This is a genomic window from Sinosporangium siamense, assembly GCF_016863435.1.
Taxonomy (GTDB): Bacteria; Actinomycetota; Actinomycetes; order Streptosporangiales; family Streptosporangiaceae; genus Sinosporangium; species Sinosporangium siamense.
Genome location: NZ_BOOW01000057.1, coordinates 1 through 57,671, shown reverse-complemented (window position 1 = coordinate 57,671; position 57,671 = coordinate 1). Strand labels below are relative to the sequence as shown.

Annotated in this window: 44 protein-coding genes and 2 pseudogenes (1 of these 46 running past the window's edge); 15 read left to right on the top strand and 31 right to left on the bottom strand. The window is 68.4% G+C overall.

Features of this window, described 5'->3' with window-relative positions:
- Positions 1-918 carry the 5' portion of an amidohydrolase family protein gene (locus tag Ssi02_RS36865; protein WP_204032926.1) on the bottom strand. It extends 405 nt beyond the left edge of the window, so the window shows 918 of its 1,323 coding nt (coding positions 1-918); its start codon is at positions 916-918; its stop codon lies beyond the left edge, outside the window.
- A 50-nt stretch (positions 919-968) separates the two neighbouring features.
- Entirely contained in the window at positions 969-2,522 is a 1,554-nt protein-coding gene (locus tag Ssi02_RS36860; protein WP_204032923.1) for an ABC transporter substrate-binding protein, read from the bottom strand.
- A gap of 359 nt (positions 2,523-2,881) precedes the next feature.
- Here Ssi02_RS36860 and Ssi02_RS36855 point away from each other — a divergent pair, with 359 nt between their 5' ends.
- Positions 2,882-3,667: a maleylpyruvate isomerase family mycothiol-dependent enzyme gene (locus tag Ssi02_RS36855; protein WP_307825870.1), complete on the top strand. Its 786-nt coding sequence runs from the start codon at positions 2,882-2,884 to the stop codon at positions 3,665-3,667.
- Positions 3,668-3,712: 45 nt separating this feature from the next.
- Here the strand turns inward: Ssi02_RS36855 and Ssi02_RS36850 are convergent, their stop codons facing one another.
- The 3 genes from Ssi02_RS36850 to Ssi02_RS36840 all read right to left on the bottom strand — a co-directional run bounded on the left by Ssi02_RS36850 (position 3,713) and on the right by Ssi02_RS36840 (position 6,319).
- Complete coding sequence (locus tag Ssi02_RS36850; RefSeq protein ID WP_204032918.1) at positions 3,713-4,936, bottom strand: RNA polymerase sigma factor; 1,224 nt, start codon at positions 4,934-4,936, stop codon at positions 3,713-3,715.
- A gap of 6 nt (positions 4,937-4,942) precedes the next feature.
- Entirely contained in the window at positions 4,943-5,290 is a 348-nt protein-coding gene (locus Ssi02_RS36845; RefSeq protein ID WP_204032915.1) for a YciI family protein, read from the bottom strand.
- A gap of 75 nt (positions 5,291-5,365) precedes the next feature.
- The gene (locus Ssi02_RS36840) at positions 5,366-6,319 is read right to left on the bottom strand and encodes a helix-turn-helix transcriptional regulator (RefSeq protein ID WP_204032912.1); all 954 of its coding nucleotides are present in this window, start codon (positions 6,317-6,319) and stop codon (positions 5,366-5,368) included.
- Between the two features lie 63 nt (positions 6,320-6,382).
- Here Ssi02_RS36840 and Ssi02_RS36835 point away from each other — a divergent pair, with 63 nt between their 5' ends.
- On the top strand, positions 6,383-7,525 hold the full coding sequence (locus Ssi02_RS36835) for an epoxide hydrolase family protein (protein WP_204032910.1): 1,143 nt from the start codon (positions 6,383-6,385) through the stop codon (positions 7,523-7,525).
- A gap of 181 nt (positions 7,526-7,706) precedes the next feature.
- Here Ssi02_RS36835 and Ssi02_RS36830 read toward each other — a convergent pair whose 3' ends face one another.
- Positions 7,707-8,936 carry a cytochrome P450 family protein gene (locus Ssi02_RS36830; RefSeq protein ID WP_204032907.1) on the bottom strand — a complete coding sequence of 410 codons (1,230 nt, stop codon included), beginning with the start codon at positions 8,934-8,936 and terminating at the stop codon, positions 7,707-7,709.
- 206 nt (positions 8,937-9,142) lie between these two features.
- On the bottom strand, positions 9,143-9,559 hold the full coding sequence (locus tag Ssi02_RS39160) for an SDR family oxidoreductase (RefSeq protein WP_239130352.1): 417 nt from the start codon (positions 9,557-9,559) through the stop codon (positions 9,143-9,145).
- Positions 9,560-9,731: 172 nt separating this feature from the next.
- Here Ssi02_RS39160 and Ssi02_RS36820 point away from each other — a divergent pair, with 172 nt between their 5' ends.
- Positions 9,732-13,253, top strand: coding sequence for a S8 family serine peptidase (locus tag Ssi02_RS36820; protein WP_204032960.1), 3,522 nt, complete (start codon positions 9,732-9,734; stop codon positions 13,251-13,253).
- A gap of 42 nt (positions 13,254-13,295) precedes the next feature.
- Here Ssi02_RS36820 and Ssi02_RS36815 read toward each other — a convergent pair whose 3' ends face one another.
- Both Ssi02_RS36815 and Ssi02_RS36810 read right to left on the bottom strand, forming a co-directional pair.
- Positions 13,296-13,901, bottom strand: a complete 606-nt coding sequence (locus Ssi02_RS36815) for an NAD(P)H oxidoreductase (protein ID WP_204032902.1) — start codon at positions 13,899-13,901, stop codon at positions 13,296-13,298.
- A gap of 4 nt (positions 13,902-13,905) precedes the next feature.
- Positions 13,906-14,907, bottom strand: coding sequence for an NADP-dependent oxidoreductase (locus Ssi02_RS36810; protein WP_204032899.1), 1,002 nt, complete (start codon positions 14,905-14,907; stop codon positions 13,906-13,908).
- 96 nt (positions 14,908-15,003) lie between these two features.
- Here Ssi02_RS36810 and Ssi02_RS36805 point away from each other — a divergent pair, with 96 nt between their 5' ends.
- From Ssi02_RS36805 to Ssi02_RS36795, 3 genes are all read left to right on the top strand, one after another.
- On the top strand, positions 15,004-17,952 hold the full coding sequence (locus tag Ssi02_RS36805; RefSeq protein ID WP_204032898.1) for an AfsR/SARP family transcriptional regulator: 2,949 nt from the start codon (positions 15,004-15,006) through the stop codon (positions 17,950-17,952).
- A gap of 176 nt (positions 17,953-18,128) precedes the next feature.
- Positions 18,129-20,141: a PhoX family protein gene (locus tag Ssi02_RS36800; RefSeq protein WP_204032897.1), complete on the top strand. Its 2,013-nt coding sequence runs from the start codon at positions 18,129-18,131 to the stop codon at positions 20,139-20,141.
- Positions 20,142-20,328: 187 nt separating this feature from the next.
- On the top strand, positions 20,329-21,306 hold the full coding sequence (locus Ssi02_RS36795; RefSeq protein WP_204032895.1) for a zinc-binding dehydrogenase: 978 nt from the start codon (positions 20,329-20,331) through the stop codon (positions 21,304-21,306).
- A 10-nt stretch (positions 21,307-21,316) separates the two neighbouring features.
- Here Ssi02_RS36795 and Ssi02_RS36790 read toward each other — a convergent pair whose 3' ends face one another.
- The 3 genes and pseudogenes from Ssi02_RS36790 to Ssi02_RS40080 all read right to left on the bottom strand — a co-directional run.
- Positions 21,317-21,991: a TetR/AcrR family transcriptional regulator gene (locus tag Ssi02_RS36790; RefSeq protein ID WP_204032892.1), complete on the bottom strand. Its 675-nt coding sequence runs from the start codon at positions 21,989-21,991 to the stop codon at positions 21,317-21,319.
- Positions 21,992-22,044: 53 nt separating this feature from the next.
- Positions 22,045-24,009, bottom strand: a complete 1,965-nt coding sequence (locus Ssi02_RS36785) for a multicopper oxidase family protein (protein ID WP_204032890.1) — start codon at positions 24,007-24,009, stop codon at positions 22,045-22,047.
- Between the two features lie 430 nt (positions 24,010-24,439).
- Positions 24,440-24,622 (bottom strand): annotated as a pseudogene (locus Ssi02_RS40080) (ABC transporter permease subunit); the annotation flags it as partial.
- Positions 24,623-25,119: 497 nt separating this feature from the next.
- Between Ssi02_RS40080 and Ssi02_RS36775 the strand changes: the two are divergent.
- Positions 25,120-25,926 (top strand): SAM-dependent methyltransferase, encoded by an 807-nt coding sequence (locus Ssi02_RS36775; protein WP_204032885.1) that lies wholly within the window; start codon positions 25,120-25,122, stop codon positions 25,924-25,926.
- Between the two features lie 125 nt (positions 25,927-26,051).
- On the opposite strand, the gene Ssi02_RS36770 is transcribed toward Ssi02_RS36775, so the two are convergent.
- The 6 genes from Ssi02_RS36770 to Ssi02_RS36745 form a co-directional block, all read right to left on the bottom strand.
- Positions 26,052-27,734 (bottom strand): CotH kinase family protein, encoded by a 1,683-nt coding sequence (locus Ssi02_RS36770; RefSeq protein ID WP_204032883.1) that lies wholly within the window; start codon positions 27,732-27,734, stop codon positions 26,052-26,054.
- A 6-nt stretch (positions 27,735-27,740) separates the two neighbouring features.
- On the bottom strand, positions 27,741-28,418 hold the full coding sequence (locus Ssi02_RS36765; protein ID WP_204032882.1) for a DUF4956 domain-containing protein: 678 nt from the start codon (positions 28,416-28,418) through the stop codon (positions 27,741-27,743).
- Between the two features lie 5 nt (positions 28,419-28,423).
- Positions 28,424-29,350: a polyphosphate polymerase domain-containing protein gene (locus tag Ssi02_RS36760; protein ID WP_204032881.1), complete on the bottom strand. Its 927-nt coding sequence runs from the start codon at positions 29,348-29,350 to the stop codon at positions 28,424-28,426.
- A gap of 80 nt (positions 29,351-29,430) precedes the next feature.
- Positions 29,431-30,819 (bottom strand): sensor histidine kinase, encoded by a 1,389-nt coding sequence (locus tag Ssi02_RS36755; protein WP_204032880.1) that lies wholly within the window; start codon positions 30,817-30,819, stop codon positions 29,431-29,433.
- A gap of 23 nt (positions 30,820-30,842) precedes the next feature.
- Positions 30,843-31,544, bottom strand: a complete 702-nt coding sequence (locus Ssi02_RS36750; protein ID WP_204032878.1) for a response regulator transcription factor — start codon at positions 31,542-31,544, stop codon at positions 30,843-30,845.
- A gap of 96 nt (positions 31,545-31,640) precedes the next feature.
- Entirely contained in the window at positions 31,641-32,468 is an 828-nt protein-coding gene (locus Ssi02_RS36745; RefSeq protein ID WP_204032876.1) for a DUF817 domain-containing protein, read from the bottom strand.
- A 342-nt stretch (positions 32,469-32,810) separates the two neighbouring features.
- On the opposite strand from Ssi02_RS36745, the gene Ssi02_RS36740 reads away from it, so the two are divergent.
- The 3 genes from Ssi02_RS36740 to Ssi02_RS36730 are packed head-to-tail and all read left to right on the top strand — an operon-like array spanning position 32,811 to position 34,630.
- Complete coding sequence (locus tag Ssi02_RS36740; protein ID WP_204032874.1) at positions 32,811-33,449, top strand: TetR/AcrR family transcriptional regulator; 639 nt, start codon at positions 32,811-32,813, stop codon at positions 33,447-33,449.
- Positions 33,446-34,339, top strand: coding sequence for an alpha/beta fold hydrolase (locus tag Ssi02_RS36735; RefSeq protein ID WP_204032873.1), 894 nt, complete (start codon positions 33,446-33,448; stop codon positions 34,337-34,339). The genes Ssi02_RS36740 and Ssi02_RS36735 overlap by 4 nt, the downstream gene beginning before the upstream one ends.
- Positions 34,340-34,630, top strand: a complete 291-nt coding sequence (locus tag Ssi02_RS36730) for a hypothetical protein (RefSeq protein WP_204032871.1) — start codon at positions 34,340-34,342, stop codon at positions 34,628-34,630.
- Between the two features lie 35 nt (positions 34,631-34,665).
- Here the strand turns inward: Ssi02_RS36730 and Ssi02_RS36725 are convergent, their stop codons facing one another.
- The 9 genes from Ssi02_RS36725 to Ssi02_RS36685 form a co-directional block, all read right to left on the bottom strand.
- Positions 34,666-35,508 carry a carbon-nitrogen hydrolase family protein gene (locus Ssi02_RS36725; RefSeq protein ID WP_204032869.1) on the bottom strand — a complete coding sequence of 281 codons (843 nt, stop codon included), beginning with the start codon at positions 35,506-35,508 and terminating at the stop codon, positions 34,666-34,668.
- Positions 35,505-36,431 carry a beta-keto acid cleavage family enzyme gene (locus Ssi02_RS36720; protein WP_204032867.1) on the bottom strand — a complete coding sequence of 309 codons (927 nt, stop codon included), beginning with the start codon at positions 36,429-36,431 and terminating at the stop codon, positions 35,505-35,507. The genes Ssi02_RS36725 and Ssi02_RS36720 overlap by 4 nt, the downstream gene beginning before the upstream one ends.
- Before the next feature lie 220 nt (positions 36,432-36,651).
- Complete coding sequence (locus Ssi02_RS36715; RefSeq protein ID WP_204032865.1) at positions 36,652-39,117, bottom strand: CoA transferase; 2,466 nt, start codon at positions 39,115-39,117, stop codon at positions 36,652-36,654.
- Positions 39,114-40,316 (bottom strand): NAD(P)/FAD-dependent oxidoreductase, encoded by a 1,203-nt coding sequence (locus Ssi02_RS36710; RefSeq protein WP_204032863.1) that lies wholly within the window; start codon positions 40,314-40,316, stop codon positions 39,114-39,116. Before Ssi02_RS36710 ends, Ssi02_RS36715 begins: the two co-directional genes overlap by 4 nt.
- Positions 40,313-41,734, bottom strand: coding sequence for an amidase (locus Ssi02_RS36705; RefSeq protein WP_204032861.1), 1,422 nt, complete (start codon positions 41,732-41,734; stop codon positions 40,313-40,315). Before Ssi02_RS36705 ends, Ssi02_RS36710 begins: the two co-directional genes overlap by 4 nt.
- A 133-nt stretch (positions 41,735-41,867) precedes the next feature.
- Complete coding sequence (locus Ssi02_RS36700) at positions 41,868-42,827, bottom strand: ornithine cyclodeaminase family protein (protein ID WP_204032859.1); 960 nt, start codon at positions 42,825-42,827, stop codon at positions 41,868-41,870.
- Entirely contained in the window at positions 42,824-43,321 is a 498-nt protein-coding gene (locus Ssi02_RS36695; protein ID WP_204032857.1) for a thioesterase family protein, read from the bottom strand. Before Ssi02_RS36695 ends, Ssi02_RS36700 begins: the two co-directional genes overlap by 4 nt.
- On the bottom strand, positions 43,318-44,271 hold the full coding sequence (locus Ssi02_RS36690; protein WP_204032855.1) for a 3-hydroxyacyl-CoA dehydrogenase NAD-binding domain-containing protein: 954 nt from the start codon (positions 44,269-44,271) through the stop codon (positions 43,318-43,320). Before Ssi02_RS36690 ends, Ssi02_RS36695 begins: the two co-directional genes overlap by 4 nt.
- A gap of 5 nt (positions 44,272-44,276) precedes the next feature.
- Positions 44,277-45,692, bottom strand: a complete 1,416-nt coding sequence (locus Ssi02_RS36685) for an APC family permease (RefSeq protein WP_204032853.1) — start codon at positions 45,690-45,692, stop codon at positions 44,277-44,279.
- 178 nt (positions 45,693-45,870) lie between these two features.
- Between Ssi02_RS36685 and Ssi02_RS36680 the strand changes: the two genes are divergently transcribed.
- The 5 genes and pseudogenes from Ssi02_RS36680 (at position 45,871) to Ssi02_RS36660 (ending at position 53,293) form a co-directional block, all read left to right on the top strand.
- A complete protein-coding gene (locus Ssi02_RS36680; RefSeq protein WP_204032851.1) occupies positions 45,871-46,755 on the top strand; it encodes a LysR family transcriptional regulator in 885 nt (294 codons plus the stop codon).
- Positions 46,756-47,318: 563 nt separating this feature from the next.
- Positions 47,319-49,214, top strand: a complete 1,896-nt coding sequence (locus Ssi02_RS36675; RefSeq protein ID WP_275410800.1) for a serine/threonine-protein kinase — start codon at positions 47,319-47,321, stop codon at positions 49,212-49,214.
- A gap of 1,123 nt (positions 49,215-50,337) precedes the next feature.
- The gene (locus tag Ssi02_RS36670; protein WP_204032846.1) at positions 50,338-50,958 is read left to right on the top strand and encodes a hypothetical protein; all 621 of its coding nucleotides are present in this window, start codon (positions 50,338-50,340) and stop codon (positions 50,956-50,958) included.
- A gap of 98 nt (positions 50,959-51,056) precedes the next feature.
- Positions 51,057-51,167: pseudogene (locus tag Ssi02_RS39155) on the top strand (helix-turn-helix domain-containing protein); the annotation flags it as partial.
- A gap of 161 nt (positions 51,168-51,328) precedes the next feature.
- The gene (locus Ssi02_RS36660) at positions 51,329-53,293 is read left to right on the top strand and encodes a hypothetical protein (RefSeq protein WP_204032841.1); all 1,965 of its coding nucleotides are present in this window, start codon (positions 51,329-51,331) and stop codon (positions 53,291-53,293) included.
- 203 nt (positions 53,294-53,496) lie between these two features.
- On the opposite strand, the gene Ssi02_RS36655 is transcribed toward Ssi02_RS36660, so the two are convergent.
- From Ssi02_RS36655 to Ssi02_RS36640, 4 genes are all read right to left on the bottom strand, one after another.
- Positions 53,497-54,750 carry a serine hydrolase domain-containing protein gene (locus Ssi02_RS36655; RefSeq protein WP_239130351.1) on the bottom strand — a complete coding sequence of 418 codons (1,254 nt, stop codon included), beginning with the start codon at positions 54,748-54,750 and terminating at the stop codon, positions 53,497-53,499.
- Between the two features lie 345 nt (positions 54,751-55,095).
- Positions 55,096-55,404, bottom strand: a complete 309-nt coding sequence (locus Ssi02_RS36650) for a hypothetical protein (protein ID WP_204032837.1) — start codon at positions 55,402-55,404, stop codon at positions 55,096-55,098.
- 1,456 nt (positions 55,405-56,860) lie between these two features.
- Positions 56,861-57,172: a 4a-hydroxytetrahydrobiopterin dehydratase gene (locus Ssi02_RS36645; RefSeq protein WP_204032835.1), complete on the bottom strand. Its 312-nt coding sequence runs from the start codon at positions 57,170-57,172 to the stop codon at positions 56,861-56,863.
- 18 nt (positions 57,173-57,190) lie between these two features.
- Positions 57,191-57,671 (bottom strand): NsdA family TPR-like regulatory protein (locus Ssi02_RS36640; protein WP_204032833.1); only part of this gene is annotated, 481 nt, incomplete at its 5' end.

The window sequence follows — 57,671 nt, the reverse complement described above, 5'->3', positions numbered from 1 at the left end:
CAGCAGGTCGATCGACACGCGGGACGGTGTGTCCGTGCCGATGCACAGTTTCACATCCTCGCGGAGCGCCCGGTTGAGCACGCTCATGGAACGACCGACCGATATCTCCACCTCGGGCGTGACGGAGATGGCGACCTCGGCCTCTTCGAGCAGCCGCAACTCCCGGTCCGTCACCGAGTTGACGTGGACCGGGACCAGATCGGCGCCGAGCATCCCCCGCTCGTGAAGGGTGAGGATCTGTCCCGGTGAGTTCTGGTGGAACGTGGCCCGCAGGCCGTGCTCGCGGACGAAGTCCCGCTCCTTCGTGAAGAGTTCCAGGCCGGCGGTCTCCATCTCGGAGAGCCCCACGCCCAACGTCACCATCGATTCGTCGCGCTGCTCGGACCGGAGTTCGACGATGTCGTCCAGTTTCGCGCTGTGTGAGCGGTCGAGAGTCTGCCCCTTGAACGAGTAGCCCAGGGAGAGCCCGTAGGCCATCAGCACACGCTGCCCGGTGCGGGAATGCGCGTCGAATGCCGCACGGGCGTGGCCCGGCGACATGATTCCGTGGCAGAAGTCCAGCGCTCCGGTGACACCCCGGTCGAGCATCTCCAGGCCGCAGAGGTATACGGCGGTCCCGAAGTCCTTCGCGCTGAAATTCTCGCGCGTCGGTGTGATGACCGTCTTGTAGATGTGGTGGCTCCACAGCTCGGAGGCAAGGCCGCGCAGGGGGTGCTGCCACATGTGAATATGCGTGTCGATCAAGCCCGGAATGACGATCTTTCCGGAAGCGTCGATGACCTTGTCGGCCGGTCCTTCGAGATCCGTGCCGACTGCTTCGATCCGGTCGCCCCGGATGAGGACGTCACCCCGGGTCAGGGTCCCGAGGCGGGGATCCATCGTGACGACGAAGCCGTTCTTGATCAGAATGCTGGACAACAGAAAGCTCCTTGGTGGGGATGCATCGCGTCAGGGGAGAAGGGCACGCCTCAGCCCTTGGCCACGAGTTCGGCATAGCGGATCGCGGCCGGCACGGTCGCCGTCGAGTTCACGTTCTCGACCTTCTGCTTGTTGAATGCCCAGAAGTACGGCTGCTCGAAGTATCCGCAGTCCAGCGCCTCATCGTTAACGATCTTGGTCATCTCGGCCCACGCCGTGTCGGCGGCCTCGCGGTCCGGTGCGGCAAGCGCCCGCTCGACCACCTTGTCGAGGGCCGGGTATGCGACCTTCTTGGGATTTCCGGCGCCTGTGGAAAACTTGTAGAGGTAGTAGTCGTAGGCGCTGGCGTCACCGAAGTCGGAGAGGATTGCCGCAGGATACTTGCCGTTGTTGTAGACCGTGTAGAACTGGCCCCAGGTCATCATTTCCAGTTTCACGTCCACCCCGATCGCCGCCATCTGCGCACGGAAGAGCTCGCTGGTCGGCCGCTGGATGTCATAAGTCGGCAGGACGAAGCTCACCTTGGGATCGCCCGCCTCGGACATCAGCTGCTTCGCTTTGACGAGGTCGTGGGGATAGCCCTTGACGTCGGGGTTGTAGCCCTGCTGGCCCTCCCGCATACGCTGCATCCACACCTTGGAATAACCGGCGTACTGCGCATCGGCGTATTCCTGCGGGTTCATCGCCAGGCAGATGGCCTGCCGTATCCTCTTGTCGCTCAGCACCCCCTTGGTGTCATACATCTGCAGGTGGAAGAGGGAGGACGGATAGGTGGCGAGGCCCAGGCCGTTTCGCTCCACTCGCTTGCTGTAGGACGCCGTGGAGTAGGCGATGTCCAGTTGCCCGGCGGAGAGCGCGTTCAGCAGGGAGTCCGGGTCGTTGATGAAGTGGATTTCGATGCCGCCGGTGCCGATCTTCTCCGGATCGCGGTAGCGGTCGAAGACCTTGCCCACCACCTTGGAGCCTGACACCGAGCGTGCCTGGTCATAGGTGTACGGGCCTGTCCCGGAGGGTGACTTCGCCCAGGTCCCGGCGTCCAGGGCGACCGGCGAGATGATGTATCCCTGGCTGCGTGCGAGGTTCGGCAGCAATGAGGGCGCGGAGCCCTTCAGCTTGATTCTCACATGATTGCCGTCCACCGCCTCGAAGCCGGTGACCGTGCTCATGATCCCCTTCCAGCGGGGCGAGTCCGCGCGCATCCGCTCCAGGTTCTTCACTACTGCCGTGGCGTCGAATGGAGTGCCGTCATGGAAGACCACCCCCTCTTCCAGGGTGAAGGTCACTTCCCTGTCGGTTTCCTTCCACTCGCGGGCCAGCCCCGGCTGGATTGTGGCACCGTCACTCGCCAGGGCAACCAGCCCCTCGTATACGAGCGAGGAGTACGTGCTGTTGCCCCGGTCGAGCGTTTCCCAATCGTTCAAAGGCACGGGCACGCCGAACCGTACGACGGGCTTCGCCTTCGGCCCGCTCGCCTTCTTCTCCTGGCCGTCCGAGCCGCAGGCCGCGGCCACGGCTATGGCTAGAAAGACTCCTAGAACCCCGCGCAGTTGCCTCCCCTTGCGCGAGAGATACGTGGATTGCGGCCCATATGTGCTGGTGAGCATGGCTTCTCCATGGTTGTGTACGGCGCCGCGTTGCTGGACCGCTCCAATGTCGTGGAGGTCAGGCGGGCGCGGAACGGGCAGTTCCGTGGGCGAGGCCGGAACCATGTGAAATCAGGCAGTGAGTACGTAGTTGGGAAGAGCTTGCTTGATTCGCTGAGCTCGTAGATCTCCTATAGGTGTACTCTGCACACATTCGATTGGTCAATAGACTTTCGAAAGTTTGCCCCGCCGCCGCGGGCGCGGGAGTCGACACCTAGGACAAAGCGGCCCGGCCGTTGACGCGGATGCCCCGGAGCCGATCTGGCACGAGGGGCGGGTGACACGCCCCGAGGCCGAAAGGGAGGTGGCAGAGTGAGGTCATGGATCACCTTTCCCATTTCGATACGGAAGTCCAGGCGTTCCACGCGGCGGCGCAACGCACGGCCAGAATGGGTGCCTCACCGCTGATTCCCACCTGCCCCGGATGGTCGATGAACGACCTGGTCATGCATCTGGGCGGAGTGCACCGGCAGCTGATTCACCTCATCGGCAACCGGCTCCCCGAGCCGCACGACATGACCGACATCACGCTCCTCGGCCTGCCTGAGGTCTCCGCGGGCTGGCCCCGGCCGGAGGACGCCCCCAACACCGGCCCGACGCCGGCCGGCCTGCTCGACTGGTTCGCCAAGGGCGCCGCCCTCCTCGGCTACTTGTTCACCGAGGCAGGCCCCGGCGACCGCGTGTGGACCTGGTCCGACGATCACACGGTGGGCTTCTGGCTGCGCATGCAGACCATCGAGGCCGCCGTCCACCGCTACGACGCCGAACTCGCGACGGGCCGGCCGAGCCCGATCCACCCCGACCTCGCCGTGGACGCCGTCGCCCAGACCTTCGACATCATGGTGCCCGCCCGCCGCGCCTGGCGGCAGGCACCCCCCGGCGGCGGGGAACGTTTCCGCTTCAGGCGCGACGACGGACCGGAGGAGTGGACGGTGGTGTTCGACGGCGACCAGGTGCGCACAGGCGAGCGCTTCGACACCTACGACGGCGACGTGACCGGCACGGCCTCCGAACTGATGCTCTTCCTCTGGCAGCGTGTCCCCGCCGAACGCCTGCGCGTGTCGGGCGACCTCGGCCGCTACTTCTCCCTCGCTCCCCCCGTCTAGCACTGTGACCATGTTTGTCATGCATCCCAAGGCCGCCGCGGGCCACTAGTCGGTGAGCGACTCACGTCGCCGCCGCAGGAAGTCGCGCTCGGCCGCGTTGCCCGCCAGGGCGAGCGCCGCGTCGTAGGCCCGCGCCGCCTCGGAGATACGGCACAGACGGCGGAGCAGGTCCGCACGGATGGCGTGGAACAGGTAATAGCCGTCGAGGCCGAGGGCGTCCACGAGGCGCAGCGCCACCTCCGGCCCCTCGATCTCGGCGATCGCGACCGCCCGGTTCACCGCCGCCACCGGGCTGGGGGCCACCATCATGAGCAGGTCGTAGAGCCGCACGATCTGCCCCCAGTCGGTCTCGGCCGCCGAGGCTGCGTCGCTGTGCACCGCGTTGACGGCGGCCTGGATCTGGTAGGCGCCGGGGCTCGCGCGCCGCAGGCATCGCCGTACCAGCTCCTGGCCTTCGGCGATGAGGGTTTGGTCCCAGCGGCGGCGGTCCTGGTCGGCTAGCAGCACCAGCTCGCCGCCCGCCGTGGTGCGGGCCGCGCGGCGCGACTCGGTCAGGAGCATGAGCGCGAGCAGCCCCAGCGCCTCGGGTTCGTCGGGCATGAGCTCGGTCAGGAGCCTCCCGAGCCGGATGGCCTCCGTGCAGAGGTCCTCGCGGACCAGGCTGTCGCCCGTGCTCGCCGCGTAGCCCTCGTTGAAGATGAGGTAGATCACCGCGAGCACCGAGCGCAGCCGCCCGGGGAGATCCGCCTCCCGCGGCACGCGATACGGGATCCGCGCGTCGCGGATCTTGCCTTTGGCGCGGACGAGGCGCTGTGCCATCGTCTGTTCGCTCACCAGGAAGGCGCGGGCGATCTCCGCGGTGGTGAGCCCGCCGAGCAGCCGCAGTGTCAGCGCGACCTGGGCGTTGACGGCGAGCGCGGGGTGGCAGCAGGTGAAGATCAGCCGGAGTCGCTCGTCGCGCACGGGCCCCTCCTCGTGCGGCTCAGGCGGGCGGTCGTGGAGGAGGGCCGCCTGCGCGTGCCGTTCGTCGCGTCTGGCCTCTCGCCTGAAGCGGTCGATCGCCCTGTTGCGGGCGGTGGTGATGATCCAGCCTGCCGGGCTGGGGGGTGCGCCGTCGGCCGGCCACCGCTTCACGGCCTCGGTGAACGCGTCCTGCACCGCCTCCTCGGCAAGGTCGATGTCGCCGAGGAGGCGCACCAGGACGGCGACCGCGCGCCCGTATTCGGCGCGGAACACGCGGTCGATCTCCGGCTCGGGAAGGGGTGTCACAGCGGGTCAGCCGCTCTCGATCGGCCTCACCTCGATGGCGAGGGGGTGCAGCACCTCGGCGAGCCTGCCTCCCCAGACGAGGGCGGCGTCCAGATCGGGGGCCTGGATGACGGTGAAGCCGCCGAGGTATTCCTTGCCTTCGATGTACGGACCGTCCGTCATGAGCACGTCGCCCTCCTTGGCCCGCACCACGGTGGCCGTGCTCGGGTCGTGCAAGGGGGCGGCGAACACCCAGGCGCCGCTGGCCCGCATCTCCTCGTTCAGCTTGCCGAGGTTCCGCATGATCGGCTCCAGGACCTCGGGCGGGGGCGGGTCTCCAACGGGCTGGTAGATGCTCAGCAGATATTGCTTCATCGCGTGATCCTTTCGGCTGCCGGTGTTCTGTCCCCTACACGAACGGCACTCGGCCATATCGACACTCGTGCGGGATCAATCCGGGAGGGCTGCCGTGAGACGGCCGATGAGCACCCGGATGTGGTCGACGAGCTCGCCCGGCTCGTGCACTTCGAACGGCACGCCGAGCGACATGACGTAAAAGAGCATCTCGTCCAAGCTATTCGCGCCGCTGACGAGTGTGCAGCTGCCCTCGTCGAGGGGTTCGACAAGGGCGACGGCCGGCGGGAAACGGGCGCCGACCTCGGCGGCGGGCGCGTGCACCGTGAAGCGGCCCCGATAGCGGTAGGGGGCACTGCTGATCATGCGAGTGGTGTAGCCCGCGAGGTCGGTCTCCGGCGGGTCGCGCGGGACGAAACGGCGCCCGCCGGGCGTGCGCAGCCGTACCCGGTCGAGGCGGAAGGTGCGCCAGTCGTCGCGGGTGGTGTCGAAGGCGATCAGATACCAGCGGCGTCCGGAGGAGACCAGACGGTGGGGTTCGACCAGGCGTGTCGTCTCCGAGCCGTCGTGGGATTGATAGTCGAATCTGAGCCCTTCGTGGTCGCGGCAGGCGGCGGCCACGGCGGTGAGGAGCTCCGGGTCGACGGTGGGGCCGGCGGCGGTCAGGGGCACGGTCATCGACTGGAGAGTGCCGACGCGGGCGCGCAGCCGGGCCGGCAGGACCTGTTCGAGCTTCACGAGGGCGCGTACGGAGGACTCCTCGATGCCGGTCACCCCGCCTCCGGCCGCGGTGCGCAGCCCCACGGCCACGGCGACGGCCTCGTCGTCGTCGAGCAGGAGCGGCGGCAGGGTGGACCCCGCGCCGAGCCGGTAGCCGGAGACGCCGGCCGTGGCGTGCACGGGATAGCCGAGTTCGCGGAGCCGGTCCACGTCGCGGCGCACCGTACGGCCGGTCACACCGAGGCGTTGGGCGAGCTCCGCGCCCGACCACTCCCGGTGGGTTTGCAGGAGTGAGAGCAGTCGGAGGAGGCGAGCCGAGGTTTCCAGCATGGTTCCCACTGTGCCGTACACCTAGGACCGGAATTGACCTAACCCCTGCCTAACGTGGTGGACATGACGACGCACAAGCCGGAAATCCGCCCCTTCCACATCGACATCCCGCAGGCCGACCTGGACGACCTGCACGACCGGCTCGCCCGCACCCGGTGGCCGGACGATCTGAACGGCGTCGGCTGGAGCTACGGCGTGCCGGTGTCCTACGCCAGGAAGCTGGCCGAGCACTGGCGCACCGCCTACGACTGGCGTCGCCACGAGGCGGCGCTGAACGAGATCCCGCAGTTCACCACCGAGATCGACGGGCAGGAGATCCACTTCCTGCATGTGCGCTCCCCCGAGCCGGACGCGCTGCCGCTGATCGTCACCCACGGCTGGCCGGGTTCGGTGGTCGAGTTCATGAAGATCATCGGCCCGCTGACCGACCCCCGAGCGTACGGCGGCGACCCGGCGGACGCCTTCCACGTCGTCGCCCCCTCCATCCCCGGTTTCGGCTTCTCCGGCCCGACCAGAGAAACCGGATGGGACCTACGCAGAGTGGCGCGGGCGTGGGCGGAGCTTATGAACCGCCTCGGATATGACCGCTACGGTGCCCAGGGTGGCGACACCGGCGCCTTCATCGCCCCCGAACTCGGCCGTGTGGCGCCTCAGCGGGTGGCCGGCGTGCACGTCAACGGCGGCCTCGGCTTCCCCTCGGGCGACCCCGCCGAGTTCGCCGAGCTGACCGAGGCCCAGCAGGCCCGCCTGGCCGAGAGCCAGGACGGATTGGGCTACGCGATCATCCAGTCCACCCGCCCGCAGACGGTTGCGTTCGGGCTGCACGACTCGCCCGCCGGCCAGCTCGCGTGGATCGCGGAGAAGTTCAAGGAGTGGACCGACCCCGCCCACGACCTGCCCGAGGAGGCCGTCGACCTCGACCAGATGCTCACCAACGTGAGCGTCTACTGGCTGACCGGCACGGCGGCCTCCTCGGCGCGGCTCTACAGGGAGAGCGCCGCCGTCTGGGGACGGCCTCAGGAGCACTCCTCGGTGCCCCACGGGGTGGCGGTGTTTCCCGGCGACATCGCGGTCCGCCGGGTGTCCGAACGCGACCACAAGGTCGTGCACTGGTCGGAGTTCGAGCGCGGCGGCCACTTCGCCGCGATGGAGGCACCCGACCTGCTTGTGGGTGACATCAGGGAGTTCTTCCGCCTCGTGCGCTGACGCCTTATGCGCGAACGGGGGGCCGGGGAGTGCACCTCCGTATGAGCACGCGGGCGAGAGTGTTCCGAGCGTGGGCGGGGTGCTCCAGGCGGCTGCTCCAGGCGGCGGAGATCACCTCCGAGTGGGCAGGCGCGACGGGAGTGTTCCGGACGTGGGCGGGAACACTCCCGTCGCGCCCCTTTCACCCCCGGTGGAGGCGCACCGGCAGACTGTCGTGACCGTTGGCGATGAACGACGCCAGGTGCGCCGGCGGCCCCTCCACGGCCAGGGCCATGTCTGGGAACCGCGTGAACAGCGACTCCAGCGCGATCACCCCCTCCACCCGGGCCAGCGGCGCTCCCAGGCAATGATGCGCGCCATACCCGAACGACAGATGCCGGTCCCGGGTGACACGTGTGATGTCGAACCGGTCGGCGTCGGAGCCGTGCTGCTCCGGGTCGCGACCGGCGGCGGCCAGGCCGAGCACGATCGCCTCCCCCTTCTTGATCAAGGTGTCGCCGACCACGATGTCCTCGACCGCGTAGCGCATCGGCAGATTCGCCACCGGCGCCTGCCACCGGAGCGCCTCCTCCACCGCGGCCTGCCACGACTCCTCGCCGCCGCGGATCAGCGCCAGTTGCTCGGGGTGGCTGAGCAGCGCGTATGTCGCCTGGTCGATGAGGTTGACCGTCGTCTCGTGCCCGGCGGCGAGCATGAGGAACAGGGTGTCGACGAGCTCCTGTTCGCTGAGACGCGAGCCGTCCTCGTCCCGGGCGGCGATCAGATCGCTGGCCATGTCGTCACCCGGCTCTGCGCGCTTCTGCGCGACGAGCTCGTGTAGAAGCGTGTAGCCCGCGATGGTGGTGGCCTGCACCTCCTCCGGCGACGCCGCGGTGTGGAACACGCTGTCGACCACCCGCCGGATCGCGGGCCGCGCCGACTCCGGCAGGCCGATCAGGTCGGAGATCACGCAGGCGGGCAGCGCCACAGCATAGGCCTCCCGCAGATCCACCACCTCCCCGTACGGCACAGCCGCCAGCTCGTCCAGCAGCCCGTCGGCGATCTTCTGCACCCGGGGGCGCATCGCCTCGGTGCGGCGGGCGGTGAAGGCCCCGGCGATCAGCCGGCGCAGGCGTTTGTGGTCGTCGCCGTAGGCGGTGAACATGTTGTTGACCGACACCCACAAATGCAGGGGCCAGTCGTCGGCGATCTCCCCGTCGATATACCGCGGCCAGTGTTTGCGGGCGTCCTTGGACACGCGCGGGTCGGAGGCGACCTCCCTGATCCGGCTGTAGTCGGTCACCAGCCTCGCCTCCACCGCACCGGGCAACTCCACGACCGGGGCCGTGCCCGCGTCGCGGACGCGCCGCGCCTCGGCCTGGATGTCCGTTCCGGCGGGGTCGAGCACGATGGGGCAGGTGGGGGGAACCATGGCATCTCTCCTTGAGGGTTCGAACCTAGGGGTAACACCATTCGCGGTAAAATCGGGCATTCCATCCGCGCATCGGCTTATTTACCCCGCCACCCTCCGTTGTCGCCTCGTAAATCAATGGATTTTCCCTGCCGGACATTTAGCAATATACGGAATTTCATCTACTATTCCGGACCGTGCAGTCCGGGCCATGAACGGCGTTTCGGTCAGCGCAGATAACCTAACCCTCCGGTAGCGCGGATGTTCTGCCCCGTCACCCACCGGGAGTCCGGGCCCGCCAGAAACGCCACGACATCGGCGATGTCGTCGGGCAGGCCGAGTCGGCCCAGCGGCGTCATGCCGACCAACACCTCCAGAGTCGCCTCCGGGTTGGTCTCACGCAGCAGGTCGGTGTCCGTGGCCCCCGGCGAGACCACGTTGACCGTGATGCCGCGCACGCCGAGCTCACCCGCCGCGACCACGCTGAACACCTCCATGGCCGCCTTGCCTCCTGCGATGGGCCCGACCGCGTTGTTGACCAGGATGTCGAGGGCGTCGAGGCGCCGCCCGGCCTCCTCAAGCAGGTGGTCGACACCCGCGCGGTCGGCGAGATCGGCCCGCACCGCCACGGCGGTGCCCACCATGCCAGCGGCAATGCAGAAGCGGCTGCTATCAGCCATAAATCGGCAAGAATACCCATTGTCGATCGCTCCAAAACTTGAAAACCCCCCCGGATTAATCCACGATCCTCCGCATGCCCCCGAGAGATCGTCGTCCAGCGGGATTGTCCTCCCGCCCTTCCTGAAGGAGTTCGCGTTGCCGCGCTTTTCCCGGCGGTGGCGAACGATCCTGACGGGAACCGCCACCATCCTCGCGCTGCTCTGGGCCCAGGGGGCAGCTCACGCCGCCGTGCCCGGCCCGGCGCCGCACAAAATCAGCAAGGCCGTTCTGCACGACCTCACAGACCAGTCCACGGCGACCTTCCTCGTGCACCTCAAGGAAGGGGCCGACCTGAGTGCGGCGACAAACGCCAAAGACAAGGGCGACAAGGCCGCGCAGGTCTACAAGGCCAAAAACGCGTACGCCGCGAGCACCCAGGCCGGGCTCCGCAAATTCCTGACCGCGCGCAAGGCGAGCTTCACACCGTTCTGGATCGTCAACGCGGTCAAGGTGACCGGCGACGCCAGACTCGCCAGGGAGATCGCGAAACTGCCCGAGGTACACCGCATCGAGGCCGACCGCGCCATTCCCATGCCGGAGCCGGTGCCTGGCCCGAAGAAATCCGAGGCGAAGGTCAACGCGGTCGAATGGAACGTGGACCGCATCGGGGCCCGCCGGGTCTGGAGCGAGTTCGGCACACGCGGCGAGGACATCGTGGTGGCGAGCATCGACACCGGCGTGCAGTTCGACCATCCCGCTCTAGCAGCCCAATATCGCGGCAGAAGAGCGGACGGCACGGTCGACCACAACTACAACTGGTATGAGCCCGGCACGACCTATTGCCCGCTCGGCACGCCCTGTGATTTGAGCGGCCACGGCACCCACACCATGGGCACCATGGTCGGCGGCGCGGGCACCGACATCATCGGGGTCGCCCCCGGGGCCACCTGGATCGCCGCGCAGGCGTGTCTCGACGCATGCTGGACGAGCGATCTGCTGGCGGCGGGGCAATGGGTGGTCGCGCCGACCGATGTGAGCGGTCAGAATCCCCGCCCCGACCTCGCGCCTCACGTGGTGAACAACTCGTGGAGCGGCGACGACTTTCACCCGTGGTCCAAGCCGATGATCGACGCGTGGATCGCGGCCGGGATCTTCCCCGTGTTCTCGGCCGGGGATTCCGGCCCGACGTGCAACAGCACGTCCTCGCCGGGTGCCGACACCGGGACTTACAGCGCGGGCGCGTTCGACATCGGCGGCGCCATCGCCCATTTCTCCAGCCGGGGCATCGGGGAGAACCACGGGATCAAACCCAATGTCGCCGCGCCCGGAGTCAATATCCGCTCCTCGGTGCCCGGCGACAGTTATGACGTGCTCTCCGGGACGTCGATGGCGGCCCCGCACGTCGCCGGCACGGTGGCGCTGCTCTGGTCGGCGGCGCCCACGTTGAAGGGGGACGTCACCGCCACCCGCGAACTGCTCGACCACACCGCCGCCGACGTCGCCGACACCTCGTGCGGCGGCACCCGGGCGAAGAACAACGTCTGGGGTGAGGGCCGCCTCGACGCCTACAAGGCGGTGCAGGACTCGCCCACTGGCGAGACCGGCGGCCTGACCGGCACGGTCACCTCGGGCGGGGCGCGCCAGGCGCAGGTCGCGGTCACGGTCGCCGGGCCGATGCACCGCACGGTGGTCACCAACACGGCCGGGGCGTACACCCTGCCGCACCTCAAGATCGGCACTTATCAGGTCACCGCGCGGAAGATCGGATATGCGGATGCCGCCGCGACGGTCACCGTGACCGCCGGCTCGGCCATCGCGCACAACATCCCGCTGACGGCGCGGCCGACCCGCATGGTCTCGGGCACCGTCACCGTGGACGGCGCCCCGGACGCGGGGGCCGTCGTCGCCGTGGGCGACACCCCGGTGAGCACGACCACCGACGCCTCCGGCCGCTATCGGCTCGCCGTTCCCCCGGGCGACTACGAGTTGACCGTGACGCCGCCGCACACCCACTGTTCCGGGCCGGTCACGACGGCGGCGGCGGTGCGCCGGGATCTGGTCAAGGACATCGCGCTGCCCCGCCGTACCGACGCCTTCGGCTACACCTGCGTCAGCGGCAAGGAGCCCTATGTCGCAGGCACCGGCAAACTGCCGTTCGACGACCGGCGGATCAAATTGCCGTTTCCCTTTCTCTTCTACGGCGGCGACTACACCGACGCCTGGGTCTCCCCCCGCGGGTGGCTCAGTTTCCTCGACCGGGAGAACGGCGGCCTGAACCGGCCGACGCCGTCGCAGGACACTCCCAAGGCAGCGGTCATTCCCTTCTGGGATGAGCTGTCGATCGACGACAAGGCCGGGATATACACCGCCACCGTGGGCAACGCGCCCGATCGCACTTTCGTCGTCGAATGGCGGAACGCCGCCATCGACGCCGACCCCCGCAGGCGGATCTCGTTTTCCGCGCTGCTCGGCGAGGACGGCTCCATCGGTTTCCGCTATCGGGGAGCCGGCGGCGGAGCGGCCACGGGGACCGGGGCCACCGTCGGGCTCAGCAACCACAACGACCGGGACGGTTTTCAATACTCCTTCAACCAGGCGTCTCTCACCGACGGGCAGAGCCTGACCTTCACCGCGGGACGCCACGGGCTGCTCTCCGGCAAAGTCACCGACGCCAACGACGGCCGCCCCCTGGCCGGAGCCTTTGTGAACATCGGCGATGTGGCGACGCTTTCCACCGGTGTCGACGGCACGTTCACGGCGCAGGTGCCGGCCGGTGATTACCGGGTCTCGGCCGACAAGGCGCATTACGGTTCGCTGAGCCAGGTCGCGACGGTCACGGTCGGGAAACGCACCTCCGTCGGCGTCGCCTTGAGCACCGGCAAGGTCACCGCCTCGGTGAAGGCACTCGATCTCGTGATGGCGGCCGACTCCGTGAAGAGCGGCACGGTCGTGCTCACCAACCGGGGCAGCACCACCACCTCCTACACGCTGGAGACCGATCCGGCGCGAAGCTGGCTGAGCGCGAGCCCGGCGGGCGGCAAACTCGGCCCCGGCGCCTCGGCCAAGGTGACCGTCACCGTGCGCGGCACGAAAGCGGTCAAGGGCTCACTCCGCACCGGGGAGCTGCTGGTGCGGTCGACCAGCGGCAGGAAACCCCTTCTCGGAATTCCGGTCTCGGTGATCGTGCCCAAGGTTCAGATCGCCGTGGACGTGGGGTCGAAACGCAAGGCCGTCGACTCGGCCGGGGAACACTGGTCGGCCGACCGGAAATACACCCGCGGTCGTCACGGCTATCTCGCCCCGGTCAACAAGACCCACACGGCCAAGGGCCCGATCCACGGCACCCGTGACGGGGCGCTGTTCAAAAAGGCCCGCGAGTCGATGACGGAATATCGCTTCGACAAGATCCCCGACGGCGTCTACACAGTGGAGCTCGGTTTCGCCGAGACCCGCGACATCCGCGCCAAGCACCGCGTGATGGACGTGCGGATCGAGGGCGAGGTCGCGGTGCCCGCCCTGGACCTGTCGCAGGAGGTCGGCCTGCGCGCCGCAACCGTCAGGCAGTTCACGGTGAAGGTCCTCGACGGGCAGCTCAACGTGCAGTTCACCGCCCGCACCGGCACCCCCATCCTCAACACCATCCGCGTCTGGGAACGCCCCGACAAGAACACCCGCTAGCCTGCCGGGCATGTCCACCAGGGGCGGACATGCCCGGCAACTTTAGCCGCGGGGAACAGGGAGGAGCCCGGCCACTCCCCGCTCCACCCCGGCGACGATCTCCTCGGCGCGCTCCGCGCCGACGTCGCCGGACACGGTGCCGTAGACCAGGTGGACCGTCACCTCGTCGATCCCGCAAAAGGTCGATATGCCCGCCGTGAGGGTGCGTGTGAGCGTTTCGTCCCAGCCACCCGCCACGAAGTGCTCCCGGGAGTAACCCGCCAGGCCGATCCACACCATCCGCTTGCCGCGGAGCCGGGACCGGCCTCCGCCGTACGCGAACCCGTAGTTCCAGACCCGGTCGACCCACCCCTTGAGGATCGCCGGCAGCCCGAACCACCAGACGGGGAAGACGACCACGATGACATCGGCCGCCTCGACCCGCCGCATATGGGCCTGGGCGTCGGCGGAGTAGACCTTGTCCCTGTCGCTCCAGTCGGGCTCGTCCGCGGTGGTCATCCGCGGGTCGAAGTCCTCGGCGTGCAGGTCGAGCAGGTCGACGGCGAAGCCCTCCCGCGCAAGGCGCCGCCGTACACGATCGGCGCCACGCGCGGCGAGCGAGCCGGAGCGGGGGTGGGCCAGCACGAGAAGAGCCGTTGGCGTCGTCATCGGCTCAGAGCCGCACAAGCATCTTGCCGACGTTGCCGCCGCGCATCATGTCCAGGAAGGCGTCCGGGGCCCGGTCGAGGCCGTCGGCCACGGTGAACTCGGTGCGCAGCGAGCCGTCGGCGAGCCATCCGGCTGCCTTCTCGATCCACGCGGGAAAGAGGTGGAAGTAGGAGTTGATCAACATCCCACGCATACTCCCCTCGCGGGTGACTAGGTTGTACAGATTGCGGGGCCCGGGAGCGGGCTCGGTGGCGTTGTAGCCACTGATGGCGCCCACCAGGGCGATCCGCCCGCCGACGCGCAGCGCGCCGACCGCGGCCTCCAGGTGATCACCGCCGACGTTGTCGATGTAGACGTCGATGCCGTCCGGCGCCGCCGCGGCGAGTTGCTCGCCGATGGGCCCGGCCTTGTAGTCGAGGGCGGTGTCGTAGCCGAAGACCTCCACGAGTTTGCCCGCCTTCATCGGGCCTCCGGCCGAGCCGATCACACGTGAGGCGCCCAGCTTCCGGGCGAGTTGCCCGGCCACGCTGCCCACGGCACCGGCCGCCGCCGAGACGAAGACGACATCGCCCTGCCGCACCGGAGCCACCTCGGTCAGGGCCGCGTAGGCCGTCAACCCCGTGGTGCCAAGCGCCCCGAGATATGCCTCGGCGGGGACTTCGGCCGTGTCGGCGATCTGTACGGCTGCCGCGTCGAGCACCACGTGCTCGCGCCACCCCGCGAAGTGCACGACCGTCGCGCCCACCGGCACCTCAGGAGCGCGTGAGGCGATCACCTCACCCACCGCCGAACCCTCCAGGGCCACCCCGAGCCGGAAGGGCGGGATGTAGGACTCGATGTCGTCCATCCGCCCGCGCATGTACGGATCAACCGACATCCACGTGTTCCGCACCAGAACCTGTCCCTCGCCGGGCTCCGGCACCTCTGTGGCGACCAGGTCGAAGTCGGTCAGCCGAGGCTCCCCCACCGGGCGGGCCGCCAGCCGGATCTCACGGGTCTTCGTCATGATGTGCTCCTTCATCGTGTTTCCCGCTTGCTGGGCTTCACTCTGCCGAGGGGCACGCACGATCGGCTGGGGGTTCGCTGGGGGTAGCGTGACCTGGTGCGCTTTGGAGTGCTTGGCCCGCTTTCGGTGTGGACCGCCGACGGGCGACCCGTCCGGGTCCCCGAGGTGAAGGTTCGCGCTCTCCTCGCCGACCTGCTGGTCCACGAGGGCCGTCCGGTGCCGGCGGACCGCCTCGCCTACGACCTGTGGGGCGACGATCCGCCGGGCAACCCCACCAACACCCTCCAGACCAAGGTCTCCCAGCTCCGCCGCGCCCTGGGCGAGGAGGGCAGGAAGCTGGTGGTCTACCAAGCCGCGGGTTATGTGCTGCACAGCGATCAGGTCGACGCGATCACGTTCGCCGCACTGCTCGACAGCGCCCGCGCCGAGGAGGACCCGCGTGCCAAGGCCGCTCTCCTGTCCGACGCGCTCGCTCTCTGGCGTGGCCCTGCTTATGCGGATTTCCGCGACGAGGACTTCGTACGCGCCGCCGCGGCCCTCTTGGAGGAGCGGCGGCTGACCGCCCTGGAGGAGTGGGCGGAGGTGCGGCTGGCGCTCGGTGAGCACAGCCTCCTCGCGGACGAACTGGGCGCGGCGGTGGCCGAGCAGCCGCTCCGCGAACGGCTGCGTGCCGCCTATATGCGGGCGCTCTACCGGTCGGGGCGGCAGAGTGAGGCCCTCACGACCTACACGGAGTTCCGTGAGCTGCTCGACGAGGAGCTTGGCCTGGCTCCCGGGCCCGAGCTGGCCGAGCTGCAGCAGGCGATCCTGCGCCAGGCTCCCGGGCTTTTGCCCGCCGAGGCTCACGCCGTACGTCCGCGGGCGAACCGGCCTCCGCCGCTCCCGGCGTCCCTGACCGGGCTGGTGGGGCGGGACGGGGACGTCGCGGAGGTGCGTGCCCTGCTGCGGGACTCGCGGCTGGTCACCGTGACCGGCCCCGGAGGGGTGGGCAAGACCCGGCTGGCACTCGCGTCGGTCGCCGGTCTCAGCCCTCCCGAAGGCGTGTGGCTGGTCGAGCTGGCCGGCACGGCCGGGAGCGGGGCGGTGGCCGAGGCCGTGGCGGACGTGCTCGGCATGCGCGACGAGCACACCACTGCCGAGGGGGCCGGCACCGCGGATCTCGCGCGCCGGCTCGCGAACTCCCTGCGCGGGCGGGAGCTCCTGCTGATCCTCGACAACTGCGAGCACCTGATCGAACAGGTCGCCGATCTGGTCGCCCTGCTGCTGCGCACCGCGCCGGGGTTACGCGTGCTGGCCACCAGCCAGGAGTCGCTGGCCGTCGTCGGTGAGGCCCTCTATCCCGTCGCGCCGCTGCCCCTGCCCGACGCGGTGCGGCTGTTCGTGGAACGCGCGGGGCGCGGGCTCACCCTGTCGCCGGAGACCGCCACCTGGGTGGAGACGATCTGCGCGCGGCTCGACGGCCTTCCCCTGGCGCTGGAGCTGGCCGCCGCCCGCGTGCGTGCCCTCGGGGTGCGCGGCGTGGCCGAGCGGCTCGACGACCGGTTCCGCCTCCTCACCGGCACGGCCCGCGGCCTGCCGACCCGGCAGCAGACCCTGCGCGCGGTGATCGACTGGAGCTGGGAGCAGCTCACCCACGCTCAGCGAACCGCTTTGTGCGCCCTCGCCACTCACCCCGGCGGGTGTACGGCGGAAGCCGCCGAAGCCGTCGGTGTCGATGTCGACCTGCTGGACCAGTTGGTCAACCGGTCCATGGTGGTGGCTGATCCGCCGAGATATCGGCTGCTGGAGAGCATCTCGGCCTATTGCCTGGACAGCCTGGCCGACGATGATCCGGTGTTCACGCTCCGCGACGACTATTACCTCGCTCTGGCCGAGCGGGCGGCGCCGTACCTCAGGGGGCCGCGGCAGCGGGAGTGGCTGCGGCGGCTCGACGACGAAACGCTGAACCTGCGGGCGGTCGCCGGGTCTGCCCGGCTCGCCGAGGCTCTCGCCTGGTATTGGTACATCCGCGGCCGTCATGGGGAAGGGCACCGCTATCTGGCGGCGGTGAGCCCCGGAACGGCGACGGAGGCGGCGTTCGCCATGCTGACCGGTGCCGGGCGGGGCGAGATCGCCGGGTTTCCCGATGCCCGGGCGCGCTGGTTCGTCGCGCACGCCCACCTTCACCTGGGTGACGCGGCGGCGGCCGCGCCGCTGCTCGGCGAGGCGCTCGCGGAGTTCCGCGCCGCAGGCGACCGCTGGGGGGAGGCCGCCGCACTGGCCGGGCTGGCCAAACAGGCGGTGTTCCTCGGCGATCTCGCCGCCGTCGAGCGTCACGGGGAGGAGAGCCTGCGGATCTTCACCGAGCTCGGCGACCAGTGGGGTCGGCTTCAGGCCGCGGACACGCTCGCCTACCTGGCGGAGATCAACGGCGATCACGGGCGGGCGGCGCGGTTGCACCGTGAGGGGTTGCGTGTCGCGGAGGAGCTGCACCTGTGGACGGATATGTCGTACCGGCTGTCGAGTCTCGGCAGGATCGCGTTGCTGACCGGTGATCTCGCCGAGTCGAGGGAGCTGCACGAGCGGGCAAGGCGGCTGGCGGCCGAGCAGTCGCACCGGTTCGCCGAGGAGTTCGCACGGGTGGGGCTCGGCCTCACGGCCAGGCGCGCGAGTGATTTCGACACCGCGGAGCGGCTTTTCGGCGAGTCGCTGGAGTGGAACCGGAGCCTCGCGGCGGGCAAACCGTATTACGGCGTGACCTTGATCCTGGCCGAGCTCGGCTTCCTCGCCGAACAACGCGGGGACGCCGGCCGGGCCGGAGCCCTTCATCTGGAAGGGCTCGCCGCGGCCCGGGAGCTCGGCGACCCGCGGGCGATCGCCCTGGCGGAGGAGGGGCTCGCCGGGGTCGCGGCCCTGGAAGGCCGCAGTGACGAGGCGCTGCGGCTGCTGGAGAAGGCGGGCGCACGACGGGAATCCGTCGGCGCGCCCCTGCCCGCCGCCGAACGCGGCGACGTCGACCGCATTCGTGCCTTGGCGCGGGGCCGTGCCCCGGCCGGTCCTCGGTGACTCCGCCCTGACCGGTGCCTCGCCGGGCGGCAGTGGCGGGCTATCAGGCCGATGTGCCGCCGGATCGCTCAACAGGTGTTCAGCGTTCATCGAGGGGGTGAAGGTCGTTCATCCACGGTTTGGGATGCGTCCGTATCGTCCGGACCGAATGATTTGTACCACTTTGGAGGAAGTCCGTGCCGCTGCCCCTGCTCTCCGACCCGCACAAGGGCGGCCGTTCCGCGCTGACGTGCCGGTTCCGATGCGGCAACGCATGTGCGAACGACGTAGCCAACCGGAGCGAGAACGCCTACTTCGGCGAGATCGCCGCCAAAGCCCTGTCCAGGCGCGGAGTGCTACGCGCCGGCGCGCTGGGCGCGCTCGTCGTCGGCGCCGCCGGCGCGGCAGGGGCCGCGCCTGCCGCAGCCGCCGTCGATCCGGAGGCGACCGAGCCCGCGGGGCACGGGGGCGGCGACCTGCGGTTCAGCCCGGTGCCGCCGAACAGAGAAGACATCGTCAAGGTCCCGGACGGCTACCAGACGAGCGTCGTGGTGCGGTGGGGCGACCCGGTGCTGCCCGACGCGCCCGCGTTCGACTTCGACAACCAGACGGCGGAGGCGCAGGCCAAGCAGTTCGGCTATAACTGCGACTACGTCACGCTGTTCGAGCGGGGCCGGAACAAGGGCCTGCTCTGGGTGAACCACGAATACACCGACGAAGTGCTCATGTTCCGCGGTTACTCGGCGGCCAACCCCACCGAAGAGCAGATCAAGATCGCCCTAGAGGCGCACGGCGGCTCGGTCGTCGAGATCGAGCGGGTCCGCGGCGGCGGCGAGTGGAAACTCGTCACCAAGGGACGCCGCCGCTACAACCGTCGCATCACCGCCAAGACGCCCATGCGCTTCACCGGTCCGGCAGCCGGCCACGATCTGCTCAAGACGGCGGCCGACCCCGAAGGCCGCAAACCGGTTGGCATGCTGAACAACTGCGGAGGCGGCACCACGCCGTGGGGCACCGTACTCACCGCTGAAGAGAACTTCGACCAATACTTCATCAACGGCAGCGCGGCCAACCCGAACACCGCGAGGTATGGCATCCCGACCGGCGTGCCGAGCGGGAGCCGCCGCTTCGACAAGGTCGAGGAGCGTTTCGACCTCGCCAAGCACCCCAACGAGGTCAACCGGTTCGGGTGGATGGTGGAGATCGACCCGTTCGACCCCGAGAGCACGCCGATCAAGCGCACCGCGCTCGGCCGCTTCAAGCACGAGGCCGCCACCACGTCGATCTCCAACGACGGCCACCTGGTGGTCTACATGGGTGACGACTCGCGCTTCGAGTACATCTACCGGTTCGTCTCCAAGAACCGCTACATCCAGGGCCACGACCGGCACAACCGCACTCTCCTCGACGAAGGCACCCTTTACGTCGCCAAGTTCACCGGCGACAGCCCCAAGGAGGAGATCGACGGATCCGGCAAACTGCCCAAGGACGGCGCGTTCGACGGCAGCGGCGAGTGGATTCCGCTGGTCAGCGGTGAGAAGTCGCACGTGCCGGGCATGAGCGCCGCCGAAGTTCTCATCTTCACCCGCACCGCCGCCGACAAGGTCGGCGCCACCAAGATGGACCGCCCCGAGGACGTCGAGCCCAACCCCGTCACCGGCGCCGTCTACGTGGCCCTCACCAACAACTCCAACCGGACCGCCGCACAGGTGGACGAGGCCAACCCGCGCCCGTCGAACAAGCACGGCCACATCCTGGAGATCGTCGAAGACCGCGGCACCCGTTTCGCCTGGTCCCTCCCGCTCGTCTGCGGCGACCCCAACGACCCCACGACCTACTTCGCGGGTTACGACAAGACCAAGGTCTCGCCGATCTCCTGCCCCGACAACCTCGCCTTCGACCGCGACGGCAACCTGTGGATCTCCACCGACGGCAACGCCCTCGGCACCAACGACGGCCTGTTCGTCATGCCCGTTCGCGGCAGGGAACGCGGCTATGTCCGCCAGTTCCTCACCGTCCCCCTCGGCGCCGAGACCTGCGGCCCGCTGATCACCAACGACCAGCGCAGCGTCTTCGTCGCCGTGCAGCACCCCGGCGAGATCGACGGCGCCACCCCCGACAAGCCCGCCAGCCGCTGGCCCGACGGCGACCAGCCCCGCCCGTCGGTCGCCGTCGCCTGGCACAGCCGCGGCGGAAAGATCGGTTCCTGACCCTCCCGTACGGCAAAGCCCGGCAGACCGCCCCCCACCGCCCCGGGTGGCGGTCTCCGGCATTCCTCCCGCTTACCCGAGACGGCGGCTGGCCTCGCTCCGGCCACGGCCAAAGCACTTGACCTCAACCGCGCTAGAGGTTGAACGCTGGAGGTCCGGCGACGATCGACAAGAAAGTGTGGCGGCTATGCGTGCGATTCAGGTGAGCGAGTTCGGTGGTCCCGATGTGCTGATTCCCGTCGACATCCCCGCCCCCGTGGCGGGCCCCGGGGAGATGGTTCTGGACCTGGCCGTCGCCGATGTCCTCTTCCTCGACACGCTGCTGCGCAGCGGATGGGGAGGTGAGTTCTTCCCCCTCACACCCCCATATGTGCCGGGCACCGGCGGTGCCGGGCGGGTGTCGGCCGTCGGTGAAGGTGTGGCCCCCGCCTGGATCGGCCGCCGGGTCGCGGCCGACGCGCCCACCGGCTACGCCGAGCAGGTCGTGACCGCCGAGAGCGACGTGGTCGAGATCCCCGGCGAGGTGGGCTTCTCCGAGGCGGCAGCCGTACTCCACGACGGTGTGACCGCACTGATCTTGGCCGGCAAGGGGCGGATTCAGAAGGACGAATGGGTCCTGGTGACGGCTGCCACCGGCGGTGCCGGCTCCCTGCTCGTGCAGCTCGCCCTCGACGCCGGCGCCCGCGTCGTGGCCGCCGCCGGCGGAGAACGCAAACTCGCACTCGCCCGTGATCTGGGCGCCGAGGTCGCCGTCGACTATTCACGAGAGGGCTGGCAACACAAGGTGCGCGAGGCGACCGGCGGCCGGGGGGTGGACCTGGTGTTCGACGGCGTGGGCGGCTCGTTGGGTGAGACGGCCTTCGAAACGGTGGCCCATGGCGGTCGCTTCATTACCTATGGCTCGTCCAACCGCAGGTTCGCTGAAATCCCCTCGCAGCACGCCAAGCAACGTGACGCCTGGGTGCACAACGCCCTGGAGGCCGCCCCTCCCAGCCCGGCCGAGCGCCAGGCACTCCTCAAGCAGGCGCTCTCCCTCACGGCCCAGGGCCGCCTGCGTCCCATCATCGGCGCGACCTTCCCCTTGGGCCAGGCCCGGGACGCCCACGTCTCCCTCACGGAACGCAAGACACTGGGCAAGTCATTGCTGCTCATCTCAGCCGAATGACTCGGGAAGGCTAGATCCCCCACAGGTCGGCGAGTGAGTCCATCTCGATCACCCTCAATGTCTCCGCCCGGTGCCCCATGCCTGCGAACTGTCCCTCGACCTCCAGGCTGATGATCCCATGGAGGCGCGCCCACACCATGACACCTCCGGCCAGTGCACTGGCCGGGTCTCCGTCCGGTGCGAAAACGTGCACCCATGTGGCGACCAACGGCATGTCCTCCATCCACTGCACTACCTCGGCACGCAACGACGCAGGCGCCGTTCCCTGCGCGAAAATCGGCAGGAACGGCCCCATCACCCCCCGCGCCTGCTCGCTGGTCTCCTGCGGAGCCTGATATCCCGCCACCGGCGTGCCGAACAGCAGCTGGAACAAATGCGGCTTGGCCAGCGCCCACCGATGAAACGCCTCCGCGAGAGCGTGCAGCCGCTCACGGGCCGGGACACCCTCACGCACAGCGGCGTATACGGCTCTGGCCACGTCGTCGAAGCCTTCGATGATCAACTCGGTCAGCAGGTCGTCCCGGCTGCGGAAGTATTTGTACAGCGCCGGACCGGTCATCCCGAACTGCTTGGCCACCGCGTTCAGGCTGAGTGCCCCGACGCCGCCTTCGCCGATCTGGGCCAGGGCGGCCTGCTTGATCTCGGCTCGAACCTGATCGCGGTAGCGCTGTCGCGGTGATGACACCATCACACCAGAGTATGGGGTCCTAACCGCGGCTATATGCCTGCGGCCTGCCATCAGTGACCGTCGCCGTGATAGGGAGAGGTCACGCCTTCATAGGCGAGGTGCATGACCATGCCGGCCTCGGCGTGATCGAAGTCGTGGCAGTGGTCCATCCAGATGCCCGGATTGTTGGCCGTGAAGGTGATCTCGTAGCTCTCACCGGGCGCGACGTTGATCGTGTCGGCCCACCACGCGCTGCCCGTGACAGGCGTCCCGTTGCGCGACAACACCCGCACCCTGTGCCCGTGCAGGTGCATCGGGTGGTCGCCGATGCCGCGAGACGTGATAACCATGCGCACCTTGTCCCCCTCCCTGACCATGAGCGTCGGCACGGCGGGCCAGAGTCGACCGTTTATCGTGTTGCTCCAGGTGAACGCACCACCCGAGAACCCGAGGCCGTTGTCCAGGACAAGCTGGAAGTCTCGCTGGTAAGGAGCTGAATCCACCGGCACATCCGGCTTGCCGTACCCGATCCGGTCGAACAGCTCCCCCGGCGTCAGCTCGGCGGGCGCGGCCTTGCCGTCCGAGCTGAGTGTCAGGGCCACCGGGTTGGGGGCCTCCGCCGTGTCGAGCCTCAGGGTCACCGGGCCGGCCGGCATGGTGAAGGACACGTCATACCGCCCGCCGGCGGCCAAGAGCAGATCGGTGCCCGGTTTGAGGTCACCCGGCCGGTTGATCGGGTTTCCGTCCAGCGCAGTGACCTTGTACGGCGTGCCGCCCAGCATCAGGCGATGCGGCTCCTTGGAGCTGTTGATCAGCCGGAGCGTGACCGGCGTGTCCGGTGCGACCGCCACCCCCTCCGGCACGTCGGCGGTGCCGAAGGCAGCGATCTCCCCCGGCCATTGGTGGGTGAAGACATTCCTGATAAATCCCGCTTCGGTGTCGTCACCCTCGACGATCAGGGCGCCGAACAGGCCACGCTCGATGGAACGGTTGGCGTCGCGGTGAGTGTGATACCAATACGTGCCCGCACGGTCGGGAACGAAGCGGTAGACGTGCTTTTTCCCCGGTCGCCCGGCATTCTGCGTCACACCGGGCACACCGTCCTCGGCGTTGGCCACGTCGATGCCGTGCCAGTGCAGGGTGACCCCTTCGGCCACATCCCGGTTGATCAGTGTGACCTCGACCAATTCGCCGTGCCGTACCCGAAGCTCCGGCCCTGGCGACGTGCCGTTGAACGTGAGAGCCTCGACCTGCTTCCCCGACGCCAGGCGCACCACACCCTTGGCCGCGGTGAGCGTGAACCGCACGTCCGGCTCGCGGTCGCGCGGCCCGGTCAGCTCGTCGACGCTACGAGTCCTGGCCGCCGCCGGGTCGGCCGCGACCGGCCGCGCCACAGGAGCCGCACCACCGTGGTGCCCACCTGCCGCCTGCGGCGCCGCCACCGCGGGAGCCGGCTCGGCCCCACCACCCCAATCCCGCACCGACGCGTGCACATCGGGGCCAGGCTGAGCGGCCATGAACAGGGCCCCCACCGAGGCTGCCACCGCGAGCACCGCCACCCCCGACAACCAGGGCATACGGCGAAGCCGTCCGTTACCCGAGCGCCAGATGCCGAGCAGCAGCGACGCCGCCCCCGTCATGCCGAGCACCGTGATCGCGGCCAGCACGGCGATCGCCATGTCCTGCGGCCCCGGCGGAACGTAGAGCACATAGAAGGAGGTCAGCGCCCCCATAGCGGTCACATGCCCGGCGATCGGGTGGGGCCGTAGCCACGTCCAGGCCAGCGGGAGCGCCACCACGGGCAGACCGAGCAGGAACCGGTGAGCGGCCGGCTCCCAGCCGCCGGCCACCAGCAGCATGACGGCGACGACCACACGGGCCGCGACGACGGCGGTCGTGGCGTACAAGAACCGCCTCAGCACGGCCGAAGCACCGGGCGTCATTTGGTGCCGGCCGGCGCGACGGCCGAGCAGCACACCCGTCACCGCCAGAAGAAACGCCAGCACCAGATCGGTGAGGAAGAGGGATTCCACCATCGCGTCGCTCGCCTTCTCAAGCCGGGGCCACTGATATGGACTTACCGAAGTTATAGCATATAACCAGAGCATGCGCCCCTAACCAAGGAGTGGTCAAGCCGAGCCGACGCCCATCGGCCCGGAACGCCAAAGGGCGGAGCCGCGAACCGCGACCCCGCCCCCTTCCCGGCAACACGACCGTGTCAGGTGACCCTCACGTCGGGGGCCGGAGAGGCATGGCCATCAGACCGGCCCCTGACCGAACCGGATCTGTCCTCTCCGGACACGAGTCACCAAACCGGCCCGCGGCCGTCAGTCCTCGCGCAGATTGGCCGACTCGACGAACAGGTGTCCCATTCCAGGCAGACCGAAGATCGACTCGGTGATGACGGAGCCCAGGAACAGCGCCGGGATCGTCAGCACCGCCATGGTTACGACCGGGGATCGCGGCGTTCCTCAGCGCGTGGCCGATCAGGACGGTCCGTTCTGGCAGGCCGTTGCCTCGGGCGGTACGGATGTAATCCTGCTGGAGCACTTCAAGCATCGACGACCGCACGTAGCGCATGAGCCCTGCCACCGACACCAGGGCCAGAACCGCCACGGGCATGATCAGGTGAGTGGTGAGATCGGCCACGGCGGCCAGGCCCTCCTGCGGTTCGCGCAGGTTCTCCAGCCCGGACGAGGGCAACCAGCCGAGGGTGAAGGTCACCGGCCGCCCGGGTCCTTGGCGCCTTCGGGGCCGCCGCCACACGCGCTCAACTGCATGACCAGCGCCACGGCTGCGAGGCCGCCTGCATATCGTGGTAAATCGATTCGCTTCACACCGCCACCTCCTCGCGCCCGCCGTCCGGCGCCGCTGCGCCCATAGTGGCCAGGAGCGGAACAGGCCGACAGCCCACAGACGTCCGAGTTCGGGCTGGGGACGCGACACGTTGTCATCCACGCCACCGCGCGAGGCTTTCGCCGTACGCGACGTGTCGGCTTCGGAGGGGAGTGGGCCGGGGTGCGTCTGGGCACACCCGAGTCAGCAGATGTCACGTTTTATGACAATAAGAGTTGAGGCTCTTTGGTTGATCTTGAGTGGGCGACGGTGAGATCGTGACAGGGACCAACGGAAGGCGGAATCCGGATATGTCAGATGCCATCAGAGATGGGCTAGCGCCAGTCGACCTGCAGACCAACCGGCCGCATTCGGCCAGGGTCTACAACTACATCATGGGCGGCAAAGACCACTTCGCCGCCGACCGGGAAACCGCAGCCCAAGTGCTGACCGACTGGCCCGGACTACGCACCTCGATGCTCGCCAACCGGGCCTGCATGCACAGGATGGTCCGCTTTCTCACCGGTCTCGGGGTGCGCCAGTTCATCGATGTCGGCACCGGCATCCCCGCCTCGCCCAACCTGCACGAGGTGGCCCAGGAGACGGCGCCCGACGCGCGGATCGTCTACGTCGACAACGACCCCATCGTCCTGACACACGCCCGCGCTTTGCTGGTCGGCAAGCCCGAGGGGCGCATCGTCTACATCCAGGCTGATATGAACTCCCCTGAGGCCCTCCTCGCCGACCCCTCACTCGAGGAGGTGCTCAACCTCTCCCAGCCGGTCGCACTCACGGTGATCGCGATGCTCCAGTTCGTGGAAGACGCCCAGGGCCTGGTGGAGGCGCTGCTCTCCCCCCTCGCCTCGGGTAGCTACCTCGCCATCACCATCCCCACCGGCGACCTCGCCCCCGAGTCTGGGCGGCTGGCCGCGGAGTACACCCGCCGCGGCATCCCGATGTACCTCCGCGACCGCGCCGAGGTGGAGCGCCTGTTCACCGGCCTGGAACTCCTTCCCCCAGGTGTCGTCCCGATGCCCAACTGGCGCCCCGCGCCCGGCGACGAGCCCCTTCCGGACACCGCCACCAACATGTACGCCGCCGTCGGGCGCAAGCCGTAAAGCAGTCCGGGACGGCTCATGAACGGGATGGTTGGCGGTGCCCTCTTTTGCCACCGCGCGACATCGAAAGGCCACCTCCCGACCACGGTGAGTTCGAGAGATGGCCTTTTGCCTTCGGCCTGAGGTCAGCCCGCGCCATTCTCGGCGAATGCCTTGCCCAGGACCTCGGTGCGGGTCGTGAGCGTGGTGCGCAGAGAAGTGAGCTCCTTCTGCGCTTCCTCGGCGTCGGCGCCCTGGATAGACCGATAGGACGCGGTCGCCTGATCCAGAAGGGTGCCTGCCTTACCGGTGACCAGAAGGTCTTGATACAACTTCTGGTATTGCTGCCGGTAGATCTCTTTGAAGGCGGGGGTCTTCAGGAAGCGCTCCTTCAGGACGTGCCCCATTCGCATGCCACCACCGCCGCCCCCCTGACCGGGCTGACGAGCCTGACCCTGGCCGGGGGTCTGACTCGCGCTCGGACTCGGACTGGGGTTCTGCCCCTGGCCCTGGTTCTCACCTTGAGCCTCAGCCCGAGGCCGGCGGTCGCCTTCGGCTCCGCCTCTAAAGCCCCCCATGCCGATGGAATCGTCCGGCCCCGCGCTCGCATTGCCGCCGAAGGCGAGGTTGAGATCCCAGTTGATCACTTTGAATCTCTTGGTGCCAAGGTCGTACCACAGGTAGTAGTTGCGCCCCGGCCCCGCCATGTCATCGAAGTTCAGCAGCATGTTCTGCAACGCGAGATAGCGGGCGAAGGACTCCACGTCCACTCTGGACGCCAGACCGGCGGCGAATTCCTCGTCCGAGGACTGTTCCACCCACTTGATCAGGTCGATCACCGGCTGAAGATCCTGCTCGCCCTTACGGTTGACCTGCTTGAAATCGGCGGTGTACGCGGTCTGGTCCTCGCCTTTGTAGGAGAAGGTGGAGGAGGCCAAGGACTTGTAGAGCACACCGGCACCGAGCCTTTCGGCGTACCCCTCGTCGAGATACTCCACCAGCAGTCGCGGCGCCGAAGAGCGGCCGTTGACCGAGAAGGAACTGTAGGCGTAACCCTGGGACGGCTCACCGGACGCGCCGACCATGGAAATCGCCAGCGACTCCTTGAGCAGCGTCGCCGACCCCATCGAGGACGGCCGTACGGCGATCTGGCTGTGTCCCTGGTAGCGGCGGCCCTCCACGAATTCGTCGAAGCTGATCAGCCAGGGCAGGTTCTCCGGTTCCTCGGCTTTGAGCGGCGTACGGCTAAGCCCCCCGAAACCCGCGCCGGGATCACGGCCTTGCCCACCCCCGGCGCCCGCAAGATTCTGCGGCGGCTGCATGCCGTCCGGAGGGGCCATGCCCTCGGGGGGGTTCGGCATACCTTCAGGTGGTTCGAAGCCCTCAGGCGGCCGGCCGCCCCCTGGACCACCACCCGGCCCGCCCCGCTCCCGCGCACGAGACTGGCCTTTCCAGGTCAGCCCCATCAGCGTGGAATTGCCTTTCAGCCGGACGCCCACGCTCGGGATCGTGGTGCCGTCGATGACGAGGTCGGCTTCGACGTAGTTCTTCTCCCCCGACTTGAAGTACTCGGTCAGCATGTCCTCGTACGCCTCGTCGGTGAACGTGAGCTTCACCTCGTGGGGGGTCGAGGCGGTGAACAGATCCTTGCCGCCGGTCAGGTCGGTGACGACCGTGTTGCCGGAGGCACTGCGGACGCTGGTGACATACGGACGTATTGTGCCGCTGCCGAAGACCAGCACGCAGACTGCGAGGAACGCCCCACACGCGGCGACCAGCTTCCAGTTCTGCCGGAGTGAGACCGGGATACGGTGCTTTAGTCGCGCCATGGCCGGTCAGAGGTCGGTCTGGTCGTATCCGGTGAGCACCGTGACCGACTGGCCGTGATTGCGCTCGCGCAGCGCGGCGATCACGTCCGCCGGTTCGTGCCCCTTCTTGATCTTCACGGTGTACATCAGCTCCATGAGCGCGCCGGCCCGGATGGACTCCATGCTGACCAGCTCGAACTCGTCGGTGTGCCGTACCAGCACGTCCTGGATGGCTTGGGTGAAGTCCTCATCCGAAGGCACCTGCACCTTGACCACCTGGCGGCGCACATTGAGCTGGAACCAGTTGAACCGGTGCATGATCATGATGATCAGCGAAATGGTCACGGCAGCGACCACGGCCAGCAGATAGAACCGCGTGCCGACGGCCATGCCGACGCCCATCACCAGGAAGACGAACCCGACGTCGCGGGTCTCCTTGATGGCGTTGCGGAAGCGGACCACCGACAACGCGCCGACCAGGGCGAACGCGCGGGCGATGTTCGAGCCGACCACAAGCATGATCAGCGAGATGAGCATTCCGAGGATGACCAGCGTCTGCACGTAGGACTGGCTGTAGGAGACGTTGCGGTGCGTCGCCCGGTAGACCCAGCCGATCATCGCGCTCAGCACGAAGGACAACGCCATGGCGATGGCGATGTCGGCCACGCTGAACGTGCCCGACAGGTCCTGGAAGGAGAAGTCCATATGGGTCAGGCCTCCATACGCACGGGCGGCCGGACGGCGCCGAGGGAGTGGTCGTCGGAAAGGTCGGGCAGATCGGGAAGATGGAAGATCGAACGTGGTGCCAGCCCATAGGCCTCCACGCTCTGGCAGTACTTGGACACCCGTACCACCCGCAGATCCCTGGCGGCGGCCAGATCCGTGAACCAGTAGGGCACCCGCTCGTTGGCCTTCACCTCCATGATCGCTTTGTGTACCGGGACGATGAGCCTGTTCTCGGCGTCGGCGCTGAAGTGAAAGTCGCGGTCGCGCCCGCGGACGCGCCGGTCAAAGGTGACGCGCAGCCCGACATCGGCATCACGCCCCACATAGGCGTGGCGGGTGTAACCGGTCATCGCGGTGGCGTGCAGCTCCAACCGGGACACAAGGTCGAGGACCTCCTCCAGGAAGGCCCGCCCGCCCGGCTCGTGCTCGACCATCTGCCGCCCGTCGCACAGGCGCAGCGCGTCGGCGTAGGGCAGGCGCACCCGGCGCTTCTGGGTGACCCGGTTGACCCGCTGCTTGATCTCGACGAAGACCGGCGTCTCATCGGTGGCGGCGAACCGGTCACCGTAGTGGCGGATGCGCAGTTTGCGGCGGAACTTTAGCCCTTCGATCTTTTCCCAGTAGAAGCGGAGTTGCCGGGTGTCGTAGTAGACGCTCCAGATTTTGTAGCCCTCTTCCGGGCAATACCGGTCGCGTTCGAGGCGCTGTTCCACCTCCTCGCGCAACTCGTCCACCCGCTCGGCGTCGATCAGATATTTGATCTCGTAGCGGTTGAAGGCGTGCAGCTTGCTCGGTGCGCGCAACCGGTGACCCGCGTCGCCGTCCACCGCCGGTGTCGCCGTGGTCGCGGTAGCGGTCGTCTCGGCGCTCTGACGTCCGAAGATGGACTTCCTGCGAAATCGTTGCAGCATGCCCCTCCTTTAATGTTGCGCACATCCGACAGCACAAAGCTGGGAACAATGTGTGAACCAAAGGTGAACGACAAGCGGGCTCAGCCGTCCGACGGCCGGTGCGAGGGCAGCAGGACCCGGAACGTCGTCCCCCGGCCGGCGACGCTCGCCACCTCGATCCGGCCCCCATGCGCCTCCACCAGAGCGGCGGCGATGGCCAGCCCCAGGCCCGTGCCGCCGTGAGCACGCGAACGGCTGGGATCCGCCCGGTAAAAACGGTCGAAGACGTACGGCAGATGCCCGGGGTCGATGCCCACACCCTCGTCGTGCACCTGCACGACAGCCGTCCCGCCCGCCCCTAACGGCTCATGTGCGACCTTGACATGTATGGGCGTGCCGCCGGCGGTGTGCGTGATGGCGTTGCCGACCAGGTTGGCGATCACCTGGTGCAGGCGGTGCTCGTCACCGAGCACGAACACCGAGTCGGCCGGAACCTCAAGCTTGATCGTCCGTCCGGGGTCGCGGGCACGCGCGGCGTGCACCACGTCACCCGCCAGCACCCGCAGGTCGACTGTGCTGTGCTCCAGCATCGGCTCCCGGTCAAGTTGCGCCAGCAGCAGCATGTCCTCAACGAGTACACCCATGCGCCCGGCCTCGTTCTCGATCCGGCCGAGCAGCCGCTCGGCCATCGGATCGCGGGCCTCCTGCCCGTGGTGGTACAACTCGGCGAAGCCCCGGATCGACGTCAGCGGGGTGCGCAGCTCGTGGGAGGCGTCGGCGACGAAATGCCGCAGCCGCCCTTCGGATTGCTCCCGGGCGCGCAGAGCAGTGGCCAGGCGCTCCAGCATCGTGTTCAGCGCCCGCCCGAGGTGCCCGATCTCGGTGCGCGGATCGGCGTCCGCCACCCGGCGGTCGATGTCCCCGGCCGCGATGGCCTCCGCCGTACTCTCCATCCTGGTGAGCGGGCGGAGCCCGATTCGCACCACCACCCAGGCCAGCGCGCCGAGCAGCGTCAACACCACGACGCCGGTGACCACCTGAATGACCAGCAACTGCCGCACAGTCGCCTGATTGGCCCCCAGCGACATCGACACGGCCACCCGATCACCGTTCGGGAGATCCTCCACCAAAACCCGCCAATCCTGCTCACCTACCCGGCCTGCCGTGGTGAACGGCCGACGCGGCGCAGTGGAGACGGTCTCGGCGCCGATGGCGGGCCCGTCGAAGGGCGCCGAGGCCAGCTGACGCACCAGGTCGCCGGAGGCGGAGTAAAAGGCGACCTGGAACTGACTCGGCAACTCCAGATTCGCCGGGGGCCTGAGCTGCGCCGTGGGCGGCGGACGCCGGCCGACCGTCGCGGCGAATTCGCGAAGCTGGACATCCACCCGCTTAAGCAACGACCGCTCCAGCACCACCACGCCGGACACGGCAAAGACCGTCAACCCCAGCGCGCACAGGCCCAGCAGTGCCGCGAGCAACCGCAGCCGCAACGGCCAAGGACGACCGGCCCGCATCACGACGGCAGGGACAGGCGATAGCCGACGCCACGCAAGGTGTGAATCAGCGGCGGACCATGGGTGTCGATCTTGCGCCGGAGATAGCTGATGTAGGACTCGACGATCCGGCTGTCGCAGTCGAATCCGTGGTCCCACACACGCTCCAGGATCTGCGCCTTGCTGACCACACACCCAGAGTTGATCATCAGATAGCGCAGCAGCGCGAACTCCGTCGGGGACAGATGAATCGGCCTCCCCGCCCGCCGTACGGCATGAGCCTGCTCATCCAGCTCCAGGTCCGCATAACGCACCACCCCGTCGTCGACCTGCTCCTCCGGCGGCCTCATGCGCCGCAGGATCGCCCGCAGCCGCAACACCACCTCCTCCAGGCTGAAGGGCTTGGTGACGTAGTCGTCGCCCCCCGCGGTAAGGCCGGCGATACGATCCCCCACCGTGCCCTTCGCGGTCAGGAAGAGCACTGGCGGGTTGCCTGGCACCTCACGCAGCCTCCGTGCCACCGAGAAGCCATCGATGTCAGGCAACATCACGTCAAGGACGACGATGTCAGGCTGCGCCCGCTCGATCTCCTCCAGCGCCGCACGCCCGCAGGAGGCGGTCCGCACGCCGAAGCCGTTCAGGGTCAAGGCCTCCGACAGCAGCTCACGAATGCTCGGCTCGTCATCGACGACCAGCACACACGGGGGAGGGCATTTGTCCATGACAGGGTTTATAGGCGGACAGGCATAAGCGGGAGCGAAAGAAAGCGGACGCGGATCGCGGGAAGCGCGCAGGCCCGAGAAGACCGCACCAAACGCTCATCCATCGGCGGGGACGCGGCGCACAGGCAGTGCCCACCCGCGGGGACGCGACCGGGCACCGGTCAGGTGGAGCCGTCCCCGGCGCGCCTGCCAGGAAGCGACGATCACAAACGTGACGCTGACCAGCAGCGCCCAGGACCCGACCTTGCTGGCATGGACCAGCTGCCAGGTCTCCCTCTGGTGGGGATACTCCCAGGCGCCGAGGTAGGTGGCGATGTTCTCCGCCACCCACAGGAAGAACCCGATGAGTGTGAGCGACAGTGCCAATGGCATCTGGTAGCGATGCTCGCCCACGGTGAAGTGCACCACCGTCCCCCACGTGGCCAGGACCAGCGCGACGGCCAACGGGAGCCGCAGGTCGATCCACCAGTGCTGGCTGACGAAGTTGGCGTAGATCGCCACCGCCAGGCAGGTCACCGGCACCGTCCGGTAGGCCACCAGGCGCAGCGAGAAGATCCGCCAGGCCGCGCATACGTAGCTGCCCACCGCTGCGTAGAGGAATCCGCTGTACAGCGGCACCCCGCCGAACTTGGTGTAGGCGTCTTCGGGATAGCTCCAGGACCCGAGCCGCACCTTGATCATCTCAAAGGCCAGACCGACCAGATGAAACCCGGCGATGACAACTGTCTCCTGGCTGCTCTCCCACCGCAGGACACGAAAGACCACCGTCACCGCCACCGCGAACACCAGCAGCGCGTCATAGCGCGGGATCGGCAACGGCAGGATCGACGAAACGGCAAGCCCCACAAACAGGGCAACCGCGAACGCGCACGATTTCAGCTCTGCCCACGTGAAACGGAACATCTGCACGACAAAGAACCTCATGTCTTCTTCGATCCGCAGAACCACGCCAAGGTTCACCGAATCGCGGAAGGGCGAAGAGGGGGACAACCTCCACCTTGGCGCTGAGAAGGCGAACCCGCCCCACAGGCAGGAAGCTCGCCACACCCTTGGTCGCGCGGAGGCCGACCGGGTCGATCGCGCAGCGCGAATCCGAGACGCGATCGACAGACGGCTAGCAGTGCTGCAGTCAGGCACACGCGATTGCGTCAGTGCAGGTCAGGGGGGCCGTTCGAAGCTGACCACGAACCTTTCGCCGGGGCCGGCGAGCAGCACAGAGCTCTAAATGACTAAAATAGGAATTCCAGTCATTTAGAAGGGTTGATCATGGTCCGCCCCAGTGTCGAGACGAACGTCATCCTCGACGCCGCCGCCCGGCTCATCGCCGAACAGGGCTTCGGCAGCGTGCGGATGGACGCGATCGCCGCCCGCGCCGCAGTCGCGAAAGGCGTGCTCTACCTGCGGTTCGCCGACAAGAACGCGTTGCTCCGCGCCGTCGTCGACCGCGAGATCGTCCTGGCGATCCGCCGCTCGATCGAACTGGTGGAGGCCGACCGCCACGGCGGCTCGTTCTCCCGGCTGTACGTCCACGCGGTGACCGCGCTGCACTCACGCCCGGCGCTGCTACGCCTGTACCAGGAACCCTCCACGCCGCTACGGGACCTGCCGCAGGACAGCGAGAGTGTCCGGGCACGCGAACTCCTCGGGGCCGAGTTCATCCGCGCCCTCCAGGCCGAGGGCGTCGTGGCGGCGGACCTGGACGCGGACGTCCTCGCCGCGAACCTCACCCTGTGGAACCAGGCCCTCGCCACACAGGCGCTGGCCATCGGCGTCGACGAGCTCATCCTCGGCATGGGCACGCTGCTGGCACGCGCCGCCGACACCGGCACCACCGATACGAACGCCGGCAAACGCGCCTTCGTCGCCTTCGCCGAGGCGCTGATCGCCGAACGGGAGCAACGATGACCCACCTCATCCCGCCCGGTGCGAGGGAACACCACATCTCCACCGGCGCCGGACGGCTACGCGTACTTCACGCCCGCCCGGACGTGCCACCACCTACTCCGCATCCCAGCCCGCTTGTGCTCATCCACGGCGGCGGGACGGACAACGCGGCGATCTCCTGGTATCGGCTCATCGAGCCGCTGTCGGCCGAGCGTGAGGTGTGGGCGCCGGACCTGCCCGGATTCGGGGGGAGCATCGACGCCCCGCCCGCCGGCGGCCCGCGCGAACTCGCCCGCGTCGTCGCCGAGGCCATGACCGCGCTCGGGGTCACGCGGGCGGTGGTGGCGGGCGTGTCCATGGGCGGTGACGTCGCGCTCAATCTGGCCCTGGAGCACCCTCATCGCGTCGCGGGCCTCATACTCGTCGCTCCGGGCGGCCTCGTACCGATCTTCCGAAACCGCATCGCGCACTTCGGCGCCTGGGCGGCGGCGCAGGCCCCCGACTGGCTGCTCCGCCCCGCCACCCGCTTCGCCAACCGCTTCTCCGGCACCGCCGTACGGGCCCTCGTCAAGGACCCGGCAACACTCCCGCCCGAGGTCGTCGCCGAGTTCGTCCGCGAGGCCCGCAAACCCGGCGCCGGGCTCGGCTACGCCCGCTACAACCAGGCCACCCTCGGACGGCACGGCATGCGAAACGATCTCACGGGCCGCGTGCACGAGATCAGCGCACCCACGTTGATCTTCCACGGCGAGAACGACCCCATCGTCGATCCCGCCGGCTCACGCCACGCCGCCGACCGTCTTCCCCATGCCCGGCTCGTCACCGTCCCCGACTGCGGACACTGGGCACAACTGGAGGCCCACGACCGCTTCCTCACGGACACGCGGGCATTCCTCGATCAGCTCGCTTAGGTGTGGCAGGCGATCGAGCAGGCGGTGCCGTACGAGAAGCCGGCGGCAGTGGATGACGACGACGCGGCGCCGCCGAATCGCGGGCGGCGCCGTCCAAGCGTTCCCGCGCGGTGCAGGGGTGCCGCCGCCGACCATGACCTGGAGGCGGGCGCGGGACTGGAGTCGGCCGCGGCTGGAGACCTCCACCCCATAGTGCCACTGCCGACCACGACCTGGAGGCGGGCGCGGGTGCTCCGCACCGCGGCAGCGAAGGTCAAGAGCCGCCGCCGCTACGGCAATGCCACCCAGTGACCGGTTCCGGTGCAGCTCACATGTCGCCTCCCTTATCAGCCCGTTTCGCCGGTGCCGGCGTCGGTTTCCTGAGCTTCCTCGTCCTCGGCGGAGACGGTGAGCGTGCCATAGAGCACCGGCCGGCGCTCGGACAGGTAGTCGAAGTCGGCCCGGGCACTGTCAACGGCGTCGGTGTCGATCGTGGCGAACACGAGGTCGGGCCCGGTGCCGGCGGCCGCGAGCTCGGTGCCGTCAGGACCGATGACGCGGGTGCGGCCGACATATACGGTCGCACCTTCGGCACCGCACCGGTTGACGTAGGCGAGGTGGACCTGGTTCTCCCAGGCCCGGGTCCACATCACGTGCTCATTGACGGCGCCGTAGGGATGCATGTTGGCGGTCGGCACGAGCACCAGGTGCGCGCCCGCGAGTGCCGCCACCCGCACGGACTCAGGAAACTCCGCATCGAAGCAGATCATGACGGCACACCGCACGCCGCGGTAGTCGAAGACAGCCGCAGGCGCCTCTCCCGCGCGGAACCGGCGGTCGATCTCGCCGAACAGGTGGGTCTTGGCGTAGCCGGCCAGCACCTCGCCGCCGTCGCCGACGACGACAGCCATGTTGCCGACGCCCCCGCCCGGCAGGACGGCGGGCAGACCCGCGACGACCGCGATGCCGCGGGCGGCCGCGATGGCGACGACCCGCTCGACCAGCGGCAGGGCGGCGAGCGCGGCGACGTCCCCGACGTCGTAGCCGGTCACGAACATCTCGGGTGTGACGAGCATCTCCGCGCCCGCGGCAGCCGCGGCTGCCGCGGCAGAGTCCAGCTCGGCCAGGTTGGCTTCGACGTCACGGCCGTGGCCCGCGCTCTGCAGGCATGCGATCCGCAAGGTGCTCATGACGGGCGCACCGCTGCGAGCTCGGCACGCAGCTGTTGCGGGGTGGCGATCGGGCGCTCCAGCTGGTCGGCGATCGCCACGGCGGCCGCGACGAGTTCGGCCGAGTCGGCGGCCTGGCGGCGGCGCCGGATGCGCAAGTTATCCTCGACCCCCACCCGGACGTCCATACCGGACGCGGCGGCGATCGCACCGAACCGCAGCTGCGCCGGGTAGCCGACGCCCGCGACACTGACGGCGGCCAGGTCGGGCCCGAGGATGCGGCCGGCCGCCTCACGCAGCGCGAACAGGTCGTGCGGGCTGCCGCCGACACCGCCGAGCACGCCGAGGATGAACTGGACGCGGACCGGTCCGGTGAGCGTGCCCTCGTCGATCAGGAACCGGGCCATCGACAGATGACTGAGGTCGTATACCTCCAGCTCCGGGGTCACCCCGAGCTCACGGAACGTCGTGGCGAACCGGCGCATCGTGGCGAGCGTGTTGGTGAAGACCACCGACCCGGACTGCTCCAGCACCTGCCGCTCCCAGTCGTGGCGCACCTGCGGCCACCGGGAACGGGTCGGGAAGCCCTCGAAGTTCATCGTGCCCAGGTTAAGCGTCGCGATGTCCGGCACCACGGCCACGACACCCTCCAGGCGCTCGTCGGGCGTCATGTCGACGGACCCGCCGGTGGTGATGTTGATGACGACGTCGGACTGCTCGCGCACTCCGGCGACGATCTCCTTGAACATCGAGGCCGAGCCCGTCGGGCGGCCGTCGGCCTCCCGGGCATGCAGATGCACGGCGGTGGCGCCGGCCCGCGCGGCCGCCACGGCCGCCTCGATGATCGCTTCCGGCCCGCAGGGGATGGCGGGGCTCTGGCTGGGCAGGACGTCGCCTCCGGTGACGGCTGCGGTGAGGACGATGGGGTCGTACGGCGCGCGCATCGGGCGCTCCTTCCTTATCGGGTGTGGTTCAGGTGGGCGGGTCGGTGCGGTCGGTGGTGGACGCGGTCGTGGTGGCGATGGTCGGTGGTAGACGGGGTCCTGGTGCCGGACCCCGAACCCCGTTTCAGGTGGACGGGTGGGCGTGGTCGGTGGTGGACGGGGCCGTGGTGGCGATGGTCGGTGGTAGACGGGGTCCTGGTGCCGGACCCCGAACCCCGTTTCAGGTGGGCAGGTAGGTGTGGTCGGTGGTCCAGCCGTCGGCGACCGCGCCGTCGGCGGCCATCGCCTCGATCTCGGCAGGCGTGAAGCCGAGCTCGGCGAGCACCTCGCGGGTGTGCGCGCCGTAGCGCGGGGCGTCGGACGGCATCCGCACCGCCGCGTGCCGGGGCCGGACCGCCTGTGGGGCGATGAGGTCCACCTCACGGCCGCTGGGGTGCCGGTCGTGGCGGACGAACACGGCCGAGTCGCGCAGCGGGACGGGTCCGGTGCTCTGCCGTACCAGCCTCCGGGAGCGCAGTTCGGCGATGCGCTCGATCCGGTGCACCGCGACCCCGTGCGGGCCGAGCAGCTCGGCCCACGCTTCGACCGGTTGTTCCCGGAACCGCGTGACGAGCAGGTCCTGCGGCGCGGCCGCGTCGAGACCGAGCGCGGCCGCTACGGCATCGGCCGGGCCCGCCAGGAAGAACCAGCCGTCCGCTGCCGGGTAGCACCGGTATCCCGCGTGCTCGCCGAGCACGTCGGGCCCGCCGGGTTCCGGAACGTCGTCGCGGCCCGCGCCGTCGAAGAGGAACGGGATCTGCAGCAGTTGCCCGGCGGCGGCGAGGGAGGTGCGCATCACCGGGGCGTGTTCGCCGCGTCCCGCCAGCGCGGCGACGACGGCGAAGGCGCCGCAGAACCCGGCCAGGGCGTCGATCGTCCCAAGGTGCGCGTGCTCCTCCGGGGTGCCGGGGCCGCCGCCGAACCTGGTCATGATCCCGGTGCACGCCTGCACATTGTCGTCGTAACCCGCCGCGTGGCTGCGTGGCCCGTGACCCGGCCCGCCGTAGGCGTCCACCCGCACGAGCACGATCTCAGGTCGGATTTCCCGCAGCCGCCGCGGGTCCAGGCCGAGGTCGCCGAGCTGGCGCTCGCTGCCGTTGAACGTGACGACGTCGACGGTGGGCAGCAACCGGTCGAGCACCTCACGACCGGCCGGAGTGCGCAGGTCGGCCAGCACACTGCGCTTGCCGCGCTGAGAGTGCATGCCGATGACCACGGTGTGGTAAGGGTCGAAGCCCGGCGTCGGTGGGTCGATCTTGACGACCTCGGCGCCGAACCGGGCGAGGGTCGCGCCGATCACCGGCCCTGCGATGACGTTAGTGACGTCGAGGATGCGGATGCCGGCCAGCGGAAGCCCGCCGGGCTCGGCCGACGGGCCCGGCGGCGGTCCCGTCGGCGGGCCCGGTGGCAGGCCGGCGAGGATCGCGGCCCGGTCGGCGTCGAGCGCGGGGGCGGGCCTGCGGCCCGGCGGGGTGCCCTCGGTCCAGACGACGGGTCCGGGAACGGTCAGCTCGCCGTGGACCGGATCGTCGACGGTGGTGACGAGCCCGGCCGCGCGCGGGTGCTCCGACCGCATCCACTCCAGGGTGCTGCGGTGGGCGGCGCCCGGGATGCCCGCCGCGTCGAAGCGCCGTTCCCACTCCTCCGCCGGGTGCCGCAGGAAGGCGGCCGCGATCAGCTCCGACAGCCGGGCCGCCCAGTGGGCGGAGAGCGGGTAGGCCAGCAGCGTGCAGTCCGCGCCGTCGGGCCAGCTGTCGCTGGACAGATAGGAGTCGGCCATCGGGATGCCCTCCGCGAGGACGGTGTCCCAGATGCCGAGCAGCTGCAGTGACCGGATCGCGTGAGTGCGGTGGGCGGGGCAGCAGTGGTAGAACAGCCTGCCGTCCTGGCAGGGGTAGCTGCGGTAGAACGGGTCGAGAAGCTCCTGTAGCCGCTCATAGGTGAGGTCCATCGGCTCCCCGGCGGCACGCCGGCGAGCGATCTCGTGCTCGCGCAGCGAGAGATAGCGCGGGGGGAGGTCGGAGACGGCCAGCGAGTTGAACGCCAGCCCTTCCAGCACGGCTTCGGCGAGCGGCACCTCGAACGCGTCGCCGCGCCCGGTGCGCCGCCTGGCGGCCAGCCCGGCGCCGACCGCGAGCGCGCCGAGCGCCGCGGCGTATGCCGAGGCCAGCGGCAGCGGTGTGTAGGACGGGTCGGCGCCCATGAGGATCCGGTTCAGTCCCATGTCCGTGAAGCCGCCGGTCGCCGCCAGCACGATCCCCTCCCAGGCCGGCAGTTCGCGGCGCGGGTCGGCCGCGGCGAAGCCGGGCAGGGACAGGTGGATCACACGGGGGTTGAGCGCGAGCGTGTCCTCCGGTCCGAGCCCGAACCCGGCCATGACGCCGGGCCGGAAGTTCTCGACCACCACATCGGCCCCTGCCACCAGCCGGCGGGCGGTCGTGACGTCGGCGGGCTCGGTCAGGTCCAGCACGATGCTCTTCTTGCCCGCGTTGAGCGCGGCTGCCGCTGGAGAGGCCCAGCGCGGGCCGCCGGGCGGGTCGATACGGATCACTTCGGCGCCCAGGTCGGCGAGCAGCAGGGCGACGGCGGGGCCGGCGACGTACTGGCCGAAGTCGAGGACACGGATGCCGTGCAGTGGCGAGCTCATACACGGCTCCTTGCGGTGAGGTCGGTGGCGATCAGTTCGCCGGTCGCGGGGGCGAGTGTCATGCCGAGCTGCCCGTGTCCGGTGGCGGCGACGAGGCCGGGCCGGACCTCCCGGACGATCGGCAGACCGTCCGGGGTCATCGGGCGGGCCCCGCACCACCGGACCTCCGTGCCGTCGAGGGAGGCCCCGGGCAACAGCGCCGATGCCGTACGGCGCAGCCCGGCAAACGCCTCCGGAGCAGGTGGCGTGGGCGGCCCGCCGAGCTCCATGCCCCCGGTCAGCCGCAGCCGGTCGTCACGCTGGGCGATCACGACGTGCGCGTCGAGGTCGAGGACGGCGTGGCGCAGAAGCGGCGCCGCCACCGGCACCGTGAGGCTCCAGCCGTAGCCGGGTTCCACCGGCAGCCGGACGCCCGCCGATCGGGCCAGCAGGGCACTCGCCGCCCCGGCGGCGAGGATTACGGTGGTGGTGGCGACCGGACCGGTGTCGGTGTCGACGCCCGTGATCCGGCCGCTCGCATGCCGCACACGCCGCGCTGCCGCCCGCACCAGGACGGCACCGTGCCGCTCGGCCGCGGTCAGCGCGGCCCGGGTCGCGAGCAGAGGGTCCAGAAGGGCGTCGCCGGGGAACCGTACGCCGCCGGCCACCGGGCCGAGGGCCGGCTCGGTGGCCGCGACCGCTGCCGCGTCGAGCATCTCGGAGGCGACGCCAACGTGGCTTAGCCGTACCGCGGCACGCCGCTGGGTGTCCAGCGTGCGGCGGTGGCGGCTCACCGCGAGCAGCCCGGCCTCGCGCAGCCCGATGTCGAGGTGCTCGGTGGCGGCGAACTCGGCGTAGAGCAGCAGGCTGCGGTCGGCCAACGCGGCCAGCCGCGGCGCCGCGCGCCACGCCCGGCCGGGGCGCGCGGCGAACGCGAACCGGCCGAGCCAGGCCAGCGTCGCGGGTCGCACCGGCCGCCTCAGGGCGATGTCCCCGCTCCCGCCAAGCAGCGCCCGCACCCCCTCGACCAGCATTTGCGGGTGTGCCATCGGGTGGCTGTAACTGGGGACCAGCAGGCCGGCGTTCCCGGCGGAGGCACCCCCGGCCGGCTCCGGATCGAGCACGAGCACCCGCACGCCCGCGCGGGCGAGGTAGTAGGCGGCGAAGGCACCGACCACGCCGGCGCCGACGACCGCCACGTCGGCGTCTCGCGCGCTCATGCCCCGACCTCAGGCCAGTGCGTCCGCTGCTCGACCGCCATCCCGAGCCGGAACGGCGTGGTGTCGTCGAACGGCCGCCCGACGATCTGCACCCCGGTGGGCACCCCGTTGCCGGCGAAGCCGGACGGTACGGCCAGCACGGGGCAGCGGTTCATGATGTTGAACGGGAGCGCGAGCAGCGACTCCAGGTAGTGCCCGAGCCGCTCGCCGTCGACCTCCGGGCCGTGGTCGACGTAGTCCTCGCCCGCCACCAGCCCATTAGTTGCGGCGGTCGGGCAGACGAGCGCGTCGAACCGCTCGAACAACTCGCCGACGGGCCGGTAGAGGTCGGCCTCGATCGCCAATCCGTCGAGCACGCCGGCGTCGGCGGCGCCCTCGGCCGCCCATCGCGCGAACGCCTGCGCATATGGGGTGAGACGGGCGCCGGGCTCTCGTCCCTCGGCCGCGACGGCGGCGCCGAACCCGTGATGGAAGTGGATGGCCGCCGCGCGCATCACCTGCGCCCGCGGCACCCGGAGGCCGACCTCCTCGACATGGGCTCCTGCCGCTCGCAGCCGCTCGCCGTACTCCCGGGTGTTGCGGCGGACCGCCGGGTCGACCGCCCAGTCACCGAGATCCTCCGACAGCGCGATCCGCATCCCGCGCAGGTCGCGGCCGAGTTCGGCGGGGTCCGGCAGCACGTGACGGGGCCGTAGCGAGCCGACGTCGCCAGGGTGGGGCCCGGCCACGACGTTCTGCGTCAGCGCGACGTCGGCGACAGTGCGGGCCAGCACACCGGAGTGAACGTAGGTGTCGAGGTGGTAGGGCGGATCCACCGGCACGCGGCCGTGAGGCGGCTTGAACCCGACCACACCGCTGAACGAGGCGGGCACCCGGATCGAGCCCGCGGTGTCCGATCCCGTCGCCAGCACCGTCGACCCGGCGGCGAGCGCCGCGCCCGAGCCACCGGAAGAACCGCCGGGAGAGAACTCGGGGTTCCACGGATTGCGGGTGACGCCCCAGAGCGCCGAGTGCGTGAACGCGGCGGAGGCGAACTCCGAGGCCGTACTCCGGGCGTGTACGATCACGCCGGCGTCGAGGAGGCGCCGGACGAAAAGCGAGGTGTGCCCGGCGACGGCGTCGCGATACTGCAGCGATCCCTGAGTCCAGGGTTGGCCCTCGACCGGTTCGTCCTCCTTGACGACGGTGGGCAACCCCTCCAGCGGCCACAGCGGCCCACCCTGGCCCGCATAGCGGCGTTCGGCCAGCTTGGCCTGCCGCAGTGCCTCGTCGAAGAAGCGGTGGCACAACGCGTTGACGACCGGCTCGGTCCGTTCGGCGCGGGCGATCACCGCCTCGGTCAGCTCAACCGGCGACAGCCGCCGGGCGCGGAAGGCGCGCAGCGCGTCGGTTGCCGACATGTGATGCAGTTCGTCCATCGGGTTCTCCCCTCTCGGCTCTCGTCGTGGTCGGTTCGCCCGCGTCACCAGGCGATCTCCCGCCCGGCACACAGCGCCTCGGCGCGTTCGACGACGTGCCACGCGGCGGCGGTTCATGGTCGGCGTGCCCGCGTCACCAGGCGACCTCCCACCCGGCACACAGCACCTCAGCACGCTCGACCACATGCCACGCGGCGGCGGCGTCCTGCACGCCGAGGCCGACGCTCAGGTAGGTCACCAGGTCGTCCGGGTGCCGGCGCGCGGTCGCGCGTCCGGTCAGCACGTCGCCGAGCGCGAGCAGCTCCATCGGCCGCCGGGCGGCGACCACCGGCCCGGCGTGGGCGCGGGCGGTCGACACGTGGTCGACGACGACCGCGGCGCTCGCCGCCAGCAGGTCCGTGCCTATCTCGCGGCGGTGCTCCTCGAAGGAGCCGATGCTCACCACGGTGGCGCCGGGGCGCAGCAGCTCGGGCGGGAGGATCGGCTCGGTGGCGAGCGTCGCGCAGACCACGACGTCGGCCTCGGCCACCGCCCCGGCCACGTCGGCGACGGCCCGGACGGGATACCCGTCTGCGGCCAGCTCGCGGGCGGCCTGCTCGCGTTCCTCGGGAACCGGGGACCACATGGTCACATCCCGCAGTGGGAGCACCCTGGAGATCGCGCGAACGTGGGCGCGTCCCTGGATGCCCGTACCGAGCACCGCCAGCCGGGTCGCACCCGGCCGGGCCAGCTCCGCGACCGCCACCGCGCTCGCCGCCGACGTCCGCAGCGTGGTGACGGCGCCGCCGTCGAGCACCGCGACGGGCGCACCGGTCTCGGGGTGCAGCGCCACCAGCACGGCGTGGATCGAGGGCAGGCCCAGCGCGGAATTGCCGGGGTTGACGCTGCCGAACTTCGACACCGGCCCGGTCGCCGCATCAAGGCGGGCGGCGTAGCAGAAGACCGTGGAGCGCGCGCCGTCCGGACCGCCGCCGATCTTGTCCGGTTGCCAGGCGTCGCCTGTGGCCAGAGCCGTGAACGCGGCCCGCTGGGTCGCGATCGCCGCGTCCGGGTCGAGCAGGGCGTATACGTCGCTCGCGGTGAGCAGCCTCATCGCCGCCACACCCGGCCCGCGGCCTGCGGCACCGGCCGAAGCCGCGCCTCGGCGGCGGCGCGCACCCCGTCCGGGAAGGGACAGGAGGTGCCGCCCGGGATGTCGACGTGGACGCCGAGCACCTCCGCCGTGGCCCGCAACCGGCCGCCTGCCGCCATCTCGTGCCACAGCAGCAGCCGCTTCGCGTCCACCCCGATCACCGTCGTGCGCACCTCGAGCCGCTCACCCGGCAGCACCTGGTCGAGATAACGCAGGTGGGCCTCCACCGTGAACAGCGAGCACCCTGTCTCCGTGCGGTAGTCCGGCGCCATCCCCACATGCGCCATCGCGTGCTCGGTGGCCTCTCCGAAAACCAGCACGTAGTACGCCTCGCTGAGGTGCCCGTTGGCGTCGATCCACTCGTCTTCGAGGGACCGGTACAGCGGCGGAACCTCGGACACGTCGGACCGGTGCAGCGGCGGAACCTCGGACGCGTCACTCAGGACGCCGGTCATGCCCGCACCTCACGCATTGCCCGCAGGACCGCGATCAGCCGCCGGTCCCGCTCAGCGATCAGGTCCGCGGTGGACCGGCCGCCGGTAACCTGAGCCGCCCCCGTCACCAGCGCCTCCCGCAGGTCGCCGGTCAGCGCCGGGCTCACCAGCCGGGTCCACGGGTATTCCAGCGCAGGGCCGAAATGGTCGAGCGCGTGCGCCATGCCCCCTTCGCCACCGGCCAGGTGGAAGGTGGTGCACGGGCCGTGGAACGGCCAGCGCAACCCGGGCCCCGCGGTCACGGCGGTCTCGATCTGGGCGACGGTGGCCTCGCCCGTGTCGAGCATGTGCAGGGCCTCCCGCCACAGCGCCTCTTGCAGGCGGTTCGCGATGAACCCGGGCACCTCGCGATCCATCACGATCACGGTCTTGCCGGCCAGCGTGTAGAACTCCTCGGCCCAGGCGACCGCGGCCGGGTCCGTGCGTTCCCCTCCGACGACCTCTACCAGCGGCACCAGATATGGCGGGTTGAACGGGTGGCCGACGACGAGGCGTTCCGGGTGCGCGGCGGCGGCCTGCATGTCGGTCATCCGGTAGCCGGACGTCGACGAGCCGATCACGACGCCGACGGGCGCCGCGGCGTCGATGCGGGCGAGCAGGTCGGACTTCAGTCCGAGATCTTCCGGCGCGCTCTCCTGCACGAACTCGGCGTCGGCGACGGCCTCTTCGAGGGTGCCGACGACCGTGAGACGGTCGCGCGTGGCGCCGTCGGCGAGCCCGAGCGACTCCAGCGCGGGCCACGCGGCGTCGACCAGCGTGCGCAGCCGGTCCTCGGCGCCTGGCGCGGGGTCCCATGCGGTGACCCGGCGGCCACGGGCCAGGAAGTGTGCCACCCAGCCGCCGCCGATGACGCCGGCTCCCACACAGGCGATCCGCTCGACGTCGCCTGGTGCGACGGACGGTTGCCACATGCTCATCACCTCGGGTTCTCGTAAGTCGGGGTCCGATCGCCGAGACGGCGAACGGCGTAGAGGGTCATGGCCAGGGCCAGCACGCCGAACCCGATCAGTTCGTCGCGCCAGCTGCCGTAGCCGGTCAGCTCCGGATTGAGTACGGCGACCGCCAGCAGCAGCAGGTTGATCCCGGCGAGCGCGGCGGCGATCGGCACCCAGCACCGGTGCAGCCGGAAGGCCCGGTCAGGAGTCGTGTCCGCCCGCCGCAGCAGCACATAACCGCTGAGCGCGATGACGACGGAGATCATGTAGCCGACGTTGGAGGCGAACACGACGCCCAGCAGGTTGCCGATGAACACGACCAGGCCGACGTTGACCAGCAGCCCCACGGTCATGGCGCGGGCGGGCATACCCGCGGAGTTGAAGACGCCGAGACCGCGGACGGTCAGTCCCTCGACCGCCATGCCGTGCAGAGCCCGCCCGCTGTCGGCGGTCGCCACCGACATGAGGTTGAGCATGGCCAGGCACAGCACGACCACAGCGAGCCAGCCGGCACCGCCGAACAGGTTCTCGAACATCACGACGGTGAACCCGAGAGGCTCCGCCGTGATGCCCGCCTCGCCCGTCGTGCCCGCGGCGAGCACCGGCATCAGCACGAACACGGCCAGCGCGGCGACGCCCGACCAGACGAGCGCCCGGGGAGCGTCCGAACGCGGGTTGCGGTACTCCGGGGTGAACGTGGCGGCGACCTCGGTGCCGTAGACGGTCCAGCCCATGAGGAACAACCACACGCACGCGACCACGAACGCCGACTGGCCGTCGCCACCGAGGCCCCAGGTCAGCCGGTCCAGGTGCAGACCCCCGGTGAGGAGCGCCGTAACGCCGGCCGCGGCGAGCACCACCAGCACCAGGGTGTTGACGATCGTGCTCAGCCGAACCGCGGGCCGGATCCCTGCCGTGTTGAGCAGCCACACCAGCACCAGCGCGGCCACCGCCACGGCGTGTGCACTGCCCAGGTGCAGCGGACCGACCTGCAATGTCCCGGTGTCCGGCAGCCACTGCGCCTTGATCAGTTCACCGATCACGAGCGCGTTCCCGGCCAGACCGAACGACCATCCGATCCAGTAACCCGCCGAGGCGAGTGCGCCGAGTGGGCGGCTGCGACCACTCCAGGCGGCCGAGGCGTACAACGCGATGCCGCCGGGCTTGTCCGGGAACATCGCCGCCATCTCGGCGTACACGAAGTTCTGCCCGATCGCGAGCAGCCCCGACACGGCGAGCAGCGCGACGGCCGCCCACGCGCCGAGCGCGCCGGTCCAATATCCGACCAGCGCGAACGCGCTGGCGGGCAGCGCGATCGCCAGCGAGAACGCGTCCCGCCAGGTCATCACGCGGTGGAATTGAGAGGGGTTTTCGATGCTGGTGGGGGGTTCGGACACGGCGGTCTCCTTCCATCGCCATTGCCCAGAAAACGATCACTCCGGTCCACGGCTGAGCGGAGGCGGAGAGTCAGCCGCGAAGAAGATGCGCCGCGGCGGTGTTGAAATCGTCATCTGCCATTAGGGATAAGTCAATTCTCGGTTTTTGTTGCTGACCCATAAGTGTTAGCTTCTCCCTATGACGCTGGATGACTTGCGGGTGTTCGTTGAGGTCTGCGAGCGGGGCAGCTTCACCGCGGTGGCGCGGGCCCTGTCGTGCAGCCAGTCGGCGGTGAGCCAGCACGTGCGCCGCCTGGAGCGGGAGTTCGGCCTGAGCCTTCTCGAGCGGCGTCCCCGCGGCGTACTGCCCACATCGGCCGGGCGGTTGCTGCGTGACGCGGCAGTCGCCGGAGTGGGCCGGATCGACGCAGCGGCCCAACAGTTGCGCGCACTGGCCGCCGGCGGAGCAGGCGAGGTGCGGGTCAGCTCGGGAGCCGCCACCGTCCGGCACTTCATGCCCAAGGCGATCCTGGAGCTGCGCAGCCGCCACCCCGGCGTGCAGCTGACCCTGCGCACGCAGCCGACCAGTCGGGCATGCCTCACCGACCTGGCCGCGAACCGCGCCGACATCGCCCTGATCTCCATCAGCGGCCCGATCCCCGACGTCGAGCTGCGCCCGCTGATCGAATTGCAGTGGTCGCTGGCAGTCAATCGCGACGACCCGATGGCGGCACGGACGAGCCTGAGCCCGCCCGAACTCGCCGACATCCCCAACATCGTGCTGCCGGTATCGTCAAGCTCCCGGGGCCGCCTCGACGCGGCCCTCGGCGAGGGCGTGTTCCCATCCCAGGCCGTCTCGGACTGGGACACCGCCCTGCTACTCGCCGAACTGGGCGTGAGCCGCGCCGTCGTGGCGACCGTTCCCGATTGGGCTCCATCGGTCCACCCCGGCCTCCGGCTGGTGCCGATCCCGGAGCTCCCCGGCCCGACCGCAGGCTGGGCCGCACGGTCGTGGGCCGACCTCGAACCACCTGTCGTCGAGTTCGCCGAACTGGTGGCGCAGCAGATGCGCGGATCGGAGTAACGCGCCAACCGCTGCGCTCCTCTGCGGGTTCCCGCAGTCTTGGCCGGAAACGGGAGGGCGTCGGCCCCACCTACGACAAGATCCGCCCGGTCTACGTGATCGGCCAGGATGCACTTTCTAACAGGCCATCTCAAGAACGGCTCTTCGATGGGCTGTCTACGTCAGACGCGCCGCCTGCAGCAGTCCCTGGTCATGCATCAACGGCTCCTGGCGTCCCTGGAACGGCGGCTAAGGAAAGATCCTCGCTTCAACTACGACATCGCACCGCATTGGGGTGCGAGGGCGGTAAAATTGGAAATTAAATATTGAATCCCATCTCCTAGGCAGGAGAAGGGATATTCGCCGCAAGAGGCTGCACTGAAGGTCATAACCCGACACGCCACCAAATGCCTCCCGCAGGGGAGAGTAACGCCATCTGATGTTTCACCCTTTAGGATAATCTCCCCGCGACCACCTAACTCCCGTCGAAGTGGGACCTCTTGAGCATCCCCCCACGCCCTGCCGCCCATTGGTCCTTCAACCCCCCACCCGGATGGACTGTCCCGGAAGGATGGGAGCCGCCGGTGGACTGGGCCGGCCCCGACCCGCACTGGCCGGCGGCACCGCCGTACTGGTTGTGGTGGACTGAGCCCTCCCCTTCGACATCGGAGCCCAACCCACCTGACTTCCTTCCGCTACAACCACGGGACCCGGAGAGAGTCGGACCGTATCGCATAGTCGGACGGCTTGGCACCGGAGGCATGGGAATTGTGTATGCCGGAGTCGACGCCGCTGGACAACGAGCCGCAGTCAAGCTAATTCATGACATGCACACAGCAGATCCGGAGTTCAGAGCTCGGTTCCGGCGCGAAATCGCGATGCTGCGCCGAGTTCAGGGAATTTGTTGCGTCAGGATCCTCGCAGCGGACGCGGAAGCCGACCAGCCATGGCTCGCGACGGAATACATCACCGGGCGAAGCCTGGATGAATATGTCAGAGCCCGGGGACCTCTCAGCGGCGACGAGTTGTTTGGACTCGCCGCTGGACTCGCGGAGGCACTGGTCGCCGTCCACAAGGCGGAGGTGGTGCACCGCGACCTCAAGCCCTCCAACGTGATGCTGTCACACGCAGGCCCGCGACTGGTCGACTTCGGGATCGCCCGCTCACTCGATGCGACATCTCTCACGGGATCCGGCTCGATGATCGGCTCTCCTGGGTGGGTAAGCCCGGAAGAGTATGTCGGTGGGCCAACCGGGCCGGCGGCAGATGTGTACGGCTGGGCACTGGTTGTCGTGTACGCCGCTACGGGGGTGCAACCTTATGGAGCGGGTCGACCTGAGGTTCTCGCCCTCAAGGTCATAAACGACGTGGTTGACACCGGGATGCTGCCCGAAAGGCTCCGACCGACCGTTGACAGAGCTCTGGCGAAGTCGCCTGAAGCGAGGCCTGCCCTTGCTGAGATTTTCAAAGCCGTGGCCGACGCATGGCGAGAGCAGCACGGAGAAAGCAGAACCACAGAGTGGGATCCCACAGCCGATATCACAACCCGATTGGATCGCACCTGGGCCTTCCGCGTTGAACCCACGGCAGTCTGGCCGACGGAGTTGCCGCAACCGAGCAAGCGTCGTTTACGCCGACTTCTCTTACCTGCCGCCGCGTCGCTGGCGGCCATCGGGGTCGCCGGTCCGATGTTTCTTGCCAATCTGCAGGACTCGCCCAGCCGGCAACATCAGTCGCCAGGAGTGGCCACCGCCTCCCCCGCAAATCGGACACCGTCCACTGAAGCAGAGACCTCACCGACCGCGCCAACCCACTCCACCGCACGACTTCCCGCACCCCGCACCCCAGTCGAACTTGCCGCTGCCCTCGACCTGGCACTAAGAGTGACGCCCGCAGCCGCATTCTCATTCGAAGGCGGCTTCACTCAGAGCAACGTCGCAGCGAAAGCGATTGGTCGGCTCATGAACCGCGGTTCACGGCACTCCGACGATTTCAAGATGAGGGTCGACTCTGACGAATACCCCGCCGAGGGCTACGTGATCACCGGTAATGGAGACTTGTATCTGGATTCACCAGGAGCGTCTTCCGTGGCTCTGGTGGAGCAGGCCTCAGGGGAGGCGAGTTGGTATGCCCTTATGGTTGCCGGCACCGCAGGGCCGTCCGTCATCCAAGAGTTGGTCTTAAATACCGAGCGAATGCACAGAAAAGGCCGAACGTATTCTGGAGTCCTCCCCGCAGGCGAGACAAGCGGCCGATTACGGACACTGCTCAGCTCGTGGCTCGGTGTTGATATAGACAGTGAGACGAACAACTCCTTCGTCTCCTACACCCTCGCCATCGATACTGAGAACCGACCGAAGAAATTCAATCTGGTATGGAAGGTCCCCGTAGGGGGCGGCGGCACCTACGAGTCCGAGTTCGCTACCACCTATCGCGATTGGAAGACGTCCGGAAAGATCACCAGGCCGACACGGGAATGACATTGCCCGCAGTTCATAACTCCCCGCCACCACAGGCATCCTGCCGCCTGAAGACAAGATCACACCTGAGGCAAAGATGATCAGTGCGAGCATTCCAAGCTGAGGATTTTACCCGTGAGACGAGCGCGGTTCGCCGACGCCAGTTGAGTAGCCTCGTTAAAGTCTGCCGCGCATACATGACCTTGCCGAACGGTCATATACGGTTCAGATACCGATCGCCCTGGATTGGACAGACAGGCGGCTTGGCTAAAGTTGATCGCCGAACATTCTGGCGAACGGACAAACGTCTGTCGAGTGCTCATTTCTGACCATTCAGTCTGATAAGCCAAATCTGCACCATTAGCACCACCGGTATCCTCGCCGTCGCTTGACTGCTCGTCCGTCACGGCAGTCGAATCACGGTCCGCACCTCCGAGGGACTGAACCGCAAACCCTCCTGCAGCGAAGGCCACCACCACAGTCACAGCCCCGGCAAGAAGCAGGTTCCGGTTCTTCATCAGCGACGCCACCAGCTTTTGTCGCCCGCTCGGGAGGGTCTCGCTCCCCGGGGCGACACCTTCTAAAACGACCCACCAATTCCAGTACGGCGGAGCCGCAGGCCAGTCACCCTCAGGGCCTCCCCAACCTTCGTTGGGTTCCCAATCGGCCGGAGCATCAGGCCATCCAGGTGGCAAGTTGAACCGCCACTCAGGGCCAGGACGAGGGGGAATGCGCATGAAAAGTCGCTCCGAACAGATAGATCAACAAGCCGAATTATGCATAGAGTGGCACTCGTTGTCGATCGCACAGCCGCTGACATGCCTGGCTACATCAGCGGAGAGCGTGCATTACGCTCCCCCACCCGTCTCGATGATCTGAAGTGGAACCTTTGAACATTCCCCCGCGTCCCGGCCCCGAGTGGCGGTTCAACGCTCCACAGGGCTGGCCGACTCCTCCTGACGGATGGATTCCCTCACCTGCCTGGGCGGGGCCGGAGGACGATTGGCCGGAGGCTCCGCCGTACTGGACGTGGTGGATCCGCGACTCCGAAACTTTCGTGCCGCCGACACTAAGTCTCGATTCACTGCTCGCACCGGCCGAAACCGAGCCGCCTCGTCCCCTACTCCGCAAACTCAGAGCCCCTATGATCGCATCGGGGGCGGCTGTCCTGGCACTCATCACGGTGACCGTCTACCTCGGCAGCCGCGAGGGAATCACCCCGATGTCCGACAGCCGAGAGCAGACATTCGAAATCGTCGATGACACACCCCGGCCCTCCACCGAAGCGGAACCATCGGCGACGACAACGACCTCAACCGCTCGTGAGCAGGCGCTGGCGATCAACGACATCCTGGAGCAGAGCAAACCCAGCCGGGGAGCGCTCCGCAGCGCCCTAAGCGAGATGTTGCGCTGTTCCAACATGGGCGAGGCCATCGTGAACATCGAGCACGTCACCAGGCAGCGCGGCCGACAGGCGGACGAGGCCGAAGGCCTCAACGTGAGCGCACTGGCCGATGGCGCGGAACTCAAGGACAGCCTGGTCCAAGCACTGTCCGCCTCATACCGGGCAGACAAGGCATATTTGAAGTGGGCAAAGCGATATCGATCTCGCGCCTGCTCAGGCAAGACCGTAGGCGATCCCAACTACGACGCAGGTAACGCCGCCTCCGCCCAAGCCACCTCGGCGAAGTCCGACTTCGTCGCCTTGTGGAATCCCGTCGCCGAGCAGGAGGGCCTGCTACGACGCACCAACGATGAGATATGACCACCCTTTTCGGGTAAGCCCGCCCACACCAGCAGTCGACGCTTGGGCTGTTCCTCGACACCCCGAAGAGGCACAACGGCGAGAACACCGTCACCACGCAGATGCTCCTCGTGCTGGTCCACCTGCGCAAGGGAAAGACGTTCGCCGGGCTCGGAGCCGTTTTCGGGGTGTCGGCGGCGACCGCGTGGCGCTACGTGGAGGAGACGGTGGCGCTGCCGGGCGGGGTGCACGACCTGACCGCCGCCCGCCTATGGGGTATCCCGCACGAGCTGTTCACAGCGATGCACAGATAGAAGCTAAGTCCGCTGCTGATGAACCAGGTCAAATGCTCGGTTGAGGACGGCCCGGCGGTGCGAGATAGGTTCGCTGCATGCTGAAAGGGTTGAACGAGATCGCTTGGGAATCCCTGAAGCACAACTACGGGAGCGGAGCGGACGTACCCACGTTGTTGCGGGACATACTGGATCCGCAGCGAGCGGATGACGCTGTATTCAAACTCTCGAATCACCTTCACCACCAGGGCGGGTGGATTTGCTCCGCAGCTGTCGCGGCTTTGCCGTACCTCGTCGAGCTGGCGTGCACCCCAGCAGCATGCCATCGCACAGAGCTGGTCGAGCTGCTGGGCGATCTTGCCAGGACCGCCCGCAGGTGTCGCAAGGAACTGGTGGCCGATGGATGGGGATCGGCGTGGCGCGGCACGCTGCCTGCACTTACAGAGCTGTTGGATGATCCGGACCCGGGGCTGCGGCGGATGGCGACCTATCCGCTGTCCGCCGGGCAAGAAGCCGGCCATCTCCTCATCCAGTGTCTGCGTGACCGCTGGGGCCGAGAAGAAGACACCGCCGTCCTGGTGAGCATGATGGTCGCGGCGAAGATGCTCGCTGCTGACGGTACAGATGAGGACGTGCGGCTAGTGCGAGACTGGCTTGCCGGGGCAGAGGAACACCCGCTCGCAGAGGTACGGCTGGCCGCGCTGGTCTGCTCGCCGTCATCTCTTCTCCGCGATCAGCTGGATGCAGCCGTCCAGTTGCTGCTTGAGGAAGAGCTCGCAGGGCTACGTGAGGCGCATTTGTGGGTGGGCCCGGCACGGGGCAGCACAGTGCGCTGGGTATACGACACGTTAAAAGACGACGCCGACTCCCAGACCGAACTCTGCCTGCGCCTGCTGGACGCCCCCCGTGCCGATCGGCGTGTCGGCGCCGCCAACTCGTCGGCCCGGCTCCTAATGCATCGGCGCTCCCCTCAGCCCCGGTTACTGCCGGCGCTCGCCAAGCGGATGAGCGACCCTGATATCGACGTCCGACGTGTGGCGGTGCATCTGGTAGCCGTCGCGGGAAACACCGCTCATGCCGATCTGCTGGCATCGGCGGCGACCGACCAGACTCCGTTCTCTCAGCGGTTGTCCGGAACCGTGGGCGACATCGCCGTGTGGGGGCTGGCCAGGTTGGGCGATGCGCGTTGCGTCGCTCCGCTCGTCGAGCACATCACCCACGCCGTAACAGCTTTCGGCTACAACTCCGGCCATTACAGCGCGGACTTCTACTGGGTGGTGCTTCCAGGGATTCACGAGGTGCTCGGGCGCGTTCCACAGTACGCCGCGGATCTCCTGCCCGCAGTCCGCACTCAACTGCGTGCAGCAACGTTGCCGAACGAACGGCGGGCGCTCTGCCAGACGATCACAGCGTGGGGGCCGGCGGCATCTGAAGCCGTTCCCGAGCTCATCGCGCTACTTCACAGCGACACCGCCGAGTGGGCGGCAGAAGCGTTGGCCGCCATCGGGTCGGCGGCCAACGCCGCTGATTCGCGACTGCGGCAGCTGGCTCTTGATGCTGAGGTGAATCCCAGAGTTCGCAGGACGGCGGCGTGGGCCCTCTGGAAGGTCTGCGGCGATCCCACGGCCGCGCTGAGCGTCTTACGCATGGACTTGCGAACCGGTGGCCTGGGTTCCGCTGTGCAGCGCGTGGCCGATCTCGGGGCCGAGGCCAGGCCGCTCCTACCTCAGGTGCGAGAACTACTGGACAGTGAGGACGCCTGGACCCAGGCCCAGGCCGCACACGCCGTGTGGGCGATCAGTGGTGAGCCAGACAAAATCGTGCCCATTCTGCAAAGGATCATTCTGCCGTTGGGCGAGGGCCAGATGCTGCCCGTAATGCAGGCCGCCGTGCATTGCCTCGGGAAGATCGGTCCCGCCGCCATACCCGTCGTTCCCCTCCTGCAGCAGGCATTGGCCACCGATCGACGCCTCAGCTACGGCTCGGGATGGCGGGCTATTCATGAGGATGAGGAGTTCCGCAACGAGATCCACGATGCCCTGGTCCGAATCGACGCACGCTGAGCCCAGGCGCGAAAGAGACCACGTTTCCTGGATCGCTGCTGCCACGGTAAGGCCGTGGCCTGCTGCTGCGCCGGCACGGGCCCGCGGCCGACCATGGGTCCGCCCGACATTGGCTGAGACTTCCGAATAGGACCACTGGAGCTGACCCCGCGGCGTACGCCCCTGTCATGTCCCCGCCGGCCCGGCGGGGACATGACAGGTGCTCAGAAGTAACGGGAGCTGAGGTCGGTGGTGGGCCAGGTGGTGACCTTGCCGATCTCGGCGTTGATCCGTGGACTCAGCACGTCGAAGTCGAGGCTTCCGCTCTCCTCCCGGCGGTTGAACAGCGCGGCATAGGTGAAGCCGTTCTGCAACCGAGCCAGATAGGTGTACGTGCCGGGCAGCGAGCCATCGTGCCAAGTGTTGAGGTGCCCGGTCACCTGACGCACCCACCAGCCCGCGCCGTACCAGGAACCGCTTGAGGTGACGCCGATCTCCGGCTTGGCGAACATCTTGCCGATGGAAGCCGCATTGAGCACCGGACCCGCCGCGTCAAAGATCCCCGCGAACCTGACCAAATCCACCGCGGAGGCCAGCCAGCCACCGCCGGGACCACGGTTGGCCATACTGAAACCGCCGTACGGAGTGGGCACCACGGCGCCCGTAGGACCCGTGACGGTCTTACTGGTGAAACGCGACTCGTAGAACACCTCGCCGGGAAACGCTTCAGCGCGGAGCGTACGGCCGAGCCTCAATCGGGTGATGCCGACGGGCGCCAACAACTTCTGCTTGACGTAGGACTCGTAACTCTGCCCGGAGACCTTCTCGACGATCCGGCCGAGCAGCATATAGCCGTAGTTGCTGTACGCGTAGCGGCTGCCGGGGGCGAAGTCGAGCGGCCGACTGCTTGCATACTTGACGATGTCACCCTGGGTGATCGGCAGCGGTATGCCGAGCGTGTCGGCGATCACGTGGTCCAGATACAGATAGTCCTTCGAGATGGCGCTGTCCCAGCCGCCGGTGTGCTGCAGCAGCCGCAGCACCGTCACACTGGCCAGCCGGGGATCCGCCGCGGTGGACAGGCCGAGCAGACCGGCCACTGAGGCGCCCAGGCTGAGCTTGCCGTCCTGGACCAGGCGCATGATGGCGGCGGCGGTGATGTGCTTACTCAGGCTCGCGATCCGGAAAAGCGAGGTGGGCGACACCGCGGGTACGGCCCGGCCGTCGCTGGAATACCGGTAACCGCGCGCCAGGACGAGCTTGCCGTTCTTGACGATGGCGAGCTGGGCACAGGAGATGTCTCGCTCGATGATGTAGGTCTTCAGGACCTGGTCGAACCTGGCGAGCGTGGCAGGAACGACCCCGGACACCGCCACCGCCGGGGCGCTGCTCGCCCGCACGGGCGGCGCACCGAGTACGACCGCGGGCACCATCGCAGTACCCGCCTGGAGAAGCCTTCGCCTGCTGAGCAGCGTCACATGCGGTCCTTGGGTCGGCGGTTGGAGGGGCATTGAACATCGGTAGCGGATCTTAGGGTGCATTTTTGGCTTTGGCCAATAAGGTTTTTGGACACTGACCTCGGTGCCATCGACCGCCCGGTCCACCACCGGCCGCGCGCCCGCGACCTGCTCGCACCTCCATCGCAGTCCAGGTGCCGGTGCTATCTATGGCCCGCCGCCGTCGCGGCCTCCTACTACCGCAGGCACGCACCTGCACCGTCGCGACGCCCCCGAACCGGCCAGGGTCAGCCGCTACTTCAGATCCCAGGCGCCGGCCGGGATGATGTACCGCGTGTGGCGGCTGCGCAGCCAGTCGGCGTCCAGTTATAGGAGCCCGCCGCCATCGGAGAGCTCCTCCTGCGGCTCGTTCATGCCTATGTGCAGGCCCACGTACTGGATGATCTGCGTCCAACCGGGGGCCTGCTCACCGATCCACACCACTCCGGTCTCCGCGTCCAGCTCGCCCAGGTCGTCGCCGATCTCCGCCCACACACACTCGACGGCCGAATCAGGATCGACCCGCAAACGTGCGGCGGCCTCGGTGACACTCAGGCCCTTGCACCAGGCACCGAGGAAGACGTCATGCAGTTCGTACTCGTTGAGCAGGTCATAACGCTCGTTGGGGAAAGCCACGGTCGCGTCCTGTTCGGATGAAGAAAACACCCTGGCGCGGCACGCTTCCCAGCGTGCCGCGCCAAAGCAATGTCGCGATCATTCTGCTGGTGGACCACCTAATCGACGATTCTCACCCAGAACTTGTTGTCGGCGCCCACCCGGTAGCGCGAGCAGAACGCCGACAGATATCGACCGTGGAGGTGTTCTGCAGTGTCGGGATGTACATGTCTCGCCAAGGCAACCAAGAGAGCCGAAATCCGCCAGATCCCATACACGCGACCCGAAAGACCTGCGCCTCAATGCTCGTAGCCCTCAACCCCCGCCCAAGGATCGCCACACAGATCCTCCGCCACAGCCAGATGCCGTGACCATGAACATCTACGGCGAGGTCTCCCCCAACGACACCAGGGCAGTCCGAAAGAAGCTCGGGGACAAGTGCCGTAGCTGGACTCTGCTGCTGTATCAGGCCATCCGAAGCCCAGAATGATCGAGGAAACACCCCACCCCGGGAAGGCGGGGCGGAGCACCGCAGCCGGGGGTTCCAGCGGGTCGCCCCCTGGTAAACCGGGGGGTTCCAGCGGGTTTCCCCCTGGCAGACACGGGGGTTCCAGGGCGTTTCCCCTTGGAAGACACAGAGAGGCGGCCCGTGCCGAGCAAGCAAAGCTTGCAAGCACGGGCCGCCTATGTCTCGTGGAGCTATGGGGATTTGAACCCCAGACCCCCTCGATGCGAACTACCGGCACAACCCAGCTGAAGAAGCTCCCGCCCTGGTCAGAGGGTTGGCAGGGTATGGCTGAGTAGGTCTATGTGTGGGTGCGTTGCTGTACTTTCCTGCTGTACAGCGAATGAACTACTTGCCGTCTGACTGCTGCGGACGTTCAGCAGACCTACCGACAAAGACCGCGAGCACTGTGGTAGCAGAACTGATGACTACGGGGATGTCGCTTGCGTGCCCTCTCTCGACGAGCACAGCCGACAGAACTGCGATCAAGGCCGCCAAGTACAACGGGCCGCTTCCGAACGATACTCTCTTCACGAACCTTCTCCTCTTGGAGCTGGGGAACTTTAACCGCCCGTCGTGATTCCGGCCAAGATTCCGCGACGGGCGGTTTTCTGTGTCAGAAGCGTAGCGCTCTGGAAGCTCCAGAATTGGACAAGCGATCACGTGATCATCCAGCCAAGATCGACACAAAGGCGCAGGTCAGCGCGTAGCTGACAATCGACTTATCAAAAAATAAGTCGTTGATCACAGGTCAGAGCGTGTTGAATTTTCAACTAGAAGCGTCTCCGTGAAACCACAAAGGCGATCCACACCCCAAAACTTGCATATAACGATTCCGCATCACCGATGCACTTGGCCTCGGTAGCAATCCTGAGAGCAATGATCGGTCAGACGGCCAGTCCACGTAGAGTGCGCTAATAGCGCACTTCAGGGCATACATCTGCTGTGGCTTATCACAGCGATCTCCTGCCCTTAGGCTGGCTTCGCACCATGCGCCGCAGCGATCACGTCGATCTGCCGGGCCAACTCGAAGTCCTTCAGCGTGATCTTGTCGCCCGCGTCATGCGTGGTGCTCGAAAACGTCACGCGCTGCCAGCGGATATCGATGTCGGGGTGGTGGCCGATCTCCCGCGCCTTGGCACCGACATACATCACCAGGTGCAGGCACTCGTGGTACGTGTGCGTGTACGTCCGCCGGATGGCATCCCCGTCACGCTCCCATCCCGGCAGGGCCTCAAGCAGCTCATCCACCTCGGCATCGGCCAACGGGGCAGGCACAGACATCTGCGAGATCCTCCGCAATCAGGGCTTGACCGCCGCCAGCATCTCACTCATCGAACGCCCATGCGACGTGCGAGCCCATGGACGCATCGCCGTCCGAACACCGGCCAACGCGGTGCGCATTCGGGCAGAACCGGTTTCACCGATCAACCGCACGACCTGGCCCGCCATCTCCACGGCCCGCTCGGCCTCACCACTGGCAGCGAGCGCCACGGTGAACCGCGCCTTGAAGACACCCACATCGCGCTGCGACGTCGACGGCTGCTCAGCCAATGTCGTGGCCCACAGCGTTACAGCTTCCTTGTGCAGTCCGAGCCTCCCGTAGCAGGTGGCACGCTGCACATCGAGGTAGCGGGGAGTGCGCCGGGCCGCGTTGCCCCACGCGTAGTCGTCGTCCACCTGGCCGGCCAGTTCCGCCGCCCGGTCCAACACACGATCGCACTCCGCGCGCTCCCGAGTGAGCGAACGCCCGTGAGCCTCCTGCTGCATGGCCAGCACCTGG

Coding starts and splice junctions, on each gene's coding strand:
- Ssi02_RS36695 (WP_204032857.1), bottom strand. CDS start 43,321: ATGACCGGCGTCCTGAGTGACGCGTCCGAGGTTCCGCCGCTGCACCGG.
- Ssi02_RS36775 (WP_204032885.1), top strand. CDS start 25,120: ATGTCAGATGCCATCAGAGATGGGCTAGCGCCAGTCGACCTGCAGACC.
- Ssi02_RS36750 (WP_204032878.1), bottom strand. CDS start 31,544: ATGGACAAATGCCCTCCCCCGTGTGTGCTGGTCGTCGATGACGAGCCG.
- Ssi02_RS36715 (WP_204032865.1), bottom strand. CDS start 39,117: ATGAGCTCGCCACTGCACGGCATCCGTGTCCTCGACTTCGGCCAGTAC.
- Ssi02_RS36765 (WP_204032882.1), bottom strand. CDS start 28,418: ATGGACTTCTCCTTCCAGGACCTGTCGGGCACGTTCAGCGTGGCCGAC.
- Ssi02_RS36810 (WP_204032899.1), bottom strand. CDS start 14,907: ATGACGAAGACCCGTGAGATCCGGCTGGCGGCCCGCCCGGTGGGGGAG.
- Ssi02_RS36690 (WP_204032855.1), bottom strand. CDS start 44,271: ATGTGGCAACCGTCCGTCGCACCAGGCGACGTCGAGCGGATCGCCTGT.
- Ssi02_RS36815 (WP_204032902.1), bottom strand. CDS start 13,901: ATGACGACGCCAACGGCTCTTCTCGTGCTGGCCCACCCCCGCTCCGGC.
- Ssi02_RS36670 (WP_204032846.1), top strand. CDS start 50,338: ATGATCGCATCGGGGGCGGCTGTCCTGGCACTCATCACGGTGACCGTC.
- Ssi02_RS36745 (WP_204032876.1), bottom strand. CDS start 32,468: ATGAGGTTCTTTGTCGTGCAGATGTTCCGTTTCACGTGGGCAGAGCTG.
- Ssi02_RS39160 (WP_239130352.1), bottom strand. CDS start 9,559: ATGGTGGGCACCGCCGTGGCGGTGCGGGCCGATCTCGCCGACCGCGCG.
- Ssi02_RS36645 (WP_204032835.1), bottom strand. CDS start 57,172: ATGTCTGTGCCTGCCCCGTTGGCCGATGCCGAGGTGGATGAGCTGCTT.
- Ssi02_RS36740 (WP_204032874.1), top strand. CDS start 32,811: ATGGTCCGCCCCAGTGTCGAGACGAACGTCATCCTCGACGCCGCCGCC.
- Ssi02_RS36760 (WP_204032881.1), bottom strand. CDS start 29,350: ATGCTGCAACGATTTCGCAGGAAGTCCATCTTCGGACGTCAGAGCGCC.
- Ssi02_RS36845 (WP_204032915.1), bottom strand. CDS start 5,290: ATGAAGCAATATCTGCTGAGCATCTACCAGCCCGTTGGAGACCCGCCC.
- Ssi02_RS36835 (WP_204032910.1), top strand. CDS start 6,383: ATGACGACGCACAAGCCGGAAATCCGCCCCTTCCACATCGACATCCCG.
- Ssi02_RS36840 (WP_204032912.1), bottom strand. CDS start 6,319: ATGCTGGAAACCTCGGCTCGCCTCCTCCGACTGCTCTCACTCCTGCAA.
- Ssi02_RS36725 (WP_204032869.1), bottom strand. CDS start 35,508: ATGAGCACCTTGCGGATCGCATGCCTGCAGAGCGCGGGCCACGGCCGT.
- Ssi02_RS36785 (WP_204032890.1), bottom strand. CDS start 24,009: ATGGTGGAATCCCTCTTCCTCACCGATCTGGTGCTGGCGTTTCTTCTG.
- Ssi02_RS36700 (WP_204032859.1), bottom strand. CDS start 42,827: ATGAGGCTGCTCACCGCGAGCGACGTATACGCCCTGCTCGACCCGGAC.
- Ssi02_RS36660 (WP_204032841.1), top strand. CDS start 51,329: ATGCTGAAAGGGTTGAACGAGATCGCTTGGGAATCCCTGAAGCACAAC.
- Ssi02_RS36735 (WP_204032873.1), top strand. CDS start 33,446: ATGACCCACCTCATCCCGCCCGGTGCGAGGGAACACCACATCTCCACC.
- Ssi02_RS36710 (WP_204032863.1), bottom strand. CDS start 40,316: ATGAGCGCGCGAGACGCCGACGTGGCGGTCGTCGGCGCCGGCGTGGTC.
- Ssi02_RS36680 (WP_204032851.1), top strand. CDS start 45,871: ATGACGCTGGATGACTTGCGGGTGTTCGTTGAGGTCTGCGAGCGGGGC.
- Ssi02_RS36705 (WP_204032861.1), bottom strand. CDS start 41,734: ATGGACGAACTGCATCACATGTCGGCAACCGACGCGCTGCGCGCCTTC.
- Ssi02_RS36860 (WP_204032923.1), bottom strand. CDS start 2,522: ATGCTCACCAGCACATATGGGCCGCAATCCACGTATCTCTCGCGCAAG.
- Ssi02_RS36855 (WP_307825870.1), top strand. CDS start 2,882: ATGGATCACCTTTCCCATTTCGATACGGAAGTCCAGGCGTTCCACGCG.
- Ssi02_RS36720 (WP_204032867.1), bottom strand. CDS start 36,431: ATGCGCGCGCCGTACGACCCCATCGTCCTCACCGCAGCCGTCACCGGA.
- Ssi02_RS36830 (WP_204032907.1), bottom strand. CDS start 8,936: ATGGTTCCCCCCACCTGCCCCATCGTGCTCGACCCCGCCGGAACGGAC.
- Ssi02_RS36770 (WP_204032883.1), bottom strand. CDS start 27,734: ATGGCGCGACTAAAGCACCGTATCCCGGTCTCACTCCGGCAGAACTGG.
- Ssi02_RS36795 (WP_204032895.1), top strand. CDS start 20,329: ATGCGTGCGATTCAGGTGAGCGAGTTCGGTGGTCCCGATGTGCTGATT.